The 56,736-nt window shown below is 62.1% G+C and carries 55 protein-coding genes (2 of these 55 running past the window's edge); 30 read left to right on the top strand and 25 right to left on the bottom strand.

Annotation, left to right across the window (positions count from 1 at the left end):
• From Q8L25_RS29110 to Q8L25_RS29120, 3 genes are all read right to left on the bottom strand, one after another.
• A protein-coding gene (locus Q8L25_RS29110; protein WP_308922701.1) for a hypothetical protein crosses the window boundary here: on the bottom strand, positions 1-766 show its 5' portion. 23 nt of this gene lie to the left of the window's left edge; only the first 766 of its 789 coding nucleotides appear in the window; its start codon is at positions 764-766; the stop codon falls past the left edge of the window.
• Positions 756-1,268 carry a hypothetical protein gene (locus tag Q8L25_RS29115; RefSeq protein ID WP_308922702.1) on the bottom strand — a complete coding sequence of 171 codons (513 nt, stop codon included), beginning with the start codon at positions 1,266-1,268 and terminating at the stop codon, positions 756-758. The genes Q8L25_RS29110 and Q8L25_RS29115 overlap by 11 nt, the downstream gene beginning before the upstream one ends.
• A gap of 95 nt (positions 1,269-1,363) precedes the next feature.
• Positions 1,364-1,657 (bottom strand): DnaJ domain-containing protein, encoded by a 294-nt coding sequence (locus Q8L25_RS29120; protein WP_308922703.1) that lies wholly within the window; start codon positions 1,655-1,657, stop codon positions 1,364-1,366.
• A gap of 161 nt (positions 1,658-1,818) precedes the next feature.
• Between Q8L25_RS29120 and Q8L25_RS29125 the strand changes: the two genes are divergently transcribed.
• The 3 genes from Q8L25_RS29125 to Q8L25_RS29135 all read left to right on the top strand — a co-directional run bounded on the left by Q8L25_RS29125 (position 1,819) and on the right by Q8L25_RS29135 (position 6,494).
• Positions 1,819-3,585, top strand: a complete 1,767-nt coding sequence (locus Q8L25_RS29125) for a glutamine--tRNA ligase/YqeY domain fusion protein (protein ID WP_308922704.1) — start codon at positions 1,819-1,821, stop codon at positions 3,583-3,585.
• 201 nt (positions 3,586-3,786) lie between these two features.
• Complete coding sequence (locus Q8L25_RS29130; RefSeq protein ID WP_308922705.1) at positions 3,787-5,616, top strand: CHASE domain-containing protein; 1,830 nt, start codon at positions 3,787-3,789, stop codon at positions 5,614-5,616.
• A 188-nt stretch (positions 5,617-5,804) separates the two neighbouring features.
• On the top strand, positions 5,805-6,494 hold the full coding sequence (locus Q8L25_RS29135) for a hypothetical protein (protein WP_308922706.1): 690 nt from the start codon (positions 5,805-5,807) through the stop codon (positions 6,492-6,494).
• Between the two features lie 96 nt (positions 6,495-6,590).
• On the opposite strand, the gene Q8L25_RS29140 is transcribed toward Q8L25_RS29135, so the two are convergent.
• The 4 genes from Q8L25_RS29140 to Q8L25_RS29155 all read right to left on the bottom strand — a co-directional run bounded on the left by Q8L25_RS29140 (position 6,591) and on the right by Q8L25_RS29155 (position 8,757).
• On the bottom strand, positions 6,591-6,830 hold the full coding sequence (locus Q8L25_RS29140; RefSeq protein WP_029496207.1) for a hypothetical protein: 240 nt from the start codon (positions 6,828-6,830) through the stop codon (positions 6,591-6,593).
• Between the two features lie 240 nt (positions 6,831-7,070).
• Positions 7,071-7,328: a hypothetical protein gene (locus Q8L25_RS29145; RefSeq protein ID WP_308922707.1), complete on the bottom strand. Its 258-nt coding sequence runs from the start codon at positions 7,326-7,328 to the stop codon at positions 7,071-7,073.
• A 161-nt stretch (positions 7,329-7,489) separates the two neighbouring features.
• Positions 7,490-7,750 carry a hypothetical protein gene (locus Q8L25_RS29150; protein ID WP_308922708.1) on the bottom strand — a complete coding sequence of 87 codons (261 nt, stop codon included), beginning with the start codon at positions 7,748-7,750 and terminating at the stop codon, positions 7,490-7,492.
• 86 nt (positions 7,751-7,836) lie between these two features.
• The gene (locus tag Q8L25_RS29155) at positions 7,837-8,757 is read right to left on the bottom strand and encodes a sugar nucleotide-binding protein (protein ID WP_308922709.1); all 921 of its coding nucleotides are present in this window, start codon (positions 8,755-8,757) and stop codon (positions 7,837-7,839) included.
• Positions 8,758-8,769: 12 nt separating this feature from the next.
• Here Q8L25_RS29155 and Q8L25_RS29160 point away from each other — a divergent pair, with 12 nt between their 5' ends.
• From Q8L25_RS29160 to Q8L25_RS29180, 5 genes are all read left to right on the top strand, one after another.
• Complete coding sequence (locus Q8L25_RS29160) at positions 8,770-9,795, top strand: CDP-6-deoxy-delta-3,4-glucoseen reductase (protein ID WP_308922710.1); 1,026 nt, start codon at positions 8,770-8,772, stop codon at positions 9,793-9,795.
• A 65-nt stretch (positions 9,796-9,860) separates the two neighbouring features.
• Positions 9,861-11,132, top strand: a complete 1,272-nt coding sequence (locus tag Q8L25_RS29165; protein WP_308922711.1) for an MFS transporter — start codon at positions 9,861-9,863, stop codon at positions 11,130-11,132.
• Positions 11,133-11,172: 40 nt separating this feature from the next.
• Positions 11,173-11,838: a DUF1345 domain-containing protein gene (locus tag Q8L25_RS29170; RefSeq protein WP_308922712.1), complete on the top strand. Its 666-nt coding sequence runs from the start codon at positions 11,173-11,175 to the stop codon at positions 11,836-11,838.
• A gap of 180 nt (positions 11,839-12,018) precedes the next feature.
• Positions 12,019-12,396 (top strand): HPF/RaiA family ribosome-associated protein, encoded by a 378-nt coding sequence (locus Q8L25_RS29175; RefSeq protein WP_308922713.1) that lies wholly within the window; start codon positions 12,019-12,021, stop codon positions 12,394-12,396.
• 213 nt (positions 12,397-12,609) lie between these two features.
• Positions 12,610-13,569: a GGDEF domain-containing protein gene (locus Q8L25_RS29180; protein ID WP_308922714.1), complete on the top strand. Its 960-nt coding sequence runs from the start codon at positions 12,610-12,612 to the stop codon at positions 13,567-13,569.
• 9 nt (positions 13,570-13,578) lie between these two features.
• Here the strand turns inward: Q8L25_RS29180 and Q8L25_RS29185 are convergent, their stop codons facing one another.
• Positions 13,579-14,181: a DUF5610 domain-containing protein gene (locus Q8L25_RS29185; RefSeq protein WP_308922715.1), complete on the bottom strand. Its 603-nt coding sequence runs from the start codon at positions 14,179-14,181 to the stop codon at positions 13,579-13,581.
• 138 nt (positions 14,182-14,319) lie between these two features.
• On the opposite strand from Q8L25_RS29185, the gene sbcB reads away from it, so the two are divergent.
• Positions 14,320-15,768, top strand: a complete 1,449-nt coding sequence (gene sbcB, locus Q8L25_RS29190) for an exodeoxyribonuclease I (RefSeq protein ID WP_308922716.1) — start codon at positions 14,320-14,322, stop codon at positions 15,766-15,768.
• Between the two features lie 106 nt (positions 15,769-15,874).
• On the opposite strand, the gene pyrF is transcribed toward sbcB, so the two are convergent.
• Positions 15,875-16,699 (bottom strand): orotidine-5'-phosphate decarboxylase, encoded by an 825-nt coding sequence (pyrF, locus tag Q8L25_RS29195; RefSeq protein WP_308922717.1) that lies wholly within the window; start codon positions 16,697-16,699, stop codon positions 15,875-15,877.
• 168 nt (positions 16,700-16,867) lie between these two features.
• Between pyrF and Q8L25_RS29200 the strand changes: the two genes are divergently transcribed.
• The 5 genes from Q8L25_RS29200 (at position 16,868) to Q8L25_RS29220 (ending at position 20,495) form a co-directional block, all read left to right on the top strand.
• The gene (locus Q8L25_RS29200; RefSeq protein WP_308922718.1) at positions 16,868-17,482 is read left to right on the top strand and encodes a LemA family protein; all 615 of its coding nucleotides are present in this window, start codon (positions 16,868-16,870) and stop codon (positions 17,480-17,482) included.
• Positions 17,483-17,484: 2 nt separating this feature from the next.
• Entirely contained in the window at positions 17,485-18,312 is an 828-nt protein-coding gene (locus Q8L25_RS29205) for a TPM domain-containing protein (RefSeq protein ID WP_308922719.1), read from the top strand.
• Positions 18,312-18,833, top strand: coding sequence for a TPM domain-containing protein (locus Q8L25_RS29210; protein WP_308922720.1), 522 nt, complete (start codon positions 18,312-18,314; stop codon positions 18,831-18,833). The genes Q8L25_RS29205 and Q8L25_RS29210 overlap by 1 nt, the downstream gene beginning before the upstream one ends.
• Before the next feature lie 10 nt (positions 18,834-18,843).
• Complete coding sequence (locus Q8L25_RS29215) at positions 18,844-19,608, top strand: SDR family oxidoreductase (protein WP_308922721.1); 765 nt, start codon at positions 18,844-18,846, stop codon at positions 19,606-19,608.
• A 473-nt stretch (positions 19,609-20,081) separates the two neighbouring features.
• Positions 20,082-20,495: a VanZ family protein gene (locus tag Q8L25_RS29220; RefSeq protein ID WP_308922722.1), complete on the top strand. Its 414-nt coding sequence runs from the start codon at positions 20,082-20,084 to the stop codon at positions 20,493-20,495.
• Between the two features lie 12 nt (positions 20,496-20,507).
• On the opposite strand, the gene Q8L25_RS29225 is transcribed toward Q8L25_RS29220, so the two are convergent.
• A complete protein-coding gene (locus Q8L25_RS29225) occupies positions 20,508-20,795 on the bottom strand; it encodes a hypothetical protein (RefSeq protein ID WP_308922723.1) in 288 nt (95 codons plus the stop codon).
• A gap of 254 nt (positions 20,796-21,049) precedes the next feature.
• On the opposite strand from Q8L25_RS29225, the gene Q8L25_RS29230 reads away from it, so the two are divergent.
• Positions 21,050-21,505: a hypothetical protein gene (locus Q8L25_RS29230; protein WP_308922724.1), complete on the top strand. Its 456-nt coding sequence runs from the start codon at positions 21,050-21,052 to the stop codon at positions 21,503-21,505.
• A gap of 56 nt (positions 21,506-21,561) precedes the next feature.
• On the opposite strand, the gene Q8L25_RS29235 is transcribed toward Q8L25_RS29230, so the two are convergent.
• Positions 21,562-22,668 (bottom strand): M24 family metallopeptidase, encoded by a 1,107-nt coding sequence (locus Q8L25_RS29235; RefSeq protein ID WP_308922725.1) that lies wholly within the window; start codon positions 22,666-22,668, stop codon positions 21,562-21,564.
• Between the two features lie 248 nt (positions 22,669-22,916).
• Between Q8L25_RS29235 and Q8L25_RS29240 the strand changes: the two genes are divergently transcribed.
• Both Q8L25_RS29240 and Q8L25_RS29245 read left to right on the top strand, forming a co-directional pair.
• Entirely contained in the window at positions 22,917-23,915 is a 999-nt protein-coding gene (locus tag Q8L25_RS29240; RefSeq protein WP_308922726.1) for an LLM class flavin-dependent oxidoreductase, read from the top strand.
• Positions 23,916-24,061: 146 nt separating this feature from the next.
• Entirely contained in the window at positions 24,062-25,273 is a 1,212-nt protein-coding gene (locus Q8L25_RS29245) for an MFS transporter (protein WP_308922727.1), read from the top strand.
• Between the two features lie 8 nt (positions 25,274-25,281).
• Here the strand turns inward: Q8L25_RS29245 and Q8L25_RS29250 are convergent, their stop codons facing one another.
• The 6 genes from Q8L25_RS29250 to Q8L25_RS29275 all read right to left on the bottom strand — a co-directional run bounded on the left by Q8L25_RS29250 (position 25,282) and on the right by Q8L25_RS29275 (position 32,560).
• Positions 25,282-26,913 (bottom strand): M28 family peptidase, encoded by a 1,632-nt coding sequence (locus Q8L25_RS29250; RefSeq protein WP_308922728.1) that lies wholly within the window; start codon positions 26,911-26,913, stop codon positions 25,282-25,284.
• Positions 26,914-27,009: 96 nt separating this feature from the next.
• Positions 27,010-27,846, bottom strand: coding sequence for an HDOD domain-containing protein (locus Q8L25_RS29255; protein ID WP_308922729.1), 837 nt, complete (start codon positions 27,844-27,846; stop codon positions 27,010-27,012).
• 70 nt (positions 27,847-27,916) lie between these two features.
• On the bottom strand, positions 27,917-29,002 hold the full coding sequence (locus Q8L25_RS29260) for a BMP family ABC transporter substrate-binding protein (protein WP_308925822.1): 1,086 nt from the start codon (positions 29,000-29,002) through the stop codon (positions 27,917-27,919).
• Positions 29,003-29,032: 30 nt separating this feature from the next.
• Positions 29,033-29,962 (bottom strand): ABC transporter permease, encoded by a 930-nt coding sequence (locus tag Q8L25_RS29265; RefSeq protein WP_308922730.1) that lies wholly within the window; start codon positions 29,960-29,962, stop codon positions 29,033-29,035.
• Positions 29,962-31,047 carry an ABC transporter permease gene (locus Q8L25_RS29270; protein ID WP_308922731.1) on the bottom strand — a complete coding sequence of 362 codons (1,086 nt, stop codon included), beginning with the start codon at positions 31,045-31,047 and terminating at the stop codon, positions 29,962-29,964. The genes Q8L25_RS29265 and Q8L25_RS29270 overlap by 1 nt, the downstream gene beginning before the upstream one ends.
• Positions 31,040-32,560 (bottom strand): ABC transporter ATP-binding protein, encoded by a 1,521-nt coding sequence (locus Q8L25_RS29275; RefSeq protein ID WP_308922732.1) that lies wholly within the window; start codon positions 32,558-32,560, stop codon positions 31,040-31,042. The genes Q8L25_RS29270 and Q8L25_RS29275 overlap by 8 nt, the downstream gene beginning before the upstream one ends.
• Before the next feature lie 417 nt (positions 32,561-32,977).
• Between Q8L25_RS29275 and Q8L25_RS29280 the strand changes: the two genes are divergently transcribed.
• The 11 genes from Q8L25_RS29280 (at position 32,978) to gluQRS (ending at position 44,998) form a co-directional block, all read left to right on the top strand.
• Positions 32,978-33,847, top strand: coding sequence for an outer envelope protein (locus Q8L25_RS29280; RefSeq protein WP_374694215.1), 870 nt, complete (start codon positions 32,978-32,980; stop codon positions 33,845-33,847).
• Positions 33,848-33,925: 78 nt separating this feature from the next.
• Positions 33,926-35,755, top strand: a complete 1,830-nt coding sequence (gene tssF, locus Q8L25_RS29285; RefSeq protein ID WP_308922733.1) for a type VI secretion system baseplate subunit TssF — start codon at positions 33,926-33,928, stop codon at positions 35,753-35,755.
• Positions 35,719-36,759 carry a type VI secretion system baseplate subunit TssG gene (gene tssG / locus Q8L25_RS29290; RefSeq protein WP_308922734.1) on the top strand — a complete coding sequence of 347 codons (1,041 nt, stop codon included), beginning with the start codon at positions 35,719-35,721 and terminating at the stop codon, positions 36,757-36,759. The genes tssF and tssG overlap by 37 nt, the downstream gene beginning before the upstream one ends.
• Positions 36,760-36,843: 84 nt before the next feature.
• A complete protein-coding gene (locus Q8L25_RS29295) occupies positions 36,844-38,994 on the top strand; it encodes a type VI secretion system tip protein TssI/VgrG (protein ID WP_308922735.1) in 2,151 nt (716 codons plus the stop codon).
• 12 nt (positions 38,995-39,006) lie between these two features.
• The gene (locus tag Q8L25_RS29300; RefSeq protein WP_308922736.1) at positions 39,007-40,374 is read left to right on the top strand and encodes a DUF2169 domain-containing protein; all 1,368 of its coding nucleotides are present in this window, start codon (positions 39,007-39,009) and stop codon (positions 40,372-40,374) included.
• 14 nt (positions 40,375-40,388) lie between these two features.
• Complete coding sequence (locus Q8L25_RS29305; protein WP_308922737.1) at positions 40,389-40,742, top strand: DUF4150 domain-containing protein; 354 nt, start codon at positions 40,389-40,391, stop codon at positions 40,740-40,742.
• Positions 40,743-40,848: 106 nt separating this feature from the next.
• Entirely contained in the window at positions 40,849-41,949 is a 1,101-nt protein-coding gene (locus Q8L25_RS29310) for a polymorphic toxin type 15 domain-containing protein (RefSeq protein WP_308922738.1), read from the top strand.
• Positions 41,946-42,611, top strand: coding sequence for a GAD-like domain-containing protein (locus Q8L25_RS29315; protein ID WP_308922739.1), 666 nt, complete (start codon positions 41,946-41,948; stop codon positions 42,609-42,611). The genes Q8L25_RS29310 and Q8L25_RS29315 overlap by 4 nt, the downstream gene beginning before the upstream one ends.
• 44 nt (positions 42,612-42,655) lie before the next feature.
• A complete protein-coding gene (locus Q8L25_RS29320; RefSeq protein WP_308922740.1) occupies positions 42,656-43,060 on the top strand; it encodes a hypothetical protein in 405 nt (134 codons plus the stop codon).
• Positions 43,061-43,113: 53 nt separating this feature from the next.
• The gene (locus tag Q8L25_RS29325) at positions 43,114-43,620 is read left to right on the top strand and encodes a hypothetical protein (protein WP_308922741.1); all 507 of its coding nucleotides are present in this window, start codon (positions 43,114-43,116) and stop codon (positions 43,618-43,620) included.
• 460 nt (positions 43,621-44,080) lie between these two features.
• Entirely contained in the window at positions 44,081-44,998 is a 918-nt protein-coding gene (gluQRS, locus tag Q8L25_RS29330) for a tRNA glutamyl-Q(34) synthetase GluQRS (RefSeq protein WP_308922742.1), read from the top strand.
• 75 nt (positions 44,999-45,073) lie between these two features.
• On the opposite strand, the gene Q8L25_RS29335 is transcribed toward gluQRS, so the two are convergent.
• A complete protein-coding gene (locus tag Q8L25_RS29335) occupies positions 45,074-47,299 on the bottom strand; it encodes a TonB-dependent receptor (RefSeq protein WP_308922743.1) in 2,226 nt (741 codons plus the stop codon).
• A 306-nt stretch (positions 47,300-47,605) separates the two neighbouring features.
• The gene (locus tag Q8L25_RS29340; protein ID WP_308922744.1) at positions 47,606-47,806 is read right to left on the bottom strand and encodes a hypothetical protein; all 201 of its coding nucleotides are present in this window, start codon (positions 47,804-47,806) and stop codon (positions 47,606-47,608) included.
• On the opposite strand from Q8L25_RS29340, the gene Q8L25_RS29345 reads away from it, so the two are divergent.
• Entirely contained in the window at positions 47,805-50,819 is a 3,015-nt protein-coding gene (locus Q8L25_RS29345) for a PAS domain-containing protein (protein ID WP_308922745.1), read from the top strand. The two genes, Q8L25_RS29340 and Q8L25_RS29345, sit on opposite strands and share 2 nt — an antisense overlap.
• Positions 50,812-51,714 (top strand): class A beta-lactamase, encoded by a 903-nt coding sequence (bla, locus tag Q8L25_RS29350; RefSeq protein WP_308922746.1) that lies wholly within the window; start codon positions 50,812-50,814, stop codon positions 51,712-51,714. The genes Q8L25_RS29345 and bla overlap by 8 nt, the downstream gene beginning before the upstream one ends.
• Here bla and Q8L25_RS29355 read toward each other — a convergent pair whose 3' ends face one another.
• From Q8L25_RS29355 to Q8L25_RS29380, 6 genes are all read right to left on the bottom strand, one after another.
• The gene (locus Q8L25_RS29355) at positions 51,715-52,152 is read right to left on the bottom strand and encodes a DUF695 domain-containing protein (RefSeq protein ID WP_308922747.1); all 438 of its coding nucleotides are present in this window, start codon (positions 52,150-52,152) and stop codon (positions 51,715-51,717) included. It abuts the gene before it with no gap.
• A gap of 101 nt (positions 52,153-52,253) precedes the next feature.
• On the bottom strand, positions 52,254-53,021 hold the full coding sequence (gene tam / locus Q8L25_RS29360; RefSeq protein ID WP_308922748.1) for a trans-aconitate 2-methyltransferase: 768 nt from the start codon (positions 53,019-53,021) through the stop codon (positions 52,254-52,256).
• Between the two features lie 77 nt (positions 53,022-53,098).
• Positions 53,099-53,776, bottom strand: a complete 678-nt coding sequence (locus tag Q8L25_RS29365) for a hypothetical protein (RefSeq protein WP_308922749.1) — start codon at positions 53,774-53,776, stop codon at positions 53,099-53,101.
• Between the two features lie 61 nt (positions 53,777-53,837).
• Positions 53,838-54,104, bottom strand: a complete 267-nt coding sequence (locus Q8L25_RS29370; protein WP_308922750.1) for a PAAR domain-containing protein — start codon at positions 54,102-54,104, stop codon at positions 53,838-53,840.
• A 10-nt stretch (positions 54,105-54,114) separates the two neighbouring features.
• Positions 54,115-55,731 carry a DUF2875 family protein gene (locus Q8L25_RS29375; protein WP_308922751.1) on the bottom strand — a complete coding sequence of 539 codons (1,617 nt, stop codon included), beginning with the start codon at positions 55,729-55,731 and terminating at the stop codon, positions 54,115-54,117.
• A gap of 61 nt (positions 55,732-55,792) precedes the next feature.
• Positions 55,793-56,736, bottom strand: partial view of a DUF3274 domain-containing protein gene (locus Q8L25_RS29380; protein WP_308922752.1) — the 3' end only. The gene runs 1,306 nt beyond the window's last position; 944 of the gene's 2,250 nt are visible here — the last part of the coding sequence; the start codon falls outside the window, past its right edge; its stop codon occupies positions 55,793-55,795.

The raw sequence follows: 56,736 nt of genomic DNA on the forward strand, positions 1-56,736 counted from the left end.
CGCTGCGGCGCGCACCGGCGCGTGGCGCGCTGCGCGTGCTCGGCACTTGCTTGCGCAGGCGGTACAGCAATTCCTTGGTACTACGCTGCAGAATCGTCGGTTCTTCGTCCGGGTCATCCGAGTATTCCGCGTCGGCCAGATCGGCGCTGTGGCGGAAGTCGGGGAACAGTTCGAACAGGGCGCGGTCCCAGCCGTCTTCATTGGCCTGCGCCAGTTCGATCGCCAGTGGCACCACGTCGTTGTCGGACGAGGTCACGCCCGTCACATACGGTCCCTTGATGACGATCTCGCCCGCCACTTCGAGGATTTCCTTCGGCGCCATCGAGAACAGGATGGCGAACGCGGTGGCGCCCCAGTCGGTGGCCGACGCTTCCAGCAGCAGTTCGCGGCGGCGATCAAGATCGTCGGTGGAAAACACCACGCCGTGGATATGCGCGAACAGCGACTCGGCGATGCGTTCCGGATCGTCCTCGATCTGGTCGTCGCTCCAGGTGGCGGCGATAAAGGCCAGGCTGTCGGCCCAGGCCTTGGGCGGCACCAGCAGGGTCGCCAGCGACATCTTGCCGCCGTCGAAACCGGCCAGGTGCAGGGCCGTCACTTGCGGCGGAATCGCGCTCAGCACTTCCACCACGGCCAGGTCGCCGTACTGGTCGGCCGCGTCGGCGAATGCCTGCTCGGCGTGGCCCAGGGAGCCGGACAGCACCAGTTCCGTCACCTGCTTCGTCAGCGCCGGCAGGTTGCTCTTTTGTTCAGTGTTATCGGCCATGGTCGTCTCCATCCTGGTCAAACATCTGGGCGAAATCGTCGGTGGCGCTATCTTCGTCATGGTCGTCGTCGCCGTCGTCATTGGCGGCCAACTGGTCCAGCGACTGATCGTCGTCGTCCCACAGGCGCGGATTCTTGTGCAAAAAGGCCGTGATGATGGCCTGGCGCGCCAGGTCCGGGAAGCTGTCTTCGATGGCGGCGTACATCTTGGCCGCTTCGGGCGCGGCGCACGAGGCCATCGCAAATACGCTGGCGTTGTCGCCGAATTCGTAGTCTTCGCTTTCGGCCAGCAGGCCTTTCGGGTCGCTGAAGGTGATGTGGTCGACCAGCGCGAAGGCCAGCATGTTCACGTCTTCGATGCCGCCGCCGCTGGCGTATTCGCCGACCAGCGCGTCGACCATGCTTTTATAGTTCTTGCGATTCGGCGGATCGCCGAGGATGCCTTCGATCTGGCCTTCCAGTTCACGCGACTGATAGGCGAATTCGGGGTGTACTCTTCTCATTATGTGCTTTCCAATATGCTGCGCGGCGCCGCGATGCAGGCGCCGTTGTTGTTGTTTTTCGGGGCTATGCCGCCGGCCGTCACAGGCCAGGGGCCTCAGTCTGCGGGAAGCGTGGTGCCATGCAGGCGGAATACGCCGCTCCACAGGGCATAGGCTTCCGCGTCCGGATCGATGATGATGCGGTGGTTGACGCTCTGGTCGTACTCGGCGCGCTTGGCCGGGTCGGCCAGGATTTCGTACGCCTTGGTCACGCTCTTGAAGCGCGCTTCGGCGCCGGGGGCCTGGTTGCGGTCGGGGTGGAAGCGCATGGCCAGCGAACGGTAAACCTTCTTGATCTCGTCATCGCTGGCATTGGGGGCGACACCGAGGACGTTGTATAAATTTTCCATGGCAGGCTCCGGAGGCACGTTTTTTGCAAATTAAAGTGAGATTATCCTATAGAACGGCTTGCGCGTCGCTGCCACGCTGCTTTCCGGCTGAAAATTGCACCGGAAAAAGAAGCGGCGGTACGGTAAAATGCTCTTTACTGTCACTCTTCCAGCATTGATCAATGAGCAACGATAAACCGAATACCGCCGCGCCGGCGCTGGCGCCCAATTTTTTGCGTAACATCATCGAAGCCGACCTGTCCGCAGGCGCCCACGTGCGTCCTGGCCTGCCGCAGGTGATCACGCGTTTCCCGCCGGAGCCGAACGGCTACCTGCACGTGGGCCACGCCAAGTCGATCTGCGTCAACTTCGGCCTGGCGCGCGACTACGCCGGCCAGTGCAACCTGCGCTTCGACGACACCAACCCGGCCAAGGAAGAGCAGGAATACGTCGACACCATCATGGACAGCGTGAAATGGCTGGGCTTTGACTGGGAACCGAAAGAAGCCGACGGCCAGAGCCACCTGCACTATGCCAGCGATTATTTCGACCAGCTGTACGCGATGGCCGAATACCTGATCACGGCCGGCTACGCCTATGTCGACAGCCAGAGCGCCGAAGACATGGCCGCCAACCGCGGCAATTTCGGCCAGGCCGGCAAGAATTCGCCATTCCGCAACCGCCCTGCCGACGAGTCGCTGGCGCTGTTCCGCGCCATGAAGGCGGGCCAGTTCAAGGATGGCGAACATATCCTGCGCGCGAAGATCAGCGAAGACGCGATGAGCTCGCCGAACATGAACCTGCGCGACCCGGCCATCTACCGCATCCGCCACGCGCACCACCACCGCACGGGCGACGCCTGGTGCATCTATCCGATGTACGACTACACGCATCCGATCTCGGACGCGCTGGAAAACATCACCCATTCGATCTGCACCCTGGAGTTCCAGGATCACCGTCCGTTCTACGACTGGCTGCTGGCGACCCTGTCCGAGGGCGGCTTCTTCGCCAAGCCGGTGCCGCACCAGTATGAATTCTCGCGCCTGAACCTGACGTACATCGTCACCAGCAAGCGCAAGCTGCGCCAGCTGGTCGAAGAACAGATCGTCGACGGCTGGGACGACCCCCGCATGCCGACCCTGGTGGGCATGCGCCGCCGCGGCTATACCCCGGAAGCGATTCAATTGATGTGCGAGCGCACGGGCGTGACCAAGTCCGACGGCTGGATCGACTACAGCGTGCTCGAAGGCTGTCTGCGCGAAGACCTCGATCCGAAGGCGCCGCGCACCGTGGCCGTGCTGCGCCCCTTGAAACTGATCATCGACAATTTCCCGGCAGACGAGAGCGTGGAATGCACGGCGCCCGTGCACCCGCACTTCCCCGAGCGCGGCCTGCGCACCTTCCCGATCACGCGCGAGCTGTGGATCGAGGAAGACGATTTCATGGAAGTGCCGAACAAGGGCTACTTCCGTCTGTATCCGCCGATCGACGGCAAGCCGGGCAGCCGCGTGCGCCTGCGCTACGGCTATGTGGTCGAGTGCACCGGCTACGACAAGGATGAAAACGGTAAAGTGATCGCCGTGCATTGCAATTACTTTGAAGACAGCAAATCGGGCACCGAAGGCAGCTCCACCTACAAGGTCAAGGGCAATATGCACTGGGTCAGCGCACCGACGGCGATTGCCGCCGAAGTGCGTTTGTACGACCGCCTGTTCACCGACCCGCAGCCGGACGCGGGCGGCAAGGACTTCAAGCTGGCCTTGAATCCGCTGGCCAAGGAAGTGGTGCAGGCGTGGCTGGAACCGGGTGCGGAACTGGCACAGCCGGAAGAGCGCTTCCAGTTCGAGCGCCACGGCTATTTCGCGGCCGACCGGGTCGACAGCCAGCCGGGCAAACCGGTGTTCAACCGTATCGTCACCTTGAAAGACAGCTGGCAAGCAACGAAATAAGCTGTTTCTTGCACAACAAAAAAACCGCTGCGGCGGTTTTTTTTCGTTTTAATCGCAGTTAACTTGATCAAAAATATTGCATGGTGATCATAACTCAAGGCTTTTTGTATATTATGGAGCGGTTGAGTAATTTACAATTACCTTGACACTGGCGCACCGCAGGCGGCGCCTCACCCGATTCCACCTCCGATGCGGATTGCCATGCCTGCCGATGCCAAGGGCGAGAGCCTGCGAACACCTGAAAAAAAGCCGCTCTGGCTGCTCAGTTGCGTGCTGTCGCTGTGCGTCGGCCTGGTGTTCCATATGGCGGCATCGATGTCGATCGACAACGACGCGCGCATGCTGTTCGACAGCCTGACACATTCCACCAAGCAAAGTATCAATATGCGCGTCAAGTCGTACACCGATTTGCTGCGCGGCGCTGCCAGCCTGTTCCGTGCCAGCGACCAGGTCAGCCGCGAGCAGTTCCACGATTACGTAAGCAGCCTGGACTTGCGGAAAAATTTTCCCGGCGTGATGAATCTCAATTACTGCAAGGCGCTCGACGATGCCCGCCGCGCCGCTTTCGAGGCGGCCATGCAGCACGACTACCCTGCCGGGCGCGACGGCTATCCCGCCTTTGCCATCGACCCGCCGGGGCCGCGCGACTGGTATTCCGTGCTGGTGTATATCGAACCGATCAGTAGCGCGCCGGAAAAATATGGCCATGACATCGCCGTGCGCCCGGCCGTCGCCGAGGTGCTGGCGCAGTCGCGCGATTCGGGGGAAATCAGTAATTCCGGCCTGCCCGTGCCGATGCCGGGCCGCTCGCAACTGACCGGCATGGCCATGCGCCTGCCAGTCTACCGCCACGGCATGCCGGTCGCCACGGTGCAGCAGCGCCGCGCCGCCTACCAGGGTTCGGTGGGCCTCGGCTACGACATGGCGCAGATGGTACGCGGCGTGCTGGCCGAGATGCCGGTGCGCAATGTTCGCCTGACCCTGTTCGATATCGGCACGCAGGCCACCGAACCGCAGCCGCTGGCGCGCGACACCCGTCCCATCTTCGACAGCGCGCCGGCCGGCAGGCAGGCACCGTGGTGGCAGCCGGGCGGTTCGCGCAAATATCTGAGCAGCACCATGCTGATCGACTATAACGGGCGTGTCTGGCAAGCGCTGTTCAGCGTGCGCAAGAGCGACCTGTACACGCCATTCGAAACGTATCTGCCCTGGCTGGCGCTGCTGGTGGGCTTTACCGGCAGCACGCTGCTGTACACCGTGCTCCACACCCTGGCCTCGTCACGCCTGCGCGCCATCCGCATGGCCACCGTGATGACCGACGAATTGCGCGCCAGCCAGTTGCGCCTGCAGCAATCGCACCAGAAGCTGCGCCGCCTGGCGGCCCACGCCGACCATATCAAGGAAGAAGAACGCAAGCGCATCGCGCGTGAAATCCACGATGACCTGGGGCAAAACCTGCTGGTGCTGCGCATCGACGCCGACATGCTGGCGTCGCGCACGCAGCAGCGCCATCCGCGCTTGCATGCACGGGCGCGCGCCACCCTGGGCCAGATCGACGCCACCATCAAGAGCGTGCGCCAGATCATCAACGACTTGCGCCCCACGGTACTGGACCTGGGCGTCAACGCCGCCGTGGAATGGCAGGCGGCGCAGTTCCGCGCGCGCACCGGCATCGCCTGCGAGGTCAGTGAAAGCCATGGCGACATCAGCGTCAGCGACCAGTGCGCCACCGCCCTGTTCCGCATCCTGCAAGAATCCTTGAGCAATATTTCCCAGCACGCCAACGCCAGCCGGGTGCGGATCAGGCTGGAAAAAGACCATGGCAACGTCTCGCTGACCGTCAGCGACAACGGCGTGGGCGCCGGCGCCGACGGGCGCAACAAGCATGGCTCGTTCGGCCTGGTCGGCATCGAGGAACGCATCAAGCTGCTGGGCGGTACTTTCCTGATCGACAGCAGTCCCGGCGCGGGCATGAGCGTGCAAGTGACCGTGCCGCTGGCGGCCGGCATGCAAGACTTCTCTCATCAGTAAGACCACTACGCTCGCTATCAAGATGCAAGCCGCCGGGCCGCGCGAGGCGGCGGCGCTGGCTTGCGCCGAGCTCGATTCGATGCAATATTAGTGGTTTCCTAACTGACTTTTCCAGGAGTCCACGCTACCAGCCAGCATCCACGCCACTCCCTGCGCAGTCTTCCCGGTGACACTCTTAAAGGATATTCATGGATACGAACGTAGATTTCAAGGCAATTGCCGATCTGAACCTGGACGCAATCAAAGTCAAACTGATGCACCGGGAATCCGGCGAAGGCTGGAGCCTGGACAAGGCCAATGCGGTGGAGTTCGAATACCGCCGCTTCCTGATCCTGATGAAGCAATTCCCGGAAGAGGAAACGGCGCCGTTGATGGATGTCGATACCTTCTGGCACTACCATATCCTCGATACCCTGAAATATGCGGCCGACTGCGAACAGGTGTTCGGCTACTTCCTGCATCACTTTCCGTATATCGGCCTGCGCGGCGAAGACGACGAAGCGGCGCATCAGCGCGTGGGCGAGCGCATGAAGCAGTTGTATGAACAGACGTTCGGCGAGGACTATCTGCGCGCCGAGACGGCGTATTCAGGCCGCGCGGTACAGGCGGCGTATTCGGGACGTGCCGTGCAGGCCGCCTATTCGGGACGCGCGGTGCAAGCGGCGTATTCAGGACGCGCGGTGCAGGCGGCAGCCTACTCGGGCCGCGCCGTGCAGGCAGCGTATTCGGGACGGGCAACGGGGGCGGTGACGGCGTTTTCCAGCGCGCCAGCCTCGCTCAGCGCGGCACTGGTGGCCACGTCCACCGCATCGTTGGCCGATGGTGACGTCAAGCGTTTCTATGTCGACAGGCCGGTCTTGCGCCAGGACAATGCATAAAGGTTGATGGCGGATTCACCATCCCGGCTGCCGCACGCGGCAAGCCTGTTTACAACCCAGACGGCAGCTCTCAGTTTGCCGTCTGTCTGGCCACACTCACGCAGCCATCAGTTCGCGCAGTTCGCGAATGCTGAAATCGCTGATTTCGTGCATGCGGATCAGGATGGTGGCGCCGATCGGCAGGGTGTTATGACGAATCTTGCTGATCACGGGCGGCGCCACTTCCAGCGCACGCGACAGGGCCGCGTCGTTTTTCAGTTGCAGCTTGTCGATGATGGCATCGAGCACGCGGTTAGGGTTATAGGTAGGCAAAGAGGTAATTTGTTTGAGAGACATGGTGAGAAATCCGTACTTGTTGTATTAAGGCAAAAAAAAGACTGGTCGTCGCTTTTGCGCTAATTCAGGGTCAACACACTAAAAAGCGCCATTGCTTGTGCGGCTTTTAGCCGACAGGCAATATAATACACTTATTTGTTGATTTTTGCTTAACTTGAGGCAAAAATGTGACAATTGAAGAGAATTTGCGCGTTTGGAATGTGCTAGAGGATAACTCAAAACAACATACTTTGCTGCAAGTCATCCATTTTCAGCAAAATGGAGACTGCCATCGAGATACCAGGCCAGCAGCAGCAAGGCGCCCAGCCATGCCAGGTCGACCGATAGCTGCCAGCCCCGTAGCGCGATGGCGGGCGGGCTGACCGGAATGCCGTGGCTATGGCGCCACGCCAGCTGGCGGCGGATTTCTTCGGGTGCCGGCGGTGGCTGGCGCGTGCGCCCCCGCCGCCGCATGTAGGCGCGCACCTGCTCCTTGCTCGGCCGATTCACGCCAGCCATGGCAGGCTGCCGCCAAGCTGGCGGAACTCAGGAAGAGAAGAAAATGGTCGCTGCATGACGGCCACCATAGCGCCTGCCCGCCGCAGCGCGTTTGCGCCAGCTCAATCGGACAATCCTGGGCCCCGCGCCGACCGCCGCAGCGGCCCGGGCGCCCACCAGGTTTACTTGTTTTTCTGGCGCACGCGCTGCTGTTGTTTTTCCTGCGTCTGCTGGCGGTTCTGCTTGCGCTCGTACAAGGTGACGGCGTCTTTCTTGGCCTGCTCCACTGTGCGCATGGCTTCGTGGTCGTCGTGCGGCACGAAAAATTCGGCGTCCTGCGCCGCCATGACCAGCTTGATGGCGGCCTCGTCATCGAGGTCATACAATTCCGTCAGGACGGTGGTCACTTCGTCCAGGAATGCTTCGTAGGTCAGGGTAGTCATGGGGTAATCCTTGGTTGATCAGGCGCGCGGCAGACAGGCTGGGCAAGTTCCCCGGCCTGTGAAAAGTGCGGAAACAACCGCGCATTTTAACTGATGCCGGCCTTGCCGTCTGTCAGTAACTGCAAAGCATCGGCGACGCGCGCATAGCGCAGGCGCACGCCCAGCTCGCGCTTCATGCGGCGATTGTCCAGGCGCCGCGATTCGGACATGAACGACAGCAGCATCGGCGTGACCACCTGCTTCAGTTCTTCACGCGGCAGCCGCGGCGCACGCGGCAGGCCGAACGCATCGGCCACCGCATCGAAGTACGCCGCCATCTTCATTTCGCTGTCATCGCTGGCGTGGTAGACGCGCCCGCCCGCCCGCATGCGCCACAGCGCGTGCAGGACGATGTTTGCCAGGTCGTCGGCATGGACATGATTGGTATGCACGTCGTCAAGCTCGGCCAGCGCCGGCGTGCCTTCGCGCAAGCGTTTCAGTGGCAGGCGGTCGGCCGCATAAATGCCGGGTACGCGCAGAATCGCCAGCCGCGCCGCGCGGCGGGCGCCCCAGGCGCGCAGCACGGTTTCGGCGTCCAGGCGGCGCCGCGCGCGGGCGTTCGACGGCGCCGGCGTGCGCGTTTCGTCGATGCGGGCGCCGCCGCAATCACCATATACGCCGCTGGTGCTGACATACACCAGGCGCGCGTGCTCAGGTAAAATGGCGGCCAGATTGCGCGTGCGCCGGTCCAGCAGGCCGGTCGATTGCGGCGGCGCCAGGTGCACGATCCACGGCGCCAGCCCGGCCAGCCGGCGCAGGCTGGCGCGGTCGTCGAGGTCGGCCACGATGGGCACGGCGCCGGCGGCCCGCAGTTCGGCACAGCGTTCAGGCTGGCTGGTGACGGCAAACACGCGAAAACGCGCGCCCAGCAAGGGCAGCAGCCGCATGCCGACATCGCCACAGCCCAGTACCAGCAAGCGCGGCAAGCCCAACGGTTTGCGCAAAGTAAGCTTTAACATATTTTTCATCTCAAGGATTGTATGACTTTTCAAGTTACTGTTCAGCCCAGCGGCCACCAATTCAGCTGCGAAGCGGACGAAACGGTGCTGGCGGCGGCGATCCGCGCCGGCGTGGGCCTCCCCTATGGCTGCAAGAATGGCGCCTGCGGTTCCTGCAAGGGCAAGGTCGTGTCCGGCAGCGTACAGCACAAGGCACACCAGCAGCGCGCCCTGACGCCGGAGGAAGAAGCGGCCGGCATGTCGCTGTTCTGCTGCGCCATCACCAGCGCCGACCTGGTCATCGAAGCGCGCGAAGTGGCCGGCAGCAGCGATTACCCGATCAGGAAAATGCCGTCGCGCGTGACCAGCCTGGAAAAAGTCGCGCCCGACGTGATGGTATTGACCCTGCAATTGCCGGCCGCCGAGCGCCTGCAGTACCGCGCCGGACAGTATATCGAATTCATGCTGCGTGACGGCAAGCGCCGCTCCTACAGCATGGCCAGCGCGCCGCAGGACGGCGGCCCCGTGACCCTGCATATCCGCCACCTGCCGGGCGGCCTGTTTACCGACCAGGTCTTCACCACCATGAAGGAACGCGATATCTTGCGCTTCGAGGGCCCGCTGGGCACCTTCTTCCTGCGCGACGACTCCGACAAGCCGGTGGTGCTGCTGGCCTCGGGCACCGGCTTTGCGCCGCTGAAAGCCATCGTCGAGCACATGATCCACGCGCAGTCGACGCGTGCTATCACCCTGTACTGGGGCGCGCGCCGTCCGCACGACCTGTACATGGATGCCCTGTGCCGCCAGTGGGCGGCCGACTTGCCGCAGTTCACTTATGTTCCGGTGGTGTCGGATGCCCTGCCGGAAGACGCCTGGCAGGGCCGCGGCGGTTTCGTGCACCAGGCTGTCATCGCCGACCTGCCCGACCTGTCCGGCCACCAGGTGTATGCCTGCGGCGCGCCGGTGATGGTCGATTCGGCCAAGCGCGACTTTGTCCGGCAATGTGGCTTGCCCGACGACGAGTTTTACGCCGACGCCTTTACCACCGAGGCCGACCTGGCCAAATAATGCCGTCCGGAGTGCGGGGCGGCGCGGCCGCCCGGCCTCCCCCTGCCCCACTCTGGAAAGTCTTCATGTCCTCAGCAATATCCGGCAACGGCTTCAGTGTCCTGCGCCACCGCAATTTCGCGTTTTACCTGTCCGCCCGCGTGCTGGGCACCCTGGCCGTCCAGATGCAAAGCGTGGCCATCGGCTGGCAGGTGTACCAGATGACGGGCAGCCTGTTCGACCTGGGCCTGATCGGCCTGGCCCAGTTCGCCCCCTTCCTGCTGCTGATCTTGCCGGCCGGCCATATCGCCGACCGCTACAACCGCCGCAACATCATCGCCTGGTGTTTGACGGCGCAACTGGCCTGCGCGCTGGCGCTGCTGGCGTTCACCATGACGGGCCTGTCCATCGTCTGGCCCGTGTTTGCCGTGCTGGTGCTGTTCGGCAGCGCGCGCGCCTTCATGATGCCGGCCACGCAAGCCGTGCTGGTCAACATGGTGCCGAAGGAAAGTTTCAGTCGCGCACTGGCGCTCAGCTCGTCGAGCTCGCATATCGCCATCATCCTCGGCCCCACCCTGGGCGGCCTGCTGTATATCTTCGGCCCCAAGGTGGTGTACCTGATCTCGTCGGCGCTGCTGGTGCTGTCGGTACTGCTGATGCGCGCCACCACGCCGGCGCCGCAAGTGGTGAAACGCGAGCCGGTCAGCTGGTCGACCCTGCTCGAGGGCCTGCATTTCGTCTGGTCGCGCCCCATCATGCTGGGCGCCATTTCGCTCGACCTGTTCGCGGTGCTGTTCGGCGGCGCCACCGCCCTGCTGCCGGCGCTGGCACACGATGTGCTGCATATCGGCCCGACCGGCCTGGGCCTGCTGCGCACGGCGCCCGGCATGGGCGCGGCCGTCTGCTCGATCGCGCTGGCCTTTTACCCGATCACGCGGCGGGTCGGCGCCTGGATGTTCGGCGGCGTGGCCGTGTTCGGCCTGGGCACCATCGTGCTGGGCTCGACCGGCACCTTCCTGGTGGCGCTGGTGGCGCTGTTCCTGATGGGTATCGGCGACATGGTCAGCGTGTATATCCGCCACCTGCTGGTGCAGTACGAAACGCCGGACGAGATCCGCGGCCGGGTCAGCGCAGTCAATTCCGTGTTCATCGGCGCCTCGAACGAGCTCGGTGAATTCGAGTCGGGCGTCACGGCCGGCTGGTTCGGTCTGGTGCGCGCGGTGCTGTTCGGCGGCGCCGCCACCCTGGCCGTGACCGGCATCTGGGCGATGCTGTTCCCGGTATTGTCGCGCATGGACCGCTTCCCCCACCACGAAAAGGAAGAGGCCGCCAAAACGGCCGCCGGCAAGCCCGCATAAGGGCTACCATGCGCTATCGTTCACTATGCCAGCCTGCGCCATGAAAATCCCGCTGCCCTTCCACGGCTTTGTCCGCAGCCGCCCCCACCTGAGCCTGGCCATCGTGATCGGCGTGGCGGCCGGCGTGCTGTTGCCGTCCGGCTGGGAGGCGATGACGCGCGTGCTGACGGCGTGGAATATCGCCGTCTGGCTGTATCTGTTCACCATGGGCGCGATGATGATGCGCGCCAACCATCACAAGGTGAAACAGATGGCGGCGCGCCAGGATGAGCGGGCGGCGATGGTGCTGTGTGCGCTGTCGGTGGCGTCCGTGATGAGTTTGATTGCCATTATTTCCCAGCTGTCATCGATCAAGGACATGAGCGCGGACCAGCGCGCCTTGCACTATGCGCTGACGATACTGACCCTGGTCGGCTCCTGGTTTTTGGTCGGTACCCTGTTCTGCTTTCACTATGCCCACCTGTATTACCGCGCCGACGCCAGCCTGCGGCCCCTGAAATTCCCCGACGACGAGCAGGACCCCGACTACTGGGACTTCCTGTATTTCGCCTTCACCCTGGCGGTGGCCGTGCAGACCTCGGACGTGACGGTGCAGACGCGCATGATGCGCAAGATCGTGCTGGGCCAGTCGGTGCTGAGCTTTTTCTTCAACCTGGTGGTGCTGGGCCTGTCGATCAATATCGCGGCCGGCCTGATCAACAATTAGCTTATTTGACCTGGCTGAAGGGTTAAGCCCCACTTAATTGTGTGGCGCCCTTGAAATCCGTCAAACAGGAGTAAGATAAGTCACATACAAGGTCATGTATCGGAGCAGTAACCGGGTGGAATGACTGGCAAGCGACGTGCCGCCCGTGTGGGTTTTTTTCGAATTGACAGGAGATAGCATATGCAAATCAATATTCAAACCGACAGCACCATCGCCAACAACGCTGGACTGAACGAACATGTGCAATCCGTACTCGAATCGGCACTCAGCCGTTTCCGCGACAACATTACCCGCATCGAAGTCCACCTGAGCGATACCAACGGCCCGAAAGGCGGCGCGGACGATATCCGCTGCGTGATGGAAGCGCGCGTGGCAGGCTACCAGCCGATCGCCGTCACCGAGCAGAACGCCTCGGTACACCAGTCCGTCAGCGGCGCCACCGACAAACTGAAACGCGCCATTGACAGCGCCCTGGGCCGCCTGCAAGACAGCAAGCGCCACGCCAGCGGCAAGAACGCCGTGAACGATACGGCTGAAGCCGAAGAAGCCGCCGAATAATTCCCCCGCTTTATAGATGAGACCTGGGCAGCCGATCAAGGCTGCCTTTGCTTTTGTGCGCCGCATGCACACCGTGCCATGGCCGCCGCTGTATCATAATTATCACGAAGTTGCTTTCAAGTCAGCCATAGTTGTTACTCCCAAGAACGCTTTACGCTATCATGATGCGCATGTTCCGCCGCCTGCGCGGCGCTGCCTCTTGGAAAGCATATCGTGGAAAAAATCGGCAATTTTGACGCTTCAGGCTGCAACATCGGCGATTTGCAGCTGTTTTCCGATGCGCCGGACGAGCGGACGGCGGCCATGCTGGCGCCCTGCCCGGTGCTGCGGCTGGAAGCGGGCGAAGCCCTGAGCGACAGCGCCTGCCTGTATATCGTGCTGCGCGGCTCGCTGGCGGTGGCGGCCGATACCTATACGGGCATGGACGACGGCACGGTCAGCAAGGTGTTGCCCGGCGAAAGCGTGGGCGAGCAAGCGGTGCTCGATGAAGCAAGCAACCTGACGGCCATTTCCGCGCTGGAAGAAACCGATGTGCTGGTGATCGACGCCGTGCTGGTATGGGAACTGATCGAACAGTCGAACGGCCTGGCGCGCAACCTGCTGCGCTTGATGTCGTTTCGCATCCGCGCCGCCAACGCCTTGCTGCGCCGGCGCCAGAAACTGGGCGAGTTCTACCGCCAGCTGTCGATGGTCGACAGCCTGACCGGCCTGTACAACCGTGCCTGGCTCAACGATTTACTGCCGAACATGATCAGCACCGCCCACGACAGCGGCGCGCCGCTGTCGCTGCTGATGATAGACCTCGACCATTTCAAGCGTTTCAACGACCGGCACGGCCACCAGGCCGGCGACCAGGCGCTGCGCATCGCCGCCCAGGTGGTGGGCGCGGCCCTGCGCCCGACCGATTTTGCCGTGCGCTATGGCGGCGAGGAATTGATGGTCATCTTGCCCGACACCAATGAACAGCTGGCGCTGCTGGTGGCCGAACGCCTGTGCGAACGCATGCGGCAAGCCGTCATCTTCGAAGACCTGCGCTGCCCCCTGCCGCATATCACGGGCTCGTTCGGCGTGGCCAGCCTGGCGCTGCGCCAGGACGAGCACGGCCTGATCGCCACGGCCGATGCGGCGCTGTACCGCGCCAAGGACGCCGGCCGCGACCGCGTTGCCCTGTAAACAAGTGCTTCAGGCTGCCGTGTCGGCCTTCTTGCTGCTGTGCGCGGCAACGAAATCGGCATAGCCCTTCTGCACCAGCTCATAGGTCTTGTCGATATTGCCGGCGATATCGCCTTGCAGCACATTCAAGCCCTTCAGGATATCGCGCGCCTCCGAAAAGCCTTTTTCCATGCCACCGCTGATGGTGCCCATGAATTTTTCCAGCGCGGCATCATTGTCCATGCCGGGGTTCTGCTTCTTGAACGCTTCGAAAAAGCCGGTCGACAGCGATACGATGCGGTTCGCCGTGGCTTCGGCGCTATTGTCCTGCGATGCCGCGTTTTGCACGGCGTTGTCGCCGAAATCGGCCTGCAGCGCTTCATTGATGCTGGTGATGGCCGATTTGTAGACCAGCGCCAGCGGATCGTTTTGCGAACTGATCGACACATTCATGGACGCCTGCAAAATGGCGGCGTTCAGTTGCAGTTTCGAGCGGTCGTTGACGCTCATCTGGGCGGTGCTGCCTTCGGCCTGCTTGACTTTGTCGTCCTTGCCGGCGACACCACTGGTGGTGTTGCCGGTATTGCTGACGGAACTGGCGGAATTGCCGCTTGCGGCGATGGGAAGTGACACGATAAGCCTCCTTGGACGGACAATGGTTGACTCCATGCGAGAATGCGCAGTACAGCTGATCCTCTCTTTGGTAATATCGGCAAGAATTCCGAAAACTGAAGCCGTGAATTTTCGCGGCACACCATGCAAGCACCATCAATGACAAACCAGACTTTTCTTTGGCACGACTACGAAACCTTCGGCGTCCAGCCGCGCCGCGACCGGCCAGCCCAGTTCGCCGCCATCCGCACCGATGCCGACCTGAACGAAATCGGCGAGCCCATCATGTTGTATTGCCAGCCTGCCAATGATTTCCTGCCCGATCCGCAATCGTGCCTGATCACCGGCATCACGCCCCAGCAATGCCTGGCGCTGGGCGTGCCCGAACACCAGTTCGCCGCCACCATCGAAGCGGCCTTTTCGGAGCCCGGCACCATCGGCGTGGGCTACAACACCATCCGTTTCGACGATGAAGTGACGCGCTTCCTGTTCTGGCGCAACCTGATCGACCCGTATGCGCGCGAATGGAAAAACCATTGCGGCCGCTGGGACCTGCTCGACGTGGTGCGCATGACGCATGCGCTGCGCCCGGAAGGCATCCAATGGCCGAAGCGCGACGACGGCCAGACCAGTTTCAAGCTGGAACATCTGAGCAAGGCTAACGGCTTGCTGCATGAGGCGGCGCACGATGCGCTGTCCGACGTGCGCGCCACCATCGCGCTGGCCCGCCTGATCAAGCAGATGCAGCCGAAACTGTTCGACTTCTGCCTGGCGCTGCACAAGAAAGACAAGGTCGCCAGCGAAATGGGCATGCACCTGGCCGCCGCCCAGCGCCAGCCCTTCCTGCACGTGTCCGGCATGTTCCCGGCCGAACGGGGTTGCATCGGCGTGGTCTGGCCGCTGGCCACGCACCCGAGCAACAAGAATGAGATCCTGGTATGGGATTGCCAGTACGATCCGCGCGAACTGTTCACCCTGGACGCCGACACCATCCGTACCCGGCTGTTCACGCGCAACGACGCCATGCCCGAAGGCATGACGCGCCTGCCCGTGAAGAGTATTCATGTGAACAAGTCGCCCATGCTGGTCAGCAACTTGAAAACCCTGTCGCCGGCCATGGCCGCGCAATGGGGCATCGATCTCGCGGCAGCGCTGGAAAACGGCCGCCTGGCCGCCGGCGCGCCGAACATGGACGCCATCTGGGCCGAAGTATTCAAGCGCCCCGCCGCCGAAGGCCGCGCCGATGTCGATGAAGACCTGTACAACGGTTTTGTCAGCAATGACGACCGCCGCCTGCTCGACTCCCTGCGCCGCGAGACGCCGGCCAAGCTGGCCAGCGCCCGCCCTTCATTCAGTGACGAGCGCCTGCAGGAACTGCTGTTCCGCTACCGCGCGCGCAACTTCCCGCAGACCCTGAGCGAAGCGGAAAGCGTGCGCTGGGAAGAACACCGCGCCGCCCGCCTGTTCGACGGCGACGGCGGCGCCCGCACCATCGAGCAGCTGTTTACGGAAATCGATACCTTGTCGGAATCGGTGGATGAGCGGGGCGAAGAGATTTTGGGCGAGTTGTACGATTATGCGGAGATCGTGGCGCCACAGCGCGATTAATGTGTGTATCGCGCAGGTCGGATTAGCGCGCAAGCGCGTAATCCGACAACACCACGATCGCCGCCAACAATGTTGTCGGATTACGGCCCCATGGGCCTAATCCGACCTACGCGGCGCGATGTTGATTGATCGCATCGCGCGTCTCGATCGCCACGCGCCTGGCCGCATCGGCAAAATCCTCGCCAGCCTGCGGCTTGGCATAGATGATGGCCCGCGAGGAACTGATCATCATGCCCATGCCGTTCGCCGTCTGGCCCGCGCCGACGGTGGCGGCGATGTCGCCCCCCTGGGCGCCGATGCCGGGCACCAGCAGCGGCATGTCGCCGACGATGGCGCGCACCTGCGCCAGTTCTTCAGGGAAGGTGGCGCCGACGACCAGCGCGCACTGGCCGTTCTTGTTCCATTTCTCGGCCACCAGGCGCGCCACCCGCTGGTACAGGGGCACGCCGTCCGTGTCGAGGAACTGCAGGTCCGAGCCGCCCGGGTTCGAGGTGCGGCACAAAATGATCACGCCGCGGTCTGGCCACGCCAGGTAAGGATCGAGCGAGTCCTCGCCCATGTAGGGGTTGACGGTGACGGCGTCGGCGCCATAGCGTTCGAACGCTTCGCGCGCATATTGAGTCGCGGTGGCGCCGATGTCGCCGCGCTTGGCGTCGAGGATCAGCGGGATGTGCGGGTAGTGTTCACGCAGGTAGCGGCAGATGTCTTCCAGCTGCTTTTCCGCGCCCAGCGCGCCGAAATAGGCGATCTGCGGCTTGAAGGCGCAGGCCAGGTCGGCCGTGGCGTCGATGATGCGCGTGCAAAAGGTGGTGATGCCATCAGGCGCGTCGCGCAATTCGGCCGGCAGCTTGGCCAGGTCCGGGTCCAGTCCCACGCACAGCAGGGAATGATTGGCCGTCCACGCGGCGGTTAACTTATCGATGAAATTCACGGCACACCTTTTCTGTATTCAGTTGCAAACCCCGTATTGTAACGCGGCCGGCGGCCTGCCCGGCGGCGCCAGGCCCGCCTGTGATACTGATTAAACCAACATTTTGTGGTGTTTCAGGTATATTTGCCCCACCGGACTCTCCTCTTACCATTACGCACGGAAACCATCATGCAAATCACCCAACAATTCACCAAATGGCTGCGCCTGGCCCTCAGCGTTACCGTGCTGGCCGGCGTGCTGACCGGCTGCGGCTACAACGATTTCCAGAGCAAGGACGAAGCGACCAAGGCCGCCTGGGGCGAAGTGGTCAACCAGTACCAGCGGCGCGCCGACCTGATACCCAACCTGGTCAATACCGTCAAGGGCTATGCCAGCCACGAACGCGAAACGCTGGAAGCGGTGACCAAGGCGCGCTCGGCCGCCACCAGCTTCCAGATCACGCCCGAGGTGCTCAATGACCCGGCCGCCTTCGAAAAATTCCAGCAGGTGCAGGGCCAGCTGTCGTCGGCCCTGTCGCGCCTGATGGTGGTGTCCGAGAAATACCCGGACCTGAAAGCCAATAGCAACTTCCGCGACCTGCAATCGCAGCTGGAAGGCACGGAAAACCGCATCACCGTGGCGCGACAGCGCTATATCGTGGCGGTGCAGGACTACAACGTGCATGCGCGCAGCTTCCCGAACAACCTGACGGCCATGATGTTCGGCTACAAGGTCAAGCCATCATTCACGGTGGACAATGAAAAAGCCATCTCGACCGCGCCAACCGTCGACTTCGGCAAATAAGCATGGGCATCAAGGCCTATTTTGCGGCACTCGTCACGGCGCTGCTGTGCGCGATGGCATTGCCGGCCAGCGCCCAGCTGGCTGCCGTGCCGCCGCTGGCAACGCGCGTGACCGACCAGGCCGCCATGCTGGACGACAAACAGAAGGCGTCGCTGGAAGCCGTGCTGGCCGACTATGAAGCGCGCACCGGCAGCCAGATCGCCGTGCTGCTGCTCAAGTCGACCGAACCCGAAGCGATCGAGCAATACAGCATCCGCGTGACGGACGCCTGGAAGCTGGGCCGCAAGGGCGTCGATGACGGCGTGCTGCTGCTGGTGGCGAAAGACAATCCCTCGTCGCTGCGCCGCTTGCGCATCGAAGCGGGGCGTGGCGTGCAGGGCGTGCTGACCGATGCGCAATCGAAACGCATCTTGCAGGACGTGATCACGCCCCATTTCAAGCAGCAGGATTATTATGGTGGCCTGGTGGCCGGCGTGGGTGCCATCGCCACCTTGCTGAACCAGGAGCAATTCCCGGCACCGGCAAAACAGGCGGCGCCGGCGGCTGCCGAAGAAGGCGGCCTGGGCTTCTGGCTGCCGCTGCTGTTCTTCGGCTTCCTGGTGGTGCTGACCCTGTTTCGTTCGCGCGGCGGCCCAAATCGCTTGCAGCGCGGCAGCAACTGGACCAGCGGCGCCACCGGCGTGGTGCTGGGCAGCATCCTCAGCCAGGCCATGAACAACCGCGGCGGTGGCGGTGGCGGCTTTGGCGGCGGTGGCGGTTTCGGCGGCGGCGGTGGCTTTGGCGGTGGGGGCGGCGGCTTTGACGGCGGCGGCGCCTCGGGAGACTGGTAATGACGCAAGAACTGACATTTGGCCAGCGCTGTGGACGCGCGCTGAAACATTGGCGCGGCACGCCGGCCACGGCCAGGGCGGCCTTTCCTGGCACCACCCTGAAAGCGATCGAAACGGCCATCGCCGAAGGCGAACAACGCCATCGCGCGGAAGTGCGCCTGATCGTCGAAGCGGCGCTCACCCCAGGCATGGCCTACCAGGGCGTGACGAACCGCGAGCGGGCGCGCGAACTGTTTGCCCACTATGGCGTGTGGGATACGGAAGACAACTGCGGCGTGCTGATCTACATCAACCTGGCCGAGCACCAGGTCGATATCGTGGCCGACCGCCATGTGGGACGCCGCATCACGCCCGAGCAGTGGCAGGCCATCTGCCGTACCATGACGGCCGGTTTTGCCAGTGGCAACTATCACGACAGCACCTTGCAGGCGCTGGGCGAACTGAACAGCTTGCTGCAGCATCACTTCCCGGCCACGGGCGAGCGCAGCAATCAATTACCGAACGAAGCCATCCTTCTCTGACCGAGTACTTATGAAACTAAGCAATAAAACCGCCATCGTCACGGGCGCCACGCAAGGCATCGGCCTGGCCTGCGCCAGCCGTCTGATTGCCGAAGGGGCGCAGGTGATGCTGGTCGACATCAAGGAAGCCGGCGCCGAAGCGGCCGCCGCGCTGGGGCCACAGGCGCACTTTTTCTGCGCCGACGTCAGCCAGAAGGCCGATGTCGACGCCATGATGACGGCCACCCTGGCCCGTTTCGGCCATGTCGACATCCTGATCAACAATGCCGGCGTGACCCACGCCGCCGATTTCCTCGACGTGACCGAGGACGATTTCGACCGCGTCATGCGCATCAACCTGAAATCGATGTTCCTGTGCGGCCAGGCAGTGGCGCGCGAGATGGTCAAGCGCAACAGCGGCGTGATCATCAATATGTCGAGCGTGAATGCGGAACTGGCGATCCCCAACCAGGTGCCGTATGTGGTGTCGAAAGGCGCGATCAACCAGCTGACCAAGGTGATGGCGCTGAACCTGGCGCCGCATGGCGTGCGCGTCAACGGCATCGGGCCAGGCACCATCCTGACCGAACTGGCGAAACAGGCCGTGCTGTCGAGCCCGCAGGCGCGCCACACCATCCTGTCGCGCACGCCACTCGGACGCTGCGGCGAACCGGAAGAAGTGGCCGGCATCGCCGCTTTCCTGGCCAGCGACGACGCCAGCTACATGACGGGCCAGACGATTTATGCCGACGGCGGCCGCATGGCGCTCAACTACACGGTGGCGGTACAGGAATAGCGGTCTCGTCAGTTATATCAAAAACCGATAATCGATATCTGAAAAGACCATTAGACATATATCGTGCGGCGCAGCATAATGCACCTGTCTCCACTATTCTCCTCCAAGAAAATAGTTTCAAGCCCGCTTTCACCAGCGGGCTTTTTTTTGTCCGGCGTGCGCCCATCACTTTTTTCAGAAAACTTGAAAGTGTCATCAGGCGGTCATGTTCGCTGGCTATACTTGCTTCATCTGCAGTACACGCAACCGATATGCGCGACGGCGGACAGGTGTGCCTTCACTGGCGCACCACTCCCCATTTTTGCCATGGCGCGCCGCAGCACCGCGACTTGGCCAGCACCGTTCACTCTTGACCCTTTTGGGTTTTCAGCCCGCTACTTAGCGGGCTTTTTTTTGCCCATGCTTGCGCGTCAGCATGGCGCCCGCGCCGGCCCCCATGTTATGGTTGCCACCTTTCCGCTATTCCACTGATCATGCAAGCCACACTGACCCAGCTTTGTTTCGCCGAGCGCCATGAGCGCCTGCGCTTTCGCACCGCGCTGTTTTTGTACGCGCTGGTGATCATCATCGGCGACATTCCGGGCACGCGCGCCGATGTGGGCCAGTATGCCTCGGGCGTGGTGCTGCATTCGTTCGGCTACGGCGTGCTGGCCCTGCTGCTGTTCAGCGGCATCGCCGGCGGCATGGGCCGCCGCGCCGTGCTGTCGGTGCTGATGGTGGCGGCGATGGGCGCACTCGACGAATTCATCCAGAGCTTCCTGCCCTACCGCCGCGGCGCCGTGTCCGACTGGCTGGTCGACATCACGGCTGCCATGCTGGTGGCCGCTTCCCTGTATTTCCTCTGGCCCAGGATGGTCGCGGCAGGCCTGAAGAAATCGCCTTTGTAAACGGCGCCACCATCACGGCGCGGCGGTCTCGCTGGCGCCCAGCGCCAGGGCCAGCTGTCCCTGCCCCACGGCTGCCTGGCTGGCGGCGCGGCGCAAGACCATGCGCATCTGCCGGCGGCCGCTGGCTCCCGCCGCGCGCGTGGCATCACGCCGCATCGCCATCAATTGTTCTGACCGGGCAAGCCTGGTCAGGCCATGCAGAGCCTGCCTGAGCATATGCCGGGCGCGCCCGTCGTCGAGCATGTCGCCCTCGCCGTACACGGCGATCAGCACCGCTTCAATCAGCTTGTCACTTGTCATACCTGAAAACACCTTTCTCCTGACGGGAACGACGGGGGAGCGCGAGCGCCCTGAATGTTTGCTGCGAGAACATCTTTTATACCAAGCTCAACAATTGGAATACTTGATGTATCTCAACGCTAAACAAGACACATGGAACGTCTTGCCATACCGGCGCTCTTACATGCAGTAGTTACGGCCATGTCCGGCATACGCCACTCATGCGGACTTCCACCCTACTTCCACCATATTGTCACTCCTGAAGGAGAACACAGATGAGAGCAAAAAATACCCTGGCGCTGGCTGGCCTGTCATGCATGCTGCTGGCCGCTTGCAGTTCGACCGATAGCGGCAGCACGGCCATGAGTCGCAGCGGCGAGAACGTCAGCAGTACCGCCAGCGCCACCCAGGCCGCCACGACGCCGGCTTCCGGCAGCATGAACGCCAGCGGCAGCGACATGAGCATGGACGGCAGCCAGTCCGGTGTCAGCATCGCCTCGGCCACCGTGCAGTCCATCGAGCCGGTGGCACGCGGCATGGACCAGGCCAGCGGCGAGACGCAGGCTGGCAGCTCGGGTACCGCGGGCACTACAGCGGGCAGCGCGGACATGTACCGGGTCACGCTGCGGCTGGACGATGGCAGCACGCGCACCATCATGCAAAATTCCGCGCCCACTTATCAGACCGGCGACCGGGTCAAGCTGGTCAACGGCCTGCTGCAAAAATACTGAACCGCACGGCGATGATCACGGCAGGCAGTTGCTGGCTGTCTGTCGTATAGGCTTATCTACTCCAACTCAAGACTCAGCGGACGCCGCCGTCCACGCACCGAGATCGACGGCCAGGCGGGGTCGAAGGTCAGGTTGCGCAGGCGCTGGCCGTTGAGCAAAAAGGTATCTTCCACCATGCCACCAGGCAAGCTGGGATGGAACGCCAGCGCCATGCCATCCTTGAGCAGCAGTTCCGTGCAACTGCCGGCCGCCAGTTCGGGCGCCTGATAGCCGGCGATGCCGCCCTGGCGGTGATTGAGCACGGCGTCGGGCTGGCCGGCATAGGCATAGGCGCTGTCGAGCGCGTGATACACCATGCTCAGCGCATGGCCCGCCTCGCAGGCATCGAGCGCCACCGCTTCGAGCGCCAGGATGGCGGCATCGGCCTCGTCCACGCCGGCCTGGGCCGGGCGGAAGCGGCGCTGGCGGCTGAGCGAAGCGCACAGTCCGAAACGCCGCGCGCACAGCGCCAGCACCACGCTGCTGCCGAGCGGCGTGCTCGACGGCGGCGCGCGCCGGTAGCGCTGCTGGCGCTGCGCGCCCACCGCCATCACATGCATGGTATGCAGGCCGCGCGTCCACAAGGCGCGCGCGCAGGCGCCGGCCAGTTCCTGCTCGCTCCATTCCGGGCGGGCCGCGCGCAGCGCCTCGCTGGCGGCGCTGGCGGCCAGGCGCCCCACCGTGCGGTAGCGCAACTGTTCCGGCGGCAGCAGGGGCAGCCGCTCGTCGCGCAAGACCACGGGCAGGCCGCGCTCGAACACGCCGGGCCGGTCGCACAGCACCGGCAGGCCGCCGGCCGCGTGCTGCACGAAATGCTCGCGCAGCTCGGCCAGGCGCGGCTGCATCCACGGCGTCACCTGCCAGGTCCAGGGGCCGCGTACCTCTTCGTGGCGCAAGCGCTGCGCTTCGGCTTCGTCGGTCAGGATATAGGCGGCGTCACGGGTGACCAGCACTTCGGCATGGCCGCACTCGGTCGACGGACAATGACCGCCCGAGGCGCCGGCCGTGGCCCAGGCAAACCAGTCCGCTCCGCGCAGGCGCAAGGCGCCGGCCCCTTCCTGTTCCAGCCAGCGGCGCATCTGCGCCAGCTTGTGGGCAATTTCCTGCTCAACGGTCCAGTTCATGCGTGCTCCGATCACGGCGGTGACATGGTGCTACAGAAAATCTTATGACTGGTTACCTCAAAAAAAGTTCACCAAGAACGACATGTTTTTTTCAGCCAGCGCAAATCATCACTTTTTTATGGTCCCGTACGCCAACAACAGAATCGTCTTATGATGGTTGCCTGCTGATGCTTGCCACAACCCTGCTGCCATCAGGGGATAGACAAATCATCCATTGTGATTTCCCAACCCGACCCGATATCTCTTTCATGATCCCATTTTCCATACTCGACCTGGCGCCGATCGCCGAAGGCAGCACCGCCTCCACTTCCTTCCAGAACACCCTGGATCTCGCCCAGCATGGCGAGCGCTGGGGCTATCACCGTTACTGGCTGGCGGAACACCACGGCATGCCCGGCATCGCCAGCGCCGCCACGGCGGTGGTGATCGCCCATGTGGCGGCCGGCACCAAGACCATCCGCGTCGGCGCGGGCGGCGTGATGCTGCCGAACCATTCTCCGCTGGTGATTGCCGAGCAGTTCGGCACCCTCGAAGCGCTGCATCCGGGCCGCATCGACCTGGGCCTGGGCCGCGCGCCCGGCTCCGACCAGACCACGGCGCGCGCCCTGCGGCGCGACCTGCAGTCCGACTCGGACCAGTTCCCGCAGGATGTGCTGGAGCTGATCGATTACATGTGCGACGAACCGCGCCAGCGCGTGCTGGCCGTGCCCGGCAAGGGTTCCAATGTGCCGGTCTGGATACTCGGTTCCAGCCTGTTTGGCGCGCAACTGGCGGCCCACCTGGGCTTGCCGTATGCGTTTGCCTCGCATTTCGCGCCGCAGATGATGATGCAGGCAGTGGCCTATTACCGCGAGCATTTCAAGCCATCGAAGCAGCTGGCCAAGCCGTATGTGATGCTCGGCTATAACGTGTTCGCCGCCGATACCGATGCCGAAGCGCATGTGCGCGCCACCTCGATGCAGCAGGCTTTTGTGAACCTGCGCACGGGCCGGCCATCGCGCCTGCAGCCGCCCGTGCCCGGCTACCTGGAACAGCTGGGCCCGCAGGAACGCGCCATGCTCGACTCGGTATTGTCGTGCACCGCGATCGGCTCACCCGCCACCGTAAAAGCCACGATGGCCGCCTTTATCGCCGAGACGGGCGCAGACGAACTGATGATCACCTCGCAGATCTTCGACCACCAGCACCGCTTGCGCTCGTATGAAATCACGGCCCAGGTGCATGCGGAGCTGTCAGTACCGTCGTAACCTTCTCTCCCCGGTATATACTCCAACGTATACCCTTTTCCCGGTCGTCCGCATGGACCGCCGGGATTTTTTTGGTCTTGCTCGGCAAGAAAAATGCTGCACCGTTATGATGCTGATCCAAAAGCATGATTCGAAAGCCGCAACGCATGTCATCGTCCCCTTCTCCCATCAACGCCAGCGCCCTGCTCACCTCCACCCGCATCCTGCTGTTCGCCCTGTCGGCCGGCGTGCTGGTGGCCAGCCTGTACTACGTCCAGCCCTTGACTTCGATGCTGGCCGCCTCCTTCGGCGTGGGCGTGACGCAGGCCGGGTATCTGGTGACCGCCACGCAGATCGGCTATGTGCTGGGCATCGTGTTCCTGGTGCCGCTCAGCGACGTGCTGAACCGTCGCAAACTCCTGAGCTGGATGTTGCTCGCCAAGATCGCGGCGCTGCTGCTGGCCGCCACCAGCCAGAACATCGTCGTGTTTGCGATCGCCAGCGTGCTGATGGGCATTACCGCCAGTGCCCTGATGGTGGTGACCGCCATGGTGGCCTCGTATGCGCCCGACCATAGCCGGGGCCGCATGGTGGGCACCGTGATGACGGGCTTGCTGCTGGGGATCTTGCTGGCGCGCACGGTGTCCGGTACGGTGGCGCAACTCAGCGGTGGCTGGCGCGCCGTGTATGTGCTGGCCGCCGTCGTGGTGGCCGCTTTGCTGGTCATGCTGCGCCGCATCCTGCCCAACGAAGCGCCGCGCGGCAAGCTGCAGTATGGCAAGCTGATGGCCTCGCTGCTGGAGATCATCCGCCAGGAACCGCTGCTGCGCCAGCGCGCGCTGTTCTCCGGCCTGGGCCTGGGCACTTTCAGCGTGTTCTGGACCGGCCTGACTTTTTTACTGAGCGGCGCGCCGTATCATTATTCGGAAATGCAGATCGGCCTGTTCGGCCTGGCCGGCGCCACCGGCGCGCTGGCCGCCAATACGGCCGGCCGCATGGCTGACCGCGGCTATGCGCGGCAAGCAACCTGGCTGCTGGCGGTGGCGTCGATCGCCGGCTGGGCCCTGATCGGCTTCGGCGCGCAATCGTTGACCTTGCTGCTGATCGGCATCGTGCTGCTGGACATGGGCGTGATGGGCCTGCAAGTGACGCACCAGTCCATCATCTACAAACTGGCGCCGCAGGCGCGCGCCAGGGTCACCACCGTCTTTATCGCGGCCGGTTTTATCGGCGCCTCGGCCGGCTCGGCGCTGGCCAGCGCCAGCTTTGCCGCCGGCGGCTGGCTGGCGCTGTGCGCGGTGGGCGGCGCCATGCCGCTGCTGATGCTGCTGGTGTGGAGCAAGTACCGCATGGATCAACGGCGGCTGGAACGGGCCTGACAAATGACCTACTCGCGCGCCTTGCCAAACGCATCACCGGCCTTCCACGCCGGCATCTTGGCACCATTGGCCACGGCCTGCCCCAGGTTCAGGGTGAATTGCGCCTGCTGCGTCATGCCCGACAGATCCCAGCTGGCGTCGTACTCATCGGTCACCTGATGATAGCGCGGGCCATAGGCGGCGGCCTTGGCTTTGGACGCTTCCGGGTCCTTCACGTAATCGCGTCCGCCATTGATGGAAAACGCCGGTACGCCGGCCTTGGCAAAGCTGAAGTGGTCGCTGCGAAAGTATCCACCGGCCAGGTCCGGACGCGCCGCGGCGATCTGCAGGCCCATGGCTTTGGCCACCGTGGCGGCAATGCTGCCCAGCTCCGTGCGCTCGCCGCCCTGGGCGCCCATGTCGCGCGTGGCGCCGACGAAATTGAGGCTGTCCAGGTTCAGCGCGGCCGCCGTCTTGTTCAAGGGCCATAAAGGGTCGGCCGCATACGCGGCACTGCCCAGCAAACCCTGCTCTTCGGCCGCCACCCACAGGAAAATCTGCGTGCGCTTGGCCGGCTTTTTCACCGCTTCCTGCGCCATCGCCAGCAGGCCCGCCGTGCCCGAAGCATTGTCGACGGCGCCGTTGTAGATGATGTCGACGCCGGCTTTCACATCACCTTGTTTGCCCAGGTGATCCCAGTGGCCGCTGTAGATCACGGCCTCGTCCTTCAGTTTTGCATCCGTGCCCGGCACCATGCCGGCGATATTGAACTGCTCCACCTTGCGCACGGCGGACTTCATTTCACCCGTCAATTTGACGTTCAGGGCGACGGCCTGGAAATCCTTGCTTTCGGCCTTGGCGCGCAGCGTGTCCAGGTCCTGGCCGCCGGCCGCAAACAGCCGGCGCGCCGCGCCTTCCGTGATCCAGCCCTGCAAGGGCGTACCAGCGGTGCGATCAGCCAATTGGAAACGCTCGCTGCCGCTCCAGCTGCTCTGCACCACGTTCCAGTCGTACGATGCCGACGGTTTCGTATGGATCAGCAGCACGCCGGCCGCGCCCTGGCGTTTGGCCTCTTCGAACTTGTAGGTCCAGCGGCCATAATACGTCAGCGCCTTGCCGGCAAAGCGGTTCGGCTCGGCTTCGGTGGGCTGCGGGTCGTTGACCATCACGACGATGATCTTGCCTTTCACATTGATCCCCTTGAAGTCGTTCCAGCCCTCTTCCGGCGCCGTCACGCCATAGCCGGCAAACACCAGCGGCGCATCAAACGCATGTGCCGGCACGGAGTCGCCGGTGGCCCAGACCCAGTCCGGACCAAACGCCAGCGGCACGGCCTTGCCGTCGCCAGCCACGGCCTGCAGCGAACTGTCCTTTGGCAGCGATTTCACGCCGGCGATCTGCACGCTCTGGCGAAAACTGTTGCCGCGCACCGGCTGCAAGCCGATCAGGCGCGCCTGGCTTTCCAGGTAAGCCACCGTCAGGTCGGCGCCGCGCTGGCCGGTACCCCGGCCTTCGAGCAAGTCATCGGACAGGAAGGCCAGGTGGGCGCGCAGCGGCGCTTCCTGCACCACCGGCAAGTTGCTGGCGGCGTGAACGGGAAACGCCAGCACCAGGCCGGTGGCGAGGCTGGTGGCGGCCAGCGATGAAAACAGTTTCTGCATGAGATCCTTCGGATAAGAGGACGAAAAAAAACCGGGCGGCGGATAGCCGCGCCGGCGATTGCATGTGACACAGGGAAAATATTACACCAGCAAAGACTACACAAGCAAAGCAGCCGCCAGCGATTCGATCTCTTCGGCCGATTCCTCGAGGATGGTATGCAGGGTAGAGCCACCGGTGCCGAAGTCGATCAGGGCCGCCGCGCGGCGCCGCTCGGCCACTTCCGGCGGATGCAAGGGCGAAGCGACGGGCGCGAGGTCGTTGGCCAGCACCAGGGTGGCGCCCAGGGTACGCGGCGGGAACGGGCCGCCGCCATGCCACAGGCCTTCCACCGCCTGCAGCACCTGGTCCGGCACTTCGAGCTGGCGCAGCACGCCGCGGCCGATCAGCTTTTCACCGTATTCGAGCCAGTCTTCGGTATTGCTGTCGAGCAGGCCCGGATATTCCTCGGCACGCGACAGCAGATAAAAGCCGCCCACCTCATGCACGATGGCGGCGAACATGGCCGTTTCAGGATCGACATGCGTGACCTTCTTGGCCAGCACCTGGCTCAGCGCGGCCACATGGGCCGTGTGTTCCCACAGCCTGGCCGTCTTGGCGCGCAGTTGCGGATCGGTAATCTGGCTGCCCAGCTGGCGCACGATGACGGACGCCACCATCGACTTCAGGGTGGCAAAACCCAGCCGCGACACGGCCGCGCGCACATTGGCGATTTCATTGCCGGAACGGTTGTAGGCGGCCGAATTGGCCAGCGCCACCACGCGCGCCGACAGCAGCGGCTCGGCCATCACCATATGGGCCGCCGTCTCAATATGGCAATCGGGATCGTCCAGCGCTTCCTGCAGTTTCAGCGTCGCCTTGACGTTGGCGGGAAACGTCAGCTCGCCCTTGCTGGCCTGCTGCGCGATGATCTTGAATACGTCGAGTCTGTCCATGTCTGTCTCCGGTACGGCCCTGCGGGCTCTGCTGCGTGGATCGTACCGGCAATACTACATCAAGTTTGTGTTACTTGCCGGAAACCTTTCCAGCCACGCCTTCGACAAAATAATCCATTTTCGACAAGGCCGTATCGTCCAGCACGCCCTTCTCCAGGCGCACCTTGCCGTCGTTATCCTTGATCGGTCCGGTGAACGGATTGAGGGTGCCGGCCACCAGTTCTTTCTCGCGCGCCGCCACGAATTGTTTCACCTCGGCCGGCACGCTGTTGTTGATACCCTCCAGCTTGACCATGCCGTCCTTGATGCCGCCCCAGGTGCTGCTGGTCTTCCAGGTGCCATCGATCACGGCCTGCGCCTGTTTGGTGTAGTACGCGCCCCAGTGGTGGGTGACGGCGGCCAGCTGCGCTTTCGGGCCATATTTCTTCATGTCCGAATGGTAGGCGATCGCATACTTGCCCTTTTCTTCGGCGGCCTGCACCACGGCGGTCGAGTCCGTGTGATGGGTGATCACGTCGGCGCCCTGGCCGATCAGGGTGATGGCGGCATCGCGCTCCTTGCCCGGATCGAACCAGCTGTTGACCCACACCACTTTCACTTCCGCTTTCGGATCGACGCTGCGCATGCCGCGCGTAAAGGCGTTCACGCCCTGCAGCACTTCCGGAATCGGAAATGCCGCCACGTAGCCGGCCACATGCGACTTGCTCATCTTGGCCGCCAGCACGCCGGCCAGGTAGCGGCCTTCATAGAAGCGCGCATTGGTATTGGCCACGTTGACGGCCGTCTTGTAGCCGGTCAGGTGGATGAATTTTACGTTCGGAAACTGCTTGGCCACCTTCAGGGTCGGATTCATGTAGCCGAACGAGGTGGTGATCACCAGCTTGCTGCCGGTCTGCGCCAGGTCGCGGATGACGCGCTCGGCATCGGCGCTTTCCGGCACGTTTTCCACATACTTGGTGGTGATCTTGCTGCCCAGCGCCTTTTCCATTTCCTTGCGGGCGATATCGTGCTGGGTAGTCCAGCCGGCGTCGCCGATGGGGCTGATATACACGAAGCCGATATTCAATGGCGCAGCGGCCGGCGCGGCGGCGGCCATGGCAACGGCCGGCATCAGTACGACACCGCACAGTGCGGCACGCAGCATTTTATGGGTCATGATGGACATGGTTTTCCTTGTGGTGAGTGATTAATTACCTGGATTGAAGTTTTTTCCCAGCGAGGCCGGCATATTGAGCTTGATATAGTTGGCATTGCTTGAAATGAGCACCAGCACCACGATCGCCGCCAGATAGGGCAGCATCGACAGCAGCTGCGAGGCGATGGGCACGCCGATCGCCTGCGCATGGAAGGTCAGGATGGTGATGCCGCCAAACAGATAGGCGCCACCGACCACGCGCGCCGGGCGCCAGGTGGCAAAGGTGGTCAGGGCCAGCGCAATCCAGCCGCGTCCGGCGACCATGCCCTCGACCCACAGCGGCGTGTAGACCAGCGACAAGAAGGCGCCGGCCAGGCCGCAGCAGGCGCCGCCGAACAGCACCGCCGCCAGACGGATGCGGCGCACCGGATAGCCCAGCGCATGGGCCGACGATGGCGACTCGCCCACCGCGCGCAGCACCAGGCCGGCGCGCGTGCGGTACAAAAACCAGGCGATGGCCGCGCACAGCAGCAGCGACAGGTACACCATCGGATGCTGGCGGAACAGGGCCGGCCCGACGAAAGGGATATCTTCCAGCAACGGTATGCCGAAGCGGCCGTTCCGCAGGCTGTGGGCCACGTAGTTCAGGCCGATATAGGTCGAGGCGCCGGCGCCGAACAGCGACAGCGCCAGCCCCGTCGCATACTGGTTGGTGCCGAGCCACACCGTCAGCCAGGCAAAAAAGCCCGACAGCACCATGCTGGCCGCCGCGCCGGCAATAAAGCCCAGCGTGGCGCTGCCCGTATTGACGGCCACGGCAAAGCCGGTAATGGCGGAGACCAGCATCATGCCTTCGGCGCCCAGGTTGACCACGCCCGCTTTTTCATTGACCAGCAAGCCGAGCGCGGCCAGCATCAGCGGCGTGCCGGCATTGATGCTGGCGGCAATCAGCGGCGCCAGAGTGAGTGCAAGGTTGTCCATTATTTTCTCCAGTGCAGTTTGTATTGGATCAGCACGTCACAGGCCAGCAAGGCGAACAGCAAGATACCCTGGAACACACCGGTGATCGCGCTGGGCAGGCCCAGGCGCGACTGCGCCAGTTCGCCGCCGATATAGAACAGGGCCATGACGAAGCTGGAAAAGAGTACGCCCACCGGATGCAGGCGGCCGACAAAGGCGACGATAATCGCGGCAAAGCCATAGCCGGGCGAGACTGTCGGGGTCAGCTGCCCCATCGGCCCCAGCACTTCGCACACGCCGGCCAGGCCGGACAAGGCCCCGCAGATCAGCAGCGACGACCACAGCGCCTTGCGCGAGGAAAAGCCCGCATAGCGCGCCGCGGCCGGCGCCATGCCGCCCACCCGCAGGCGGAAACCGGAGATGCTTTTCGACAAGAACAGCCAGCCGCCCAGCGAGGCCAGCAAGGCGAACACGATGCCGACATGCAGGCGCGTGTCCGCCAGGATGGTCGGCAGCAGCAAGCCGTCGGACAACAGTTTCGATTGCGGAAAGTTAAAACCTTCGGGGTCGCGCAGCACGCCATACACCAGGTAGCTGAGCAGCAATTGCGCGATATACACCAGCATCAAGGACACCAGGATTTCGCTGGCGTTGTAGCGGTCGCGCAGCCAGGCCGTCAGCCCGGCCCACGCCATGCCGCCGGCCATGCCGGCCAGCAGGGACATCGCGATAATGCCGGTGCCATGCATACCAACGCCGCCATCGCCCGTATCGAAATACAGCGCGGTCGCGCCGCCGCAGATGGCGCCCAGGGTCAGCTGTCCTTCGGCGCCGATATTGTAGACATTGGCGCGAAAGCACATCGCCAGGCCGACCGCGATCAGCAGCAGCGGCGCGACCTTGATGCCCAGCTCGGACCAGCCATGCAGATCGCGCATCGGTTCGACAAAGAACACGGCCAGGCCCGCCACCGGGTCCTTGCCCAGCGCCGTAAACAGCAGCGCGCCGCACAACACCGTCAGCAGCACCGCCAGCACCGGCGACAGCCACGACATCAGCCGCGACGGCGTCGGCCGTGCTTCCAGGTAAAAGGCCAGCTTAACCATGCGCCGCCTCCTGCGCCTGCGGCCACAAGCCGCTCATCCATTCCCCCACCAGGGTCACGCTGGCGTCTTTGACGGCCAGCGAAGGCGACAATTTCCCTTTCGCCATCACCAATAATCGGTCACTGATTTCAAACAATTCGTCCAGCTCCTCTGACACCACCAACAAGGCACAGCCGGCGTCGCGCAGCGCCAGCAGCTCGGCGCGGATCTGGGCGGCGGCGCCCACGTCCACGCCCCAGGTCGGCTGCGCCACCACCAGCACCGTGGGCTGGCGCAGCACTTCGCGTCCGACGATATATTTCTGCAGATTGCCACCCGACAGGCTGCGCGCCAGCGCCTGCGGCCCGCCCGCTTTCACCTGGAAGCGGGCGATAATCTCGCTTGCCCGTTGCACGATGGCGTGGCGGCGCAGGAAGCCGTGGCGTATCGTGGCCGGCGTCTGCAGGCTCAGCAGAATATTGTCGGCCAGCGACATGTCCGGCACGGCGCCCCTGCCCAGCCGTTCCTCCGGCACAAAGCCGAAACCCAGTGCGCGGCGCTTGCCGGGCGACAGGCGTCCGGCCGCTACATTGCCCAGTTCGATGGCGCCGGGGACCGCGCGCGTATCCTCGCCCGACAGCGCGGCCAATAGCTCCTGCTGGCCATTGCCCGACACGCCGGCGATGCCGACGATCTCGCCCGCGCGCACCGTGAAACTGACATCGCGCAGTTCGGTGGCGAACGGATGGCTTTTGGGCAAATTCAAATTCTTCACGCTCAGCATGGCCGCACCCGGCGCGCTGGCCTGGCACGTGACGGCCGGTGGTTCGGCGCCGATCATCATGCGCGACAGGCTGGCCGAAGTCTCCTGCGACGGATCGCAGACGCCGACGTTCTTGCCTGCGCGCACCACCGTGCAGGTGTGGCACAGCGCGCGGATTTCATCGAGTTTGTGGCTGATGTACAGAATGCTGCAGCCCTGCGCGGCCAGCAGGCGCAAGGTGTCGAACAGCTTTTCGACGGCAGCCGGGGTCAGCACGGAAGTGGGCTCGTCGAGGATCAGCAACTGCGGCTTGGCCAGCAGCGCACGCACGATTTCCACCCGCTGGCATTCGCCCACCGACAAGGTATGCACATGGCGCTGCGGTTCCAGCTCCAGGCCATATTCGCGCGCGGTTTCCTCGATGCGCTGCGCCAGTGCCGCCAGGTCGGTGTCGGCCGGCAAGCCGAGCGCGATGTTTTCCGTGACCGTGAGCGTATCGAACAGCGAAAAATGCTGGAACACCATGGCGATGCCCAGCGCGCGGGCGGCCGACGGGTTGGCGATTTCGACCTCGCGGCCATTCCAGGCCATCTGGCCGCCATCGGGTTGTACGGCGCCGTAAATGATTTTCATCATGGTCGATTTGCCAGCGCCATTTTCGCCGAGCACGGCGTGGATCTGGCCCGGTTCGACGGTGAGATGGATGCCGTCGTTGGCCACCACGGACGGGTAGCGCTTGCTGATATTGATGAGTTCCAAACGTGCCGTCATCTGTATTTTCTGCCTGGTGCAGGCGCTTGCCCAACGTTGATCGGATAGCAGGCGCACCGCATCGCAGTGCGCCATTGCCATCTATCGTATCGGCATCCGCGCGCTTGATGTGGACGGGTTTGCAGGGGGAACTTGACGTTTCTACAAAAAAACAACACCCATGCGTGTTTTTGAAAAAATATTGCCCCCTCTACCACAGCCCCGCGCCCCGGAGCGCCACGTTGGTGCGATGATTATATGCAAGAACCAATAGTCATTATCTCAATAATACATATCGCCGGACGTGGCGGTTCTCGCATCATGGATTGAACGGAGCGCAAGTTGTCGACATTGCGCCGCATCGTATGCCTTATGCCTCACGTCATCGCGCTTTGCCAGATAACTACCATTTTTTAACATCGCTACCAGGAGTTCAAATTGCCTAAATTTACATCGTGTCTGTTGCCGTGCCTGTGCCTCGCCGCCACCTTCGGACTGGGCGCCACCGCCCACGCCGCCGACTGGAGCGACACCGCGCTGAGCTGGCGCGCCGGCAATGATTATCGCGAGCCGTTCAACCCCGATGACATCAAGAAAAACATCTTTGCCATCACCCATGCCAGCGGCTACAAATACGGCAGCAACTTCGTCAACCTCGACTTCCTGATGTCCGACAGCAAGGACCCTGGCGCCCTGGGCAAGACTTCCGGCGCGCAGGAAGCGTACCTGGTCTACCGCAACACCATCGATATCGGCAAGGTGCGCGGCAGCGACATCAAGTTCGGCCCCGTGCGCGGCGTGGGCGTCACGCTGGGCTTCGATGTCAACACCAAGAACGATGTCGGCTACAACTCGCGCAAGCGCATGCTGGTGGCCGGCCCGACCCTGATGTGGGACGTGCCCGGCTTCTTCAACACCAGCCTGCTGCTGCTGCGTGAAAGCAATGCCCCCAGCGGCGCCTTCCCGCCCGTCTCGCTGGTCACCGGCCGCTACACCTACAAAACCCACGCGATGCTGACGGGCGCCTGGGGCATTCCGCTGTCGCCGCTGTTCTCGTTCGAAGGTTTTTTCAACCTGATCGATGCCAAGGGCAAGGATGAAGTGGGCCGCGATACGGCGGTCGAAACGAATATCGACATGCAGGTGATGTTCGACGTGGGCGCGGCCATGGGCAACGCCAAGAACACCTTCCGCGTCGGCGTCGAGTACCAGTACTGGAAGAACAAGTTCGGCAACTCGGCCGCCACCACGGGCAACAAAGGACAGACGGCGAAGACGCCGATGGTACGCGCCGAGTACCATTTCTAAGCTGCATTGCCTTAAGTCAATATCGACGATCGCCTCTGATGCCAGCATGGAGCTTTCCAGCTGGCAAAGAAGGCGATCGTGGAACAGCTCCTGCCGTATTACGAACGCGAACTAGGCTTGTTTCGCCAGTACACGCGTGAATTTTCCAGCCGTTTTCCGCGAGCCGCCGGCCGCCTGCTGATCGCCGGCGACAGCTGCGAGGACCCGCATGTCGAACGGTTGATCCAGTCCTTCGCCCTGCTCACGGCGCGCATCGCCAAGCGCCTCGACGACGACTATCCGCAGTTCACCGAGTCGCTGCTGGAAACGCTGTACCCGCATTACTTGCGGCCGTTTCCCTCGTGCGCTATCGTCCGCATCGCCCAGGACGAAGCACAAGCGGCAGGCCAGGTCGCCACCATCGCGCGCGGCACCGTGCTGCGCTCGCCGCCGGTGCAGGGCGTGGCCTGCAAATTCACCACCAGCTTCGACGTGACCATCGCGCCGCTGGCCATCACGCAGCTGCGTTTTTCAGCGATCATCGACGCGCCGCCCGGGCTGGTCCTGCAGGATGTCGCCAGCGCCCTGCTCAGCATCGTGTTTGCCAGCACCAGCGAACATTTTGATCTGCAGCAAACAGGCTTGCAGCAGCTGCGCGTGTTTGCCGATGGCGAAGCCTCCTTGCGCGCGGCCCTGCTCGACGCGCTGTTCCTGCGTGGCGCGGGCGCCTATGTGGCGCTGGACCAGCACGGCCCTTGGCTGGCCGTCGAAGGTGACGTCTTGCGGCCGGCCGGTTATACCGATCAGGAAGCCCTGATCCCGTGCTCGCCCCGCGCGCATCCGGCGCAGCGCCTGCTGACCGAATATTTTGCCTTTCCCGACAAATTCCATTTTGTCGATATCGCCTGGCCGCTGCTGGCGGCACTGTTACCCAAAAACACGCAGCAGTTCACCTTGCACTTGCCGCTCAAAAACCTGCGCAGCGACAGCCATGCGGCGCGCCTGCTGGCCGGCGTGCATGCCGGTAACCTGCTGCCCGGCTGCACGCCGGTGGTCAATCTGTTCGCCAAGCCGGGCGTGCCGATCCGCCTCACGCACACCGAAGCCGATGCGGCCCTGCTGGCCGACGCCACCCATGCCGGCAGCTACGATATCTACAGCATCGCCAGCGTCACCATGTTGCGCAAGGACGCGGCCGGCGAGCGATTGACCTCCTTCCTGCCCCTCCATGACGCGCGTAGCGGCGACCTGGGCCACTACTGGCTGGCGCGGCGCGACGAGACCGTGGCGGCCGTCAGCCCCGGCCATGAAGTACGGCTGACCCTGATCGATCCGCAGTTCTCGGCCGAGTCAGCCGCGTTTGCCACCGTCTCGACCGAACTGCTGTGCAGCAACCGCGACCTGCCCAGCCGCCTGCCCTATGGCTTGCCGGGCGGCGACCTGAAAGCCGAAGAAGTTCCTGACGGCATGCCGATCCGCTTCCTGCGCAAACCGACCACCAGCCACCGATTCGATACCGGCAACGGCGCGCACTGGCGCCTGATCGCGCACCTGTCCCTGAATTATTCGGCCCTGACGCAGGCGGGCCTGGCGCCGTTCCAGAAAATGCTCAGCCTGTACGACCTGCCCCGCTCACCCGCCACGCAGCGGCTGATCGACGGCATCACCAGCCTGGAGCATGGCAGCACGCGCGACTGGATCGACACGCTGCCCTTCCCTACCCTGATGCCGGGCGTGGCGATACGCCTGGGGCTCGACGAGCAGGCTTTTGTCGGCAGCAGCCTGCATGTGTTCGCCCAAGTACTCCAGCGCTATTTCGCCATGAACAGCCAGCTCAACTGCTTCAGCCGCTTGTCGCTGGTGTCGCAGCGCAGTGGCGAGGAACTCGTACGATGCCCAGCCCGCTACGCCGACAGCACGCCAGCCTGATCCAGCAATTGCTGGACGCGCCGCAGCGCTTCGACTGCTGCCAGGCGCTGCGCCTGCTGCTGGGCTGGCTGCACGCACACGGCATGCCGCCCGCCGATGCGCTGGCCAACCTGGTGCGCTTCGACAACAGCGTGTCGATGACGTTTCCGGCCGGCCAGATCGAATCGCTGTCGGCGGCCGGCCTGCATGACGCGCAACAGTTGCTGCAGGCGGTGCTGTCGAGTGATGCGCCGAAGATCCACCTGACGCCCACCTTCATGGGTTTCCTGGGCATGCACGGCAGCCTGCCCAGCCATTATTCGGAGCGGATCGCCGGCGAAGCCGATGCCGGTACGCGCGCCTTTCTCGACATCTTCTCCAGCCGCGCCGTGGCCCTGTTCTACCAGGCCTGGGAAAAATACCGGATCGAGCACGCCCCCGTGCACACCACCTTGCTGCCCTGCCTGCTGGCGCTGGCGGGCGCATCGCACGATGCCATCGGCATGCCGCCCGACATCATCGGCCTGTACAGCGGCCTGCTGCAGCAAAGCAATGTGTCGTCGCTGGTGATGGCGCGCATCCTCGGCGACCACTTCGGCGTGCCCTGCGAGATCGTGGAAAACACGGGCATGATGGAATTGCTGGCGCCGCGCGAACAGACGGCGCTCGGTGGCGCCAATGCGATGCTGGGCCAGCGCGCCATGCTGGGTGAGCGCTGCCTTCGGCCGGAGCTGGCGTTGCGCTTGCGCATCGGTCCCTTGAGCGCGGCGCAGCACGCCGGCTTCCTGCCGGGCGCCGCCGCCAGCGTGCGGCTGCAAGCCATGCTCAGGCTGTTCGGCCAACCGCTGTTGCGCTACGACGTAGTCCTGCTGCTACACGCCGATGCGGTGCATGGCGTGACTCTGGACGGCGCGCAGGCGGGCCTGGGCTGCGACAGCTTTCTCGGCCATTGCCAGCCCGGCACGCATCGCGACGACATGCACTACCGCATGCACCTGATGGCCGCGCTGGATCTCGATGCATGACACTTGCGTCCGCTCAAAACGGCTGTGCTTGCCATTGCTACAGTCGGCGCTCCGGCCCCCACACCCGTACATCAAGAGGCAAGCATGAACCTGGTCCAGGACGCGGCTGAACGCTTGACAGCATTGCTTGGCGACATGCAGGGCGACCGCCTGCTGCGGCTGCACTTTCCGCAAGGCGACGCACCAAACGGCACCTTGCTGCTGGCCAATGCGCTCGACGCCAGCGAAAGCCTGTCGCGCGATTTTTCCTATGTGGTGGAAGTGCTGTCCGATAACGCGTCCATCCCGCTGACGGCGCTGATGGGCAAGATGGTCAGCATCGAACTGGTGCGCGAAGACGGCAGCCTGCGCTACTTCAATGGCCATGTGTTCGAGTTCCGCTTCCTGCGCACCGACGGCGGCTTCGCCTTTTACGAGATAGTGCTGGAACCCTGGCTCAGCCATTTGCGCTTGCGCCACAACAACGTGGCCTTCCACGGCAAGACGGTGGCGGACCTGACGGAACTGGTCTTCAACGACTACCTGATGCGCGACTACAAGCTGGCCGCCGGCGGCCCCGACCCGCTCATCACGTATATCTGCCAGTACCGCGAAAGCGACCACAACCTGCTGCACCGCCACTGGGAACAGCTGGGCTGGCACTACCGCTACGAACACCGGCGCGACGGCCATACGCTGTGGCTGTCCGACGATACCACCAGCGGCCAGCCCATCGATGGCGAGATCAGCAGCATGCCTTTCCAGCACCAGGCCGGCAGCCTGGAAGACGATGGCGTGCACGACTGGAGCCCGGTGCGGCGCATGGCGCCGGGCAAGATGACGGTCGCCAGCTTCAACTTCAAGAACCCGCGCAGCGCCCGCGCCAGCGGCGACTCGCTGAACCGGCAAGGCGCCGTGCCGCAGCTGGAAGTGTATGAAAACACGGGCAGCTACGGCTTTAAAAATATCGACGATGGCGAACTGCTGGCCAGGCGGCGCATGGAGGAGATCGACGCCCAGGGCCAGTTGTACCAGGCGCAAGGCAACGACCGCACGGCCCAGCCGGGCCGCTGGTTCACCCTCAGCGGCCATTTCGATGGCGGCGCGGGCAAGGCGGCCACCGAATACCTGATCATTTCCGTGCACCATCACGCCAGCAATAACTACCAGCAGGGCCGCAACGCCACCTCGCACTACAGCAACAGTTTTACCTGCCTGCCGCGCGATACGCCCTGGCGCCCGGGCCGCCATTTCCACAGCCACGAGGTGCGCATGGCCGGCGTGCAAACGGCCACCGTGGTCGGCCCGCCCGGCGAGGAGATCCATACCGACGGCTATGGCCGGGTCAAGGTGCAGTTCCACTGGGATCGCCTCGGCACCTTCGACGACAAGAGCTCGCCCTGGATCAGGGTCGTCTCGAGCTGGGCCGGCGCCAACTTCGGCCACATCAGCCTGCCCCGGGTCGGCATGGAAGTGGTGGTGCAATTTTTGGACGGCAATGTCTCCATGCCCATCATCATCGGCTGCGTCTACAACGCCCGCAATATGCCGCCCTGGGACCTGCCCGCCAACAAGACCCAGAGCGGCATGCTGAGCCGTTCATCGAAAAGCGGCACCACCTCGCACGCCAACGCGCTGCGCTTCGAGGACCGCAAAGGGGCGGAAGAACTCTGGCTGCACGCCGAAAAAGACCAGCGCATCGAGGTCGAACACGATGAAGCGCAGTGGGTCGGCAACGACCGCCGCAAGACCGTCGACCGCGATGAAACCGTGCAGGTCAGGCGCGACCGGACCGAGACGGTGGGGCGGGACGAGACCATTTCGATACACAACAACCGTACCGAGCAGGTCGACCAGCACGAAACGATCACCATCGGCGGCAACCGCTCGAAAACCGTCTACAAGAATGCCAAGGATTACATTCAGAAAAACTGGTCGGTACGCGTCAGCAAGACGAAGACCGAGACGATCGACATGGCCTATCTGCAGAACGTGGGCATGGGCCGCATGGAAAATGTCGGCCTCGGCTACAGCTTGAATATCGGACTGGGCATGCACACCGTGGTCGGCCTGAACCAGACCACCCGTGTCGGCAAGAAAGTGCATCTGATCGCTGGCGAGGAACTGGAAATCACGGTAGGAAGCGCCGCATTGCTGATGAAGTCGGACGGCAAGATCTTTCTGAATGGTACCCAGATCAGTATCGAGGCGAGCGGGCCATTGCAGATTCTCGGTCATGACGTGGATGTCAACTGAAGCGGGGCCGTCATGGAATTTCGCAACCTGACACCCTTCCCCGCGATTGCCTTCGATGCGCTGGACCAGCGCGATATCCGTTTTCACACGGTCGTGATGCGCCTGACCTTGACCTTGCAGCCGGACGGTACGCTGGCGTTCGCGCAAGAACAAACGCCGCTGCTGGCCAGCGACGTGTATTACGGCGAGGCCAATCTTTCCAGCGTGCGCCAGGAGTCTGATTTTGCGCCGTACAAGCCTTGTACCGACGTGATCGTCAATGCCCATGCCTATGCGCCAGGAGGCCGGGCATTGGAACAGTTCCTGGCCGGCATCGAAATTCAACGCGCCGCCATCGTCCCCGACCTGCCGCCACGGCCGCATGGCATGAATCAGTTCACGCCGCCGTCTGCGGCACAACTGGCCGATTGGTCCAGGCGGTGCAACGCAGCCCAGCGGCAAGCACAGACAGAAGCGGTGGTGCTGTCGAAAAACCTGCTGGTCAGCGGACCGCGTCTGTGGCGCTATCGTCCCCGTCTGTTGCGGCTATTGAGCGGCTTCACACTGCATGCATGGCGTCTGACGCGGGCGAGGCCGATTCAGGCCCTGCCCTTGCGTTATGAACTCAGCTACGGCGGCGAGAACAAGGTTAACGCGGACAGCACCGATGCAAGACGGGTGCCGAAGCGACATCGCCTGCCTGCGGCTGCGACCCAAGCCGGTGCGCCGCTCGCGCATAGCGTGCACCTCGGCAATCCCGTCGGCCGCGGCTGGATGGAGCGCTGGTATCTGAATGCCATCCGCAGCAAGCGGATCGTCGCACCGCAGCTGACTTATCCGCACGACCGGATGCGCCCGCATGCACCGTTCCATGCTCACGTCCCTGCCGGCTTCGGCGCGCTAGGTCGCGCCTGGCAACCACGGTTGCCGTTGGCCGGCACCTACGACCAGGCATGGCTCGATGAACGCCACCCTTGCCTGCCGTTTGATTTCGATTTTCGCTACTGGAATGGCGCCCCCGAAGATCAACAGATATACCCCCATCTGGACGGTGACGAGAACGTCACCCTGTACAACATGTGCCCGCCGAAAACGCCAGGCGCAAGCCGCGACGGCAATGGCAACACCCGCCTTGCCTTTTGCTTGCCGGGTCATTTGCCTTTCGTGCTGCTGCGGTTTGCCGATGGCCAGCTCGGTGAATTGGCGGCCAGGCTCGACACCTTGCTGATCGAAGCGGTCCCTGAATCACCGCCTGCCGCGTTCTCCGTCCAGGTCGTCTGCATCTGGCGCGCGACGTTGGCGGCTGAGCCACCGGTGCGGGTGATGGAAGCGCGCATGATTTCCACCCACGACGCATCGGCGATGCGCGCCACGGCCGACACGCCAGCGCCAGCCCACTGACTGGAGACCAGAGCATGCCCACCGGTGCCCGCAAGAACAGCATCTTCATGGTCGTCAGCCTGCTGCCGGACGTATGCAAAACCCCGATGGGTTCCAGCATGGTGCCGGTGCCCTACCCCATCGTCGGCGACCTGAATAACAGCGTTGCGGTAGCCAAGACCGTTTTCTTCAATCGCGATCCGGTATTCCTGCTCGACGACAGCGTGGTGACCACCGTCACCGGCAACGAAGCGGGCACGGGCGGCGGCATGAAGTCGGGTGTCAACAAGGGCAAAGTACGCGCCACGGAAAGTGCGACTTCCGTACGCGTGGAGAAGAAGCTCGTCGTGCGTCATGGCGACGAGTGCGATATGAATCTGGCGAGCTAAGCATGGTTTTCGATCACGACAGTGTCGCTGCGCGGTCAAGCATCAGATTGAGAAGCGTCGACGATGTGGCCCGCCACTTCGCCAACACGATACGGATTGGACTACCATGACCACCAAGGGGGTGATCCTGGAACAGGCGCCGCCATCGGCAACACACATCGACCCGAAAGGTGGCGGCGCGAATCCGCCGCTGATGCCGGAAACCGAGCCAGAACAGTCCATGTGGCAGAAGTCCAGCCCTTGGGTACATGGCGTGCTGGGCGTGGCGAGTTTTGTTCCCGGCTTGTCCGTCGTGACGGGCGCCCTGGACGCGGCCATCTACACGGCCGAGGGTGAATTTGTCGAAGCCGGCCTTGCCGCCGCCAGCATGATTCCGGGTGGCAAGGTAGTCACGACGGTGGGCAAGGTGGCCAAAGGCGCGGCAGGGATCGCCAAGGGTACGGGAACGGCCGCCAGGGTCGTCAAGGGGGCGCATGAGGCGGAAGAAGTACTCAAGGCGGCCAGGAAAGCGGAAGAGGCGGCCAGAATAGCAAAAGAGGCCAAGGCCGCCAAGGAAGCGCGGGAGGCAAAAGAGGCGGCAGATAAGGCGCGGGAAGCCGCCTCCAGTGCGAGAAAGCCGAAAAAGGAAGTGACGATCAAGACCCGCGAGCATAAAGTGCCGTGCTTCCATCCCTTCGACAAGAAGAAATTCATGCGGATGAGCCAGTCCGATCAAAAGGCATATTTAAAGGAAATGGCCAAGCAGCTCAAGCAGCAGGAGGATGCAATCAATAGCTTAACTGCCAGCCAATACAAGGATGCTAGGGATGCCTTCAAGGCCGTGAATCGTAATCCAGTTGCGGACATGGCACAAGCGGAGGTCAGAAACCAAGCTACCGCGAATATCAGGATGAATATTATTAAGAGTTTACGCAAGAAAGGTATGAGTGCAGCCGATGCAAAGAAAGAAGGGATTATTCGTACTGAAGCAGTGATGGGTAAGCTTGCAGCACTACATGACCCTGACATGGTGGCAGGCGGCTGGATGCGCGCGAAAACTTTAGGAATAGGGCGCGCCGATGTAAATTCGTCAATTGGCGCTAGCTGGAATCAAAATAATAGAGTATCCGGAATGGACTCTGAAGCCAAAAGAGCAATCGAGGATGGCCGTGGAGATCAAAAAATGAACGTCAAACTGGAACCTTGCCGTGGAAGGATTATGCGATGAGAGATGAGGATTTTGAAGTATTCATAGATGCATTTGGAGAGGCAACACAACGCGTTGAGGTACCTGCGACGAGCATTGAAAAGTGGCGCGGAAAATTGCCTGATCAGCTACTGAGGTACTGGGAGGAAGAAGGATGGTGCGGATACGCAAATGGACTTTTTTGGACAGTCGATCCCGATGAGTATGAAGATTTGCTGGATGAATGGCTGGAAAATACCCAGCTGGAACAGCTTGATGCATTCCATGTCATTGCAAGGTCTGCATTTGGCTATCTTTATGCATGTGGCGAAAAAACAGGACAAAACGTTACGGTGGCATGTCCACTTAATAAAATATTTGTTCTCCCCAAGGAATTAAAACCGAAAGGAAAAGAAGATTTGAATTTTTCCATTCGTTGTTTTTTTTCCTCGATTGAACCAAAAAGTTTTTACTTTTTGGACGAAGGAGGCCAACCGCTTTTCGAGCGTGCTATCGCCATTCTCGGCCCACTCGCAGCAGACGAAATATTCGGTTTTGAGCCAGCGTTAGTACTTGGTGGAAAAGTGCTACTTGAAAATCTAGCCAAAATAAATCTGGATGTACATCTGACGATCCTCCGACAACTTGCAACGCCAACTTTACCGTTCGAACATATCGATATCGACAAACTGATGGATTCATAAATTATTTTATATTGACACTTATCAACCAGGAATAACATTGATCCATGAAAAAATTTCATACTTCAGATTCCATCAATATGGGAATACTTTGCCTAAATTTTGACGAAGCAAAAAAATTCTACATTGATCATCTTGGATTTTTTGTTACGATGGATAGTATTATTCAGTTTGATTCAGGAACCAGCCGCCGGCTAACAATGGCGCACGAGTACAACAAAAAATTCTCGATAGAATTCATACATCCGTCAAGCATTGAGCAGGCAACTCGCGTAGGTGCAAAAGGTGGGACAATCAATCTATTCACCTTACCAACGAAAAATATTGGCACGCTCAAGGAACGACTGGAAAAAACTGCTTTTTTCATCGATTACCTAGAGGTGCCCTACGCAAGTTTTTTAAACTTGGAAGATCCTATGGGGAATAATATTTGCCTCTACGAACCGTGCTAAACCAATGCAATAATTACATGAAAATACATCAATAAAAATTATGCATGATAAAAATGAAAAAATTTAAAATTCCAATTTATGCTTTTGATTTTATCAATGGATTGTTGCGCATCAATGGAGATATTGCATTATCGAAAAAAACTACAGCAAACGATGTCAAGAACAGAATTATCAACACATTCCTTATCAAACCCAGAACACCTGAGCCTGGAATTTTTATTTTTGATATCAACGGATGGGTAGACGAGCATGTCGTTGAGATGATTTCCTTAAAAGAAACCTTCTCAAAAATAGATTATGTCACGATATACTATTTTGAAAATAATTCTTTCGGCAACGGCATCAGTGAGTCATCGCTCGTCAAAAAAATTCAAAAACAGTGTGGTAATCCCGGAAAAATTAAAGGGCTATCAGAAATAGTATTCCAATTCCCATGGGGAAGAATTATCGTACATCATGATATAAAAGTATCTTCCTCATGCATAATCTTGCAGTATAAAAAAAATACCCCGAGGATCAACTCATCATGTCGAGAAAAAATGATACTTCAAAACCATTAATCAATATCAATAAATCTATACAAGCACAGCAACGGATAATAGAACTCATAAAGAATAGTGATTGTTTTTTCCCAAAATAGAATGAGATAGGATGGGTTATTTTATTAAAGAAACTACCCGAAAAATTAAAAATATGCCTTCTGCATGAAATTTCCTTGGGAAATTCATTGATCACATTGAATTGCTCAGACTGGCCAGAAAAGGGGAGTGTTGTAGCACTGCCAAGTAACAAGTTCAGAATAACCCAATTCGACAAGGAGCTACATTTCAGAGAATTAAATGATCCGCATTATTGCAGGGAAGAAATTTCATATATTGAAGATAATTTTACGCATCTGATTATCAATTAGATCACATCAAAAACGGGTCAGCATTTGACTTGCCCAGCGCCCTGCCCGATACTTGCCGCTGTCTCCAAGCTCCCACCCCGAGCAACACAGCACCAGCATCTCTCACCACCATGTCCTACTTCACCGCTCCCGCCCCCTACATCGGCCGCTTCGCCCCCTCCCCCTCCGGTCCCTTGCACATGGGCTCGCTCGTGGCCGCCATGGCCAGCTATCTTGATGCCAAGGTGCATCAGGGAACATGGCTGCTGCGCATCGAGGACCTGGACTATGACCGCAATGTGGATGGTGCCGATGCGGCCATCCTGGCGTCCCTGCAGCGCTGCGGCATGGCGTGGGATGGCGAGGCGACTTGGCAGAGCCGGCGGCTGCCGTTGTATGAGGCGGCTTTGACGCGGCTGCAGGGTGACGGTCTGGTGTATGCCTGCGGCTGTTCGCGCAAGGAGATACAGGATTCGGTGCTGCAGGCGGGCGTGGCCAGGAATGGCGCGGCGGTGTATCCGGGTACTTGCCGCCATGGCCTGGCGCCGGGCAAGGAAGCCCGCGGGCTGCGACTACGGGTGCCCGATGGCGATGCGGCTGTGTACGGCTTTGTGGACCGCTGGCATGGCGAGGTGCGGCAGGACTTGGCCAGCGAGGTGGGCGATTTTATCGTGCTGCGTGGCGATGGCTATTGGGCGTATCAACTGGCGGTGGTGGTCGATGACGGCGAACAGGGCATCACCGATATCGTGCGCGGGGCGGATTTGCTCGATTCGACGCCGCGCCAGCTGTATCTGCAGGACGTCTTGAACTTGCCGCATCCACGATTTTTGCATGTGCCTGTTGTCAATAATGCGCTGGGCGAAAAACTGTCGAAGCAAACGGGGGCACTGGCCTTCGATACGGGCACGCCGGCGCAAGAGTTGCTCGCGTCGGCCCTGCTGCCGGCTGCGCGCTTCCTGGGTCTCGATGTGCAGACCGGCAGCCTCGATGACTTCTGGCGGCGGGCAATACCGGCCTGGGCGCGGCGACTTTCCGAGCAACCATAAAAAAACCCGCCGCGGCGCAAACCGTAGCGGGTTCAAGGCAGGCGCCAGCACGAGGCCGGCGCCTGAAATCGGCAATTAGAAGTTGCCTTTGAACTGAACGCCAAACTGGCGTGGCTCGTTGATGAAGCCGGTCAGGTTGTTGAAGTCGATGGCACCGGTCACGCGCTTGGTGTCGGTAATGTTGCGGCCGAATGCAGCCACTTCGTACTTGCCGTCTTGCCAGATGTAACCTGCGCGCAAGCCGCCTTCGACCAGAGCCTTGCCGGTGAACTCGGTCGACTCATACAGGAAGAAGTTGATCTTGCTGCGGTAGGACCAGTCGGTGTAGACATAGAACTCGCCGTTTTCCATCGGGATCGAATAGCGGCCGGTGGCGGTCACAGTCCACTTCGGTGCTTGCGGCAACGCATTGCCGTTGATGATGGCGTTGCCGGCGGCATTCTTCGGATCGGTCACGATGCAGCTGCGGCAGGTGGCCACCGACAGGGTCGGATCGTCGATCTCCGTGAAGTTGTAACTGCCGCCCAAGGACATTTTGAGGCTAGGCGTGACAAAACCTTCCAGTTCCAGCTCGGCGCCGCGGCCGTTGGTCTTGGCGGCGTTGATCAGGCGCGTGACGTTCGAGTTACCACCCACTACCGTCAGTTGCTGGTTCTTGACCTGGTAGTCATACACGCTAAAAGCAACGCGGGCGCGGCGCTCGAACAGGTCGGCCTTGACGCCGGCTTCATACGAGGTGATGGTTTCGGCATCGGCCACGGTGACCGGCACGCTGGAGCTTGCCGGAGCAATACTTGGCGCACGGAAACCGGTAGCGACACGGCCGTAGAAGCTCACGTCCTTGGTGTACTTGTAGGTGCCGCTCAGGTCCCAGTTGAATTTCGATTTGCTGACATCGGCGCTGGTCGGATTGACTTGCACCACGCGGTCGGCCACCACGGTATCGAAATCTTTCTTGTCTTTCGTGTAGCGCAGGCCGGCGCGCAGCATGAAGGCGTCGTTGACAGCGTAGTTGACCGAACCGAAGGTGGCCCAGGCGGTGTTTTTCTGGCGGCTGGCCAGATGCGAAGCGAGCACGTGGGTATTGGTGTCGAAGGTATCGGAGAAACCGTTGGCGTCTTCATTGAAGTAGTACACGCCTGCCTGCCAGTTCAGCGGACCGGCATTTTTCGATTCGGCGCGGAATTCTTGCGAGTACTGTTTCACGCTGCTGATGCCGCCGGCGGTTTCCACATTGAATGGAATCGCCGGGGTCATGCCTGGCGCGCCGCCGTCGATATCGCCGTGCGACAGGTAGCTGCCGACATGTTCGAAACCGGTGATCGAATACAGTTTCACGCCGTCCAGGTCCCAGCTCAGGCGGGCGCTGGCGCCATTGGTGCGCAGGTTCTGGAAGTTCGGTGCGTTGGTGAACGATTTGTTCGGATCGAAGCCGTCGACCAGGTCATTGCTGCCAGGACGGATGGCGTTGGCGTAGAACACGCGCGCGCTGCCGGTGGTGTTGCGCTGGTGTACGTTGAACAGGGCGTTGAAGGTGGTGTTCGGCGCATACAGCACTTGCACGCGTTCGGCGTGTTCGTTGTAGCCGTCCAGCGCATCTTTCTGGCCGGTAAAGGTGTTGTCGACGTAGTCGTCGCGGTGCTGGCGCAGGGTCGAGAAACGCATCGCCCACTCTTTGCTCAATGGCACGTTGACGGCGCCTTCGGCATTGATGGTGTTGTGGGTGGCGATCGAACCGCTGTAATAGCCTTCGACCTTGTCCAGGCTCGGCTTGGCCGATTCGAACTTGACCACGCCGGCAGGGGTGTTGCGGCCGAACAGCGTGCCTTGCGGGCCGCGCAGCACTTCCACGTTGGCCACGTCGAAGATCGGGTAACCCTTCAGGATCGGGTTTTCTTGCACGACATCGTCGTAAATCAGGGAAACAGGTTGCGATGCAAAAATGTTGAAGTCGGTATTGCCGTAGCCGCGGATGTAGAAGCGCGGGAAGGTACGGCCGTTCGACGATTCCACGTTCAGGCTAGGCACTTTGCCGGCCAGCATGCGGATATCCTGGCCGCCGGAGACGATGACGTCCAGCTTTTGGGCGGTCAGCATCGATACGGAGACTGGTACGTCGCGGATGTTTTCCTTGCGGCGCTGGGCCGTGACGGTCACGGTTTCAAGCTGGCTGGCGGCAGGCGCTGCATCTGCGGCGGCCTCGTCAGCGTAGGCCGTGCCGATAGGCAAGGCTGCGGTAAGGGCAAGCATGGCGGCGCTTTTGGCGCACAAACGCTTGTGCATCTTGGACATTTTGATCATGAAGAGTTCCCCAGAAGTTAAAAAGTAATGCGAAGAATGGCTGTCTCCGGTATTTCTTCTTGCGGCGCTGTGCATACGCCTGCACCTTTCTGGTGCGGCAGCGCGAGCGGATGTCCCTCCGCTCCTGGCGTCGCTGGCTCCGTCCCTGCTGCCCCATTGCCGGCAGCGGTCATGGCCGCATCGTCTCGATATCTCGCAGACGCCAACTTTAAAAACAAGGCGCCAATTTAATTCAAGCCCGTCTTTGGCCGCAAGAATATTGTTGCTACGCACAATCATTCATCCAAAGAAGCACCTCGATAGTGGTTATTCAGCCACAAAGCCCGCTGTTTTGTGGTTTTCATGGTGGTTTTCATACTTCTCAAAAGAGCCATGAAAAAACGCGATAAGGCTGCAAGCGGAAATGCCCGCGCCAGCAAATGCCTGTAATATCGCAACAATTGCAAGCTCTGCCCTGCCCCATACCGGTGCAGCCGCAGCCCGCGTACCATAGCCGACCGTGTCCATGCCCGAACCCCGCCCGAACCCGCCTGCCAGTATCGCCAGCCATGCGGCACCGTCCCTGTTCGATCTCACGCCGGACCTGGTCTTCACCATCGGCGTCGATGACACTTTGAGCGGCCTGAACCCCAGCGCGCGGCGCCTGCTGCATGGCAACAGATGGGACCGGCTGTGGATACCCAGCGACAATATCGCCGCCGATACCGCACTGCAGACGGCGCGCCGCGATGGCCAGGCGCAGTGCGACGCCACCCTGATCGGCGGCGCCACCGGCAACGGCTGGCAAGTGCTGCTGCATCGTTTGCCGCCCGATGGCTTATCCGGGCAGCAGGTGCTGGCCATCTGCCGCGACATCAGCGCACGCCTGGAAGCGGCGCGCCAGCTGGCCGACAACGCCCTGCGCGCGCGCACCCTGCTGGGCGCCCATTGCGACATTGCCTGGAGTACCAGTACCGCCGGCAACTTTGACGCCGACCAGCCCGCATGGCGCGCCTACACGGGCCAGAGCACGGCTGAACTGATGGGCAAGGGCTGGCTCAATGCCGTGCATCCCGACGACCGCGCCATCGCCGACGCCGCCTACCCACACCCTTCGGACGTGCGCACCACCGAATACCGCCTGCGCCATGCGGACGGCGGCTACCGCAACGTCGTCGCACGCATGCTGCCCGTATATGGCCCTGACGGCGCCGTCAGCGTATGGGTCGGTTCGCATACCGACGTGACTGCCACGCGGCAGGCGGAACAGCGCCTGCGGCTGGCCATGCAGGGTGGACGCATGGGCACCTGGGATATCGACCTGGGCAGCGGCAGCATGCAGTGTTCGGCCACCTGCATGACCAATTTCGGTTTTGCCCAAGGAGAAGGCGTCGACTATCAGCGGCTGAGTGCGGCCATGCTCGAGTCCGACCGCCTGCGCTGGCGCGCGGCGGTGCACGAAGCGATCACCAGCGCCAGCGATGTCGAGGTGGAAGTACGCGTGCGCTGGCCCGACGGCTCGCTGCATTGGGCGCATATGCGCGGCGCCTGCACCTGCGATGCGGCCGGCAATGTGATCGGCCTGTCGGGCATCTCGCTGGATATCACCGCCAGCAAGCACAACGAAGAAACCTTGCGCATGACCCTGGCTGCCGGCGACGTGGCCACCTGGAACTGGGATATCGTGGCCGACAAGGTGACGGTCGACAGCAATATGGCGCGCCTGTTTCCCGTCGATACCAGCAGCTCCGGTCCCGCGCCGCTGGCACGCTATGTGGACGTGATCCATCCCGACGACCGCGAGCGGGTCGGCAGGCAGATCGAGCAGGCGCTGCAATCGCAGCAGCCGTTCGAATCGCGCTACCGCGTGCGTGCCCTGGATGGTCAGTACCACTCGGTGCTGGCGCGCGGCCGTGCCGAATATGGCGCCGATGGCACGCCCTTGCAGTTGCCCGGCGTCATCCTCGACATCACGCGCCAGAGCCAGGTGGAAGACGCGCTGTCCAGCAGCGAAGAGCGCTACAGCACCTTGATCGAGCTGATGGACCAGGCCTTTTGCGTGATTGAAATGCTGTACGACGATGAGGGCAAGCCAGTCGATTTCCGCTACCTGGAAGCGAACCCTGCCTTCGTCAAGCAGTCGGGGCTGGAGAACGCGATCGGCAAGACCATCCGCAGCTTCGTGCCCGAGCACGACCAGCACTGGTTCGACTTTTACGACCAGGTGCTCAAGACCGGCCACCCGATGCGGTACGAAGACGAGGCGCACGCCATGGAGCGCTGGTTCGAGATCTTCGCGGCGCGCCTGGGCGAGCCGGGCAGCACCAGGCTGACGGTGTTGTTTACCGATATCAGCGAGCGCAAACGTGCCGAGAAACAACTGCGCCAGCTGGCCGACGACCTGTCGGAGATGGACCGGCGCAAGACCGAATTCCTGGCCACCCTGGCGCATGAATTGCGCAATCCGCTGGCACCGATCCGCAACGGCCTGCAGATCATGCGCCTGGCGGCCGACAAGCCGGCCACGGTGGCGCGCGTGCGCGACGTGATGGAGCGGCAGGTCAACCAGATGGTGCACCTGGTCAATGACCTGCTGGACGTGGCGCGCATCACGCGCGGACAGATCGAACTCAAGCTGGAACGCACGGATCTGAAGACCATTATCGCCAGCGCGGTGGAAACCAGCATGCCGCTGATCGAAGCCAACCAGCATCAATTGCAGGTGAATATCGATGAGCAGGCCTTGCCGCTCGACGCCGACCCGACACGCCTGGCGCAGGTGGTCGGCAACCTGCTCAACAACGCCGCCAAGTATACGCCGGCCAAAGGCCAGATCGTATTGACGGCGCGCCGCACCGGCGACGACGCGCACATCGACGTACGCGACAGCGGCGTGGGCATACCGGCCGCCTCCTTGTCCACCGTGTTCGACATGTTCACCCAGGTGGGCCAGAACATGGGCCGCGCGCAAGGCGGGCTGGGCATCGGCTTGTCGCTGGTGCGGCGCCTGGCTGAGTTGCACGGCGGCAGCGCCAGCGCGGCCAGTGCCGGCACCGGCCTGGGCAGCACTTTTACGGTACGCCTGCCGCTGGCGGCGCCAGCACCGGCGGCCAGGGACGACGACACGCCGCAGTCATTGCCAGCAGCGACCGTGCCGTTTCGCGTGCTGGTGGTGGACGACAATGTCGACGCCGCCGACACCCTCGCCGCCGTGCTCGACATCATGGGCCACACCACGCAGGTGGTACACGATGGCGCCCAGGCGCTGGCCGTGGTGCCGCAATTCCTGCCCGAGGTGGTGTTTCTCGACATCGGCCTGCCCGGCATGAACGGCCATGACGTCGCGCGCGCCCTGCGCCGGACGCCAGCCGGCGCGCACGCCGTGCTGATCGCCCTCACGGGCTGGGGCGCAGAGGACGACCGCAGCCAGTCCAGCGCGGCCGGCTTCGACCATCACCTGACCAAACCGGCCAATCTGCACGCCATCGGCGAATTGCTGGCCACCGTATCCACCCATCAAAAGAAGACCGACCATGTCTGAAGAACTCAATCATTCCCGCCGCCAGGTGCTGATCCTGGCCGGCGCCGCCCTGCTGTGCCCGGCAGCGCTATTGCATGCCGCGCCCAACGCCACCACGGCGGCGGACGCCCAGGCGCAACTGGCGGCACTGGAACAGGCCGCCGGCGGGCGCCTGGGCGTGTCTGCCCTGCACACCGGCAGTGGCGCGCGCATCGCCCACCGCGCCGACGAACGCTTTCCCATGTGCAGCACGTTCAAATCCATGCTGGCGGCGGCGGTGCTGGCGCGCAGCACCAGCGACCCGCACTTGATGAACAAGCTGGTGCGCTATGAAGCCAGGGAACTGGTCACTTATTCGCCGGTCACGGAACAACATGTGGCCACCGGCATGCGCGTGGCCGAGCTGTGCGCCGCCACCTTGCAAACCAGCGACAACAGCGCGGCAAACTTCCTGATGAAAATATTGGGTGGCCCGCAGGCGGTAACGGCCTATGCGCGCAGCATCGGCAATGAGGTATTCCAGCTGGAACGCTGGGAAACGGAACTCAATAGCGCCATCCCGGGCGAAGTGCGCGACACCACCAGCCCGGCGGCCACCGTGCACAGCCTGGACGGCCTGCTGCTGCGCACCAGTTTGCCGGCAGCGCAACGCCAGCAGCTCGACACTTGGATGCGCGGCAACACCACCGGCGACAAGCGCATCCGTGCCGGCGTGCCTGCCGGCTGGAGCGTGGCCGACAAGACCGGTTCGGGCGCCTACGGCAGCGTCAACGATATCGGCGTCGCCTACCCCTCCGGCGACGCGACAGCGCCGCTGGTGATCGCCATCTACTACACGCGTGAACAAAAGAACGCGCCGACCAACCAGGACATCATCACGGCCGCGACCCGTATCGTGGTGGCGGCGCTGGGCTGATCAGCCTTGCGGTAGTGCTGCCATGAAGCCGGCGTAGGTCGACCATGCCGGGTCGGCCGCGCTGCGGATTTCAATCGGGAACTTCGGCCGCGGCGCCAGCGCCGTATTGAGGCGGTTGAAAAATTCCTCGCCCGACTGCGTGTAATAAATCCATTCGCGCAGGTTTTCGCCGGTCGACACCAGCGCCAGGGTGGCAAAGCCCTCTTCCTCGACCACCGGCGCCAGCGCCGCTTCCAGCTCTTCCATGTGCTCGCGCTCGTTCGGCGACGGCATGCCGGTCTCGTCTTCATAGCGCCAGGCGATGATGATGCGGTCCGGCTGCGACGACAGGTCCCAGTCGTCATGGAAGGTGTCGACATAGCGGTAGATGATGGCCATCTCGTCGCTATGGGTAACGACGGTGCCCCAGCTGCGGGCGGAAGTGGATTGTTGATTCATGGCGGCATTCCGAGAGAAGAAAACAAGAGGCGCAGTCTACAGCCAGGCGGCAGCGATGTCGACCTGGTCAGTGCGGAAGCAGACCCCGAATCTCGCCCAACTTAACGGTTGGCCACGATGAACAGGCGCGGAAAGGGCAGCAGCACCGTGCCGTCGGCCAGGGCGGGATACGCCTTGGCGATTGCTTCCTGGTAGCGCTGCAAAAAGGCCGCCTGTTGCGCATCGTCCAGCGGCGCCAGATATGGCTGCAGGGCGCTGCCCTTGAACCACTCCACCACCGCCGAGGCACCGGCCAGCGGATGATAATACGTTGTGCGCCAGACATCAACGTGTTTGCAATGGGGCTGCAAGATCGCATAATAATCGCTGGCGCCATGGCGCGGATTGTGCCGGATCGCGCCGATCGTGGCCGACCAGGGCCCGTCCGCCGCCACTTCACGCGCCAGCCGGTGGGCTGGTTCGTCGAGGTTGTCCGGGGTCTGGATCGCCAGGCAGCCGCCGGGTGCGAGCTGGGCCGCCAGGTGCGGATACAGCGTGGCGTGGTCGGGCAACCATTGCAGCGAGGCGTTGGCCAGGATCACATCGACCTTGCCAGCCGGTGGCGCGTTCCAGGCCGCGATATCGGCAACCGCGAAATCGAGCGCCGGCAAACGCTTGCGCGCCGCCGCGACCATGTCTGCGGAACTGTCCAGGCCGCTGATGACTGCCTCGGGGAAACGATGGCGCAGCACTTCGGTCGAATTGCCGGGACCGCAACCGAGATCGACCGCCAGGTGGACTTCGCGCTGCGCGATGGCAGCCACCAGGTCGCGCACCGGGCGGGTACGTTCATTTTCAAATTCCGAGTATTGCTTTGCCGACCAAGTCATCCTGAGCTCCTGTTGATAGGTGATGAAGCCATTATCGTTTCAATTCGTGCTTCCGGGAAAATCGTGCCGAACGGCAGCTACAGCACCGGCGGACAAGTCACCGTCCAGGCGTCATATTGCTGGCCGCTCCTGCGCAGCCAGACGCGGGCGTAACTGTTGCGGTCGCTTCTGAACACCAGCGCATACTGCTCCTGCGCCTGCGGCCGCGAGGCCCCCACATCGACCGCCGCCAGGCTGAAATTCAAGGCCCGCAGCGGCGCACATTCGGTATTACCGGCCATCAGCAGACGTGCCCGCGCCAGCAACGGTTTCTGGTACAGCAACACGCCTTCCAGTTCCGCATCGGGCACGCGCTGCAGCAAGCGCACCGGCTCGGCCACCGGCCGGCAGGCGCCACGGTCCAGCCAGGCGTAATAGAGCTGCCCGCTCTCTTTCCACTTGGCCTGCTTGCCCGACCCCTGCAATACAAAGCTGGTGCGATGCGTGCGGCACAATGCGCCCTGGCCCCGGTGCGGCGGCGCTTCCGTGGTGGCGCTGACGGTCCAGCCGCGTCCGGAGGCATCGCGCGTGACATCGAACAGCATGCGCGCGGCTTTTTCACCGGGATGCGCCAGGGAATAAAAGGTCTCGAACGACTGGCGTTCCTCGCTGCTTGCCGCGCGGGTCGGCGGCGCGGCGGGCTCGGCAGCGCTGGCGGAAACGCCATAGGCCAGCCAGGCCAGCAGCGCCAGCGGACGCAGGGAAATAACTTGCATGCAATTCCTTGAGAGGTCGGTCGGGGAATTATAGATGAGCGGCAGGTGGATCAGGTGGAACTCAGGTGTCACCATAAGTGGCGCCACCGGCAATCAGCGTCGCGCCGCAACTGGTGCGGTCGCCTTCGAACGCCACCGCAATGCCATTGATGGTGTGGCGTTCGCTACCGCTGGAAATGGTGCAGCCGTTGTGACCCTTGACCGGGCAACTGCACAGGTCGCCCACACAGGCCACCGCGATGCCGCCCACCGTGAAATGGCTGGCGGCGCAGGACACCACCTTGCCACCATGCGTGGTGGCGTCGCCCATACGAATGACTTTGCGCATGATTGCCCTCCTATTTCGTTGCCTGGTCTTCCAGCAGGGATTCCACCGATGGCGCCGCATAGTTGGCAGGGTCGACGGACGGCGTGACCCGGCTGCGGAAGATCTCGCGCGGCGCCTGCTCCTCGCGCACGGCGTCCGTCGGCGGCGTAATAAAGATGATGCTCGCCTCATCGCGGTCGCGCAGGTTGATGGCCGCGCTGGCGCCGCCGTCGCGGTAGCTGCCCATCACGCCGATGGCCATCTGCACGAAAAAGGTGGCCGCGCCCGTATTGCCCAGGCGATGGTCGGTGTTGATGAACTGCGCTGACTTGCTGCTGTCGATCTCCGGCCCGCCCTGCTCCGCATACGCGTGCAGCATGCCTTCGAGCATCAATTGCTGCGCCGGCTGCTTGCCGGTGGCGGCAATAATGCGTGCCGCTCCCTTGCTGCGCTCGGCTTCCGGCAAGGTCCGCAGCGCTTCCTGCCAGCCCGCGTTGAAGATCTTCTGCCGCTCGTCACGGCGCGTCACCGGCTTGCCGTTCTCGTCCTTGAATTTGACAAACACGGGCCGGTGCACAAAGCCGAACGACGGCAGGCGGTCGAAGGTTTCCATCTGCGCGCGGTTCCACGGTATCGGAAACCACGGCGTCGGTTTCCAGGTTTGCGGCGGATGGTTGATCCACGGATTGATGGCATTGAACTGGTACAGGCCGGTGCCACGAACATCGGGACGCTGGGCGAATTTGGCGGTGGCGGCCAGCCATTCGGGGACGGTGGGTTGGCGCGGCATCATGATACTGGACCATATTGCCAGGACCGGTCTGGCAAGCGATCTCTTCAAATCGTAATACATGGCCCGCAACTGCTCATTCACAAATTTATTTTCAGGATCGTCCCATATATACGGAAGCATGGATGCGACCCTCTCCCTGCGCGCCAGGATAAACACTGCGGTGGCATCGGGCATATCGGGGATGTAATAGCCATCTATCAGCTTCATCGGATCACCAGACTTGCGGTTCCCATCGCGGGTACCGACACTGTCTTCGGAATGCACCGCCACAAAAGGGACATCCGGATGCGCATCAAAAAAAGCAAACACTTCGTTCAACAGATCATCGGGATGCTCATCGAGCTTCCAGGAAGCAATCGAAAAGAGATGCATGGGCATGCCACCTGTTTCCGCACCGGATACCAGTCCGGCTATCGGCTCATTCGGAGTCGGCAACTGAGCAGGATCAAGTATGGGCGAGCCAGCATAAAACGATGGCATTCCCCAGCAGATGGGGGTGAAATTGATGCCATTTTCCAGCGCATCATAGGCTCTGGTTCCGCTTCTGCCGTTCTTGTCCGTCCCCGTCCATGGATATTTCTTGGGATCCTGCTCGCGTATGGTGGTAAAAGGACTTCCCTGTTGCAGAGCATCCCACAGCTTGCCTTGCCGGTACTTGTCGAGCGTGACACCCAGGCCGATCACCTCCAGCACATACTCGCGTTGCGTCTGTTCACTGGACTTGGCATTTGCCTCTGCCGACAGCTTCTCAGATATCTGCTGACGGGTGTCGCTCTTCGCGGCAGCGCCTATCCATAACACTCCGACAATCAAAACCAGCACTACCGATAAAAACCAGAATAGACGCAGCATCATGATTATCACCTTTGAGCAAGATTGCATCGAACGACATTGATGTTTATTTTTCCGCCGGCTTTTAAGTCACCACCTTCAGATTTTTTGTCTGAGAAATGACGATCTTCCACAAGCCACCTGACAGCAATGGCAGTCCTGCAGGCAATACACCGCTGTTGTAATAATCGATATTTCCGTTGATGATTACTTTCCTCCATGCTGGCTCGACAGCCAGATACACGGCATGCAAAGTACGAAAGTCTTGCGCCAACAGTATTCCATCCCTCGGCTTGTCAGTAGGGCCGGGAGTTTTCACCCGCCAATCCGCCACCGCACACAAATACGCATAAAACTTCGGATCCGAACTGGCCTTGCCGCTGCCGATGGCCACGTCATACGCCGTTACCTGACTATGGTTTTTGGCGCTGCCGATAATCGAACTATGAAAAGATTTGGCGCTCACTTCACGCTGCCAGCGCAGGCGCGCTTCATTCGGGCTTTCAGCAATCTTGGCCAAGACCTTGCTATCTATCTGGCGTTTTGCAGAGACGACGGTGCGGCGGTCCAATTCGGGTTTCTTGTCCAGCCCTTTCTCCTTGTTATAGCTTGCCGTCATCAAGACCAGCTCACGTGCGCTGAGATCCTCTTCCTCATCGGGGAATTTCTGAGAGCCGCGCGGATCAGGTCGATACTCGCTGCGTAGCTGCATGCCGCGCCCGCTGGTCGGGGCGATCGTCGCTTCGCAGGGATCAACCTCCTCGACCGGCCCCCGATCTGTCGGCTTGCGATTTTTCATCATCGACGTAGCCGGAATATCTGCAGGATCGATTTGCGACATGCCGCGCAGGTCGGCTGGCACAGGCCTCAGCAATGCCTCGCCCGTGATGGTACGGATGCCATTGCGCTGTTCCGTCTTGCCGAGTTTGCTGTTGATAGGCCAGGCGACCTGCTTGTGCTGCGCACGATCGCTACGCAGCGTGACATCCACGTGCGACTGCTCTGTTTCCGTCTGCAGCCGTAAAGGAA

Source organism: Janthinobacterium sp. J1-1, assembly GCF_030944405.1.
In the GTDB taxonomy this organism is placed as follows: Bacteria; Pseudomonadota; Gammaproteobacteria; order Burkholderiales; family Burkholderiaceae_D; genus Janthinobacterium.

Excerpts from the sequence above, each read along its gene's own strand:
- Q8L25_RS29115 (WP_308922702.1), bottom strand. The coding sequence starts at position 1,268 with ATGAGAAGAGTACACCCCGAATTCGCCTATCAGTCGCGTGAACTGGAA.
- Q8L25_RS29120 (WP_308922703.1), bottom strand. The coding sequence starts at position 1,657 with ATGGAAAATTTATACAACGTCCTCGGTGTCGCCCCCAATGCCAGCGAT.
- Q8L25_RS29125 (WP_308922704.1), top strand. The coding sequence starts at position 1,819 with ATGAGCAACGATAAACCGAATACCGCCGCGCCGGCGCTGGCGCCCAAT.
- Q8L25_RS29130 (WP_308922705.1), top strand. The coding sequence starts at position 3,787 with ATGCCTGCCGATGCCAAGGGCGAGAGCCTGCGAACACCTGAAAAAAAG.
- Q8L25_RS29135 (WP_308922706.1), top strand. The coding sequence starts at position 5,805 with ATGGATACGAACGTAGATTTCAAGGCAATTGCCGATCTGAACCTGGAC.
- Q8L25_RS29140 (WP_029496207.1), bottom strand. The coding sequence starts at position 6,830 with ATGTCTCTCAAACAAATTACCTCTTTGCCTACCTATAACCCTAACCGC.
- Q8L25_RS29145 (WP_308922707.1), bottom strand. The coding sequence starts at position 7,328 with ATGGCTGGCGTGAATCGGCCGAGCAAGGAGCAGGTGCGCGCCTACATG.
- Q8L25_RS29150 (WP_308922708.1), bottom strand. The coding sequence starts at position 7,750 with ATGACTACCCTGACCTACGAAGCATTCCTGGACGAAGTGACCACCGTC.
- Q8L25_RS29155 (WP_308922709.1), bottom strand. The coding sequence starts at position 8,757 with ATGAAAAATATGTTAAAGCTTACTTTGCGCAAACCGTTGGGCTTGCCG.
- Q8L25_RS29160 (WP_308922710.1), top strand. The coding sequence starts at position 8,770 with ATGACTTTTCAAGTTACTGTTCAGCCCAGCGGCCACCAATTCAGCTGC.
- Q8L25_RS29165 (WP_308922711.1), top strand. The coding sequence starts at position 9,861 with ATGTCCTCAGCAATATCCGGCAACGGCTTCAGTGTCCTGCGCCACCGC.
- Q8L25_RS29170 (WP_308922712.1), top strand. The coding sequence starts at position 11,173 with ATGAAAATCCCGCTGCCCTTCCACGGCTTTGTCCGCAGCCGCCCCCAC.
- Q8L25_RS29175 (WP_308922713.1), top strand. The coding sequence starts at position 12,019 with ATGCAAATCAATATTCAAACCGACAGCACCATCGCCAACAACGCTGGA.
- sbcB (WP_308922716.1), top strand. The coding sequence starts at position 14,320 with ATGACAAACCAGACTTTTCTTTGGCACGACTACGAAACCTTCGGCGTC.
- Q8L25_RS29200 (WP_308922718.1), top strand. The coding sequence starts at position 16,868 with ATGCAAATCACCCAACAATTCACCAAATGGCTGCGCCTGGCCCTCAGC.
- Q8L25_RS29205 (WP_308922719.1), top strand. The coding sequence starts at position 17,485 with ATGGGCATCAAGGCCTATTTTGCGGCACTCGTCACGGCGCTGCTGTGC.
- Q8L25_RS29210 (WP_308922720.1), top strand. The coding sequence starts at position 18,312 with ATGACGCAAGAACTGACATTTGGCCAGCGCTGTGGACGCGCGCTGAAA.
- Q8L25_RS29215 (WP_308922721.1), top strand. The coding sequence starts at position 18,844 with ATGAAACTAAGCAATAAAACCGCCATCGTCACGGGCGCCACGCAAGGC.
- Q8L25_RS29220 (WP_308922722.1), top strand. The coding sequence starts at position 20,082 with ATGCAAGCCACACTGACCCAGCTTTGTTTCGCCGAGCGCCATGAGCGC.
- Q8L25_RS29225 (WP_308922723.1), bottom strand. The coding sequence starts at position 20,795 with ATGACAAGTGACAAGCTGATTGAAGCGGTGCTGATCGCCGTGTACGGC.
- Q8L25_RS29230 (WP_308922724.1), top strand. The coding sequence starts at position 21,050 with ATGAGAGCAAAAAATACCCTGGCGCTGGCTGGCCTGTCATGCATGCTG.
- Q8L25_RS29235 (WP_308922725.1), bottom strand. The coding sequence starts at position 22,668 with ATGAACTGGACCGTTGAGCAGGAAATTGCCCACAAGCTGGCGCAGATG.
- Q8L25_RS29240 (WP_308922726.1), top strand. The coding sequence starts at position 22,917 with ATGATCCCATTTTCCATACTCGACCTGGCGCCGATCGCCGAAGGCAGC.
- Q8L25_RS29245 (WP_308922727.1), top strand. The coding sequence starts at position 24,062 with ATGTCATCGTCCCCTTCTCCCATCAACGCCAGCGCCCTGCTCACCTCC.
- Q8L25_RS29250 (WP_308922728.1), bottom strand. The coding sequence starts at position 26,913 with ATGCAGAAACTGTTTTCATCGCTGGCCGCCACCAGCCTCGCCACCGGC.
- Q8L25_RS29255 (WP_308922729.1), bottom strand. The coding sequence starts at position 27,846 with ATGGACAGACTCGACGTATTCAAGATCATCGCGCAGCAGGCCAGCAAG.
- Q8L25_RS29260 (WP_308925822.1), bottom strand. The coding sequence starts at position 29,002 with ATGACCCATAAAATGCTGCGTGCCGCACTGTGCGGTGTCGTACTGATG.
- Q8L25_RS29265 (WP_308922730.1), bottom strand. The coding sequence starts at position 29,962 with ATGGACAACCTTGCACTCACTCTGGCGCCGCTGATTGCCGCCAGCATC.
- Q8L25_RS29270 (WP_308922731.1), bottom strand. The coding sequence starts at position 31,047 with ATGGTTAAGCTGGCCTTTTACCTGGAAGCACGGCCGACGCCGTCGCGG.
- Q8L25_RS29275 (WP_308922732.1), bottom strand. The coding sequence starts at position 32,560 with ATGACGGCACGTTTGGAACTCATCAATATCAGCAAGCGCTACCCGTCC.
- tssG (WP_308922734.1), top strand. The coding sequence starts at position 35,719 with ATGCCCAGCCCGCTACGCCGACAGCACGCCAGCCTGATCCAGCAATTG.
- Q8L25_RS29295 (WP_308922735.1), top strand. The coding sequence starts at position 36,844 with ATGAACCTGGTCCAGGACGCGGCTGAACGCTTGACAGCATTGCTTGGC.
- Q8L25_RS29300 (WP_308922736.1), top strand. The coding sequence starts at position 39,007 with ATGGAATTTCGCAACCTGACACCCTTCCCCGCGATTGCCTTCGATGCG.
- Q8L25_RS29305 (WP_308922737.1), top strand. The coding sequence starts at position 40,389 with ATGCCCACCGGTGCCCGCAAGAACAGCATCTTCATGGTCGTCAGCCTG.
- Q8L25_RS29310 (WP_308922738.1), top strand. The coding sequence starts at position 40,849 with ATGACCACCAAGGGGGTGATCCTGGAACAGGCGCCGCCATCGGCAACA.
- Q8L25_RS29315 (WP_308922739.1), top strand. The coding sequence starts at position 41,946 with ATGAGAGATGAGGATTTTGAAGTATTCATAGATGCATTTGGAGAGGCA.
- Q8L25_RS29320 (WP_308922740.1), top strand. The coding sequence starts at position 42,656 with ATGAAAAAATTTCATACTTCAGATTCCATCAATATGGGAATACTTTGC.
- Q8L25_RS29325 (WP_308922741.1), top strand. The coding sequence starts at position 43,114 with ATGAAAAAATTTAAAATTCCAATTTATGCTTTTGATTTTATCAATGGA.
- gluQRS (WP_308922742.1), top strand. The coding sequence starts at position 44,081 with ATGTCCTACTTCACCGCTCCCGCCCCCTACATCGGCCGCTTCGCCCCC.
- Q8L25_RS29335 (WP_308922743.1), bottom strand. The coding sequence starts at position 47,299 with ATGATCAAAATGTCCAAGATGCACAAGCGTTTGTGCGCCAAAAGCGCC.
- Q8L25_RS29345 (WP_308922745.1), top strand. The coding sequence starts at position 47,805 with ATGCCCGAACCCCGCCCGAACCCGCCTGCCAGTATCGCCAGCCATGCG.
- Q8L25_RS29340 (WP_308922744.1), bottom strand. The coding sequence starts at position 47,806 with ATGGACACGGTCGGCTATGGTACGCGGGCTGCGGCTGCACCGGTATGG.
- bla (WP_308922746.1), top strand. The coding sequence starts at position 50,812 with ATGTCTGAAGAACTCAATCATTCCCGCCGCCAGGTGCTGATCCTGGCC.
- Q8L25_RS29355 (WP_308922747.1), bottom strand. The coding sequence starts at position 52,152 with ATGAATCAACAATCCACTTCCGCCCGCAGCTGGGGCACCGTCGTTACC.
- tam (WP_308922748.1), bottom strand. The coding sequence starts at position 53,021 with ATGACTTGGTCGGCAAAGCAATACTCGGAATTTGAAAATGAACGTACC.
- Q8L25_RS29365 (WP_308922749.1), bottom strand. The coding sequence starts at position 53,776 with ATGCAAGTTATTTCCCTGCGTCCGCTGGCGCTGCTGGCCTGGCTGGCC.
- Q8L25_RS29370 (WP_308922750.1), bottom strand. The coding sequence starts at position 54,104 with ATGCGCAAAGTCATTCGTATGGGCGACGCCACCACGCATGGTGGCAAG.
- Q8L25_RS29375 (WP_308922751.1), bottom strand. The coding sequence starts at position 55,731 with ATGATGCTGCGTCTATTCTGGTTTTTATCGGTAGTGCTGGTTTTGATT.